This is a genomic window from Blautia sp. AM29-29 (genome assembly GCF_003480555.1).
Taxonomy (GTDB): domain Bacteria; phylum Bacillota; class Clostridia; order Lachnospirales; family Lachnospiraceae; genus Fusicatenibacter; species Fusicatenibacter saccharivorans.
This window is the reverse complement of sequence record NZ_QUJD01000001.1, coordinates 1-57,671: the sequence shown is the minus strand read 5'-3', so window position 1 is coordinate 57,671 and position 57,671 is coordinate 1. Positions and strand designations below refer to the sequence as shown.

Below are 57,671 nucleotides of genomic sequence, written 5' to 3'. Positions count from 1 at the left end.
CGTCTGAATTCAGTGCAGCGGATGCAGTTTACGTATGGCCGCGTGCCGCAGGGAGAAATTCTGGAGACCGTCCTGCAGTCGGATATTGAAAAAATCAAGATGACGCTGGAAGAAGTGGACCGGAGCGCCTTTGAGCGCGCTGCGGATACGATTCTTTCTGCGCGGACAATTTACATTGTCGGCATTCGGAGCTGCGCGCCGCTTGCGAGCTTTCTGGCGTTCTATTTCCATATGATTTTCCCGGATGTGCGCCAGGTACAGACAAACAGTTCCAGCGAGATTTTCGAGCAGATGATCCGCATCACGGAGGATGATGTGGTGATCGGCATCAGCTTCCCGCGGTATTCGATGCGTACGATGAAGGCACTGGAATTTGCGAACAGTCGCAAAGCGAAGGTGATTACGATCACAGACAGTGTGCATTCACCGATGAATGTTTATGCAGCCTGTACGCTGATTGCCAAGAGCGATATGGCATCGATCGTTGATTCTCTGGTGGCCCCTTTGAGTGTAATCAATGCGCTTGTCGTGGCGCTCTGCATGAAACGCCAGGCGGATGTGAAAAAGACACTTGAGAGCATGGAAAAACTGTGGGATGAGTACCAGGTTTACAGCAACGATGAAATCAACGGGCTGGACGATGCACGTCCCATGGGCGGAAAAAAGGCAGCTCTGCCGGTAAAGGAGAAAGCATGAGAAAAGCAGCAGTAATCGGCGGAGGCGCCGCCGGAATGATGACCGCCGTGCTTGCCGCCGGCGAAAAGACAGAGATTCATCTCTATGAAAAAAATGAAAAGCTGGGAAAGAAGCTGTTTATCACAGGAAAGGGCCGCTGCAATGTGACAAACGACTGCCCGACAGAAGAGTTCTTCACGAATGTGGTGACAAACCCGAAATTTCTGTACAGCTCCGCCTACAGCTTTGACAGCGCCCAGGTGCAGGAGTTTTTCGAAGCGGCAGGTGTCCGCTTAAAAGTGGAGCGCGGAAACCGTGTCTTCCCGGAGTCAGATCACTCCTCGGATATTATCCGCGCGCTGGAGACGGAACTGAAACGGAAAAATGTGCAGGTGCATAAGAATACAAAAGTAAAAGAGCTTCTTTTCGAAGGAGACCGCGTGAAAGGAATCCGCCTGGAAAACGGGAAAGAGCTTTTTTACAATGATGTCGTTGTCGCAACCGGCGGTATGTCGTACCAGACGACGGGGTCGGATGGAGACGGCTACCGTTTCGCAGAAAAGGCAGGACTTGCCGTCACTCCGCTCCGCCCGGCGCTGGTGCCGCTGGAAACAGAGGAAGCGTACATCCGTGAGCTGCAGGGACTCTCCCTGAAAAATGTGACGATGACGATTAAAAACGGCAAAAAGACGCTGTTCGATGGATTCGGCGAGATGCTGTTTACACATTTCGGAATTTCCGGCCCGCTGGGGCTTTCTGCGAGCTCCTACATCGGAAAAGCACTGGAACAGCAGCCGCTGAAAGGATATCTGAACCTGAAGCCGGCACTCACGGAAGAACAGCTGGATGCGCGGATCCTGCGTGAATTTGAGGAAAACCGGAACAAACAGTTCCGCAACGTGATCAACAGTCTGTTCCCGGCGAAACTGCTTCCGGTGATGCTCTCTCTTGGCGGGATCGACCCGTACAAACAGGTCAATGCCGTATCGAAAGCGGAGCGTCAGCACTTTGAAGAGCTGATCACGCATTTCCCGTTTACAGTAACCGGAACACGGGGTTTCCGTGAAGCAATTATCACACAGGGTGGTGTTTCCGTGAAAGAGATCCGTCCGGGCACGATGGAGGCAAAGAAAAAAGAAGGTCTGTACTTCGTAGGAGAAGTGCTCGATCTCGATGCACTGACCGGCGGCTTCAATCTGCAGATTGCCTGGGCAAGTGCCCACGCTGCAGCCGAAGAGATCCGGGCAAAGGAAGAACAGGAATAAAATATGGATCACAGATTTTAGAATTTTCAGGAGGAAGAGAGAAGATGAGATTTAATCTTGCAATTGACGGACCGGCAGGCGCTGGCAAAAGTACAATCGCAAAACGTGTGGCAAAGGAGCTTTCGTTTGTCTACGTTGATACAGGAGCAATGTACCGTGCCATGGGCATCTATTTTTCAGATCTTGGCATTGCACCGGAAGAGCAGGAAAAAATTGAGGCAGCCTGCAAAGATGTGAAAATTTCCATTTCCTACGAAAACGGAGAGCAGCAGGTTTATTTAAACGGCGTCAATGTCACCGGAAGACTGCGCACCGAGGAGGCTGGAAAGATGGCATCCGCGACAAGCGCCTATCTGGAAGTACGGAAAAAACTCGTGGAGCTGCAGCAGGAGATGGCGGAGAATACGGATCTTGTGATGGACGGCCGCGATATCGGAACTGCCGTTCTGCCGAACGCACCGTTGAAAGTCTATCTGACAGCAAGTGCCCATGTCCGCGCACTGCGCCGCTGGAAAGAGCTGACCGAAAAGGGACAGACAGCCGATCTTGCGAAAATCGAGGAAGATATCAATGAGCGTGATTATCAGGACATGCACAGAGAGCATTCCCCGCTGGTACAGGCAGAAGACGCCGTACTCGTTGACAGCTCTGAAATGACGATCGATGAGGTTGTGGAAAAGATCTTAAGCCTTGCCCGCGAGCGTATGTAAACGCGGCAGAGAAAAGAGGAGAAGAAAAACAGATGGAAGTAACTGTTGCAAAAAGTGCAGGCTTCTGCTTCGGCGTCAAACGGGCGGTCGATACGGTATACCGTGAAATTGAGAGCGGTGAAAAGCCGGTCTACACCTTCGGGCCGATTATTCACAACGAACAGGTTGTGGAGGATCTCGAAAACCGCGGCGTGCAGGTGATCCATTCGGAAGATGAACTAGAGGGGCTTTCTGGCGGAACCGTTGTGATCAGGTCGCATGGCGTGTCGCGGGATGTCTGTGAAAAGATCGAAGCGCGCGGCATGAAGATTGTAGATGCGACGTGCCCGTTTGTCAAGAAGATCCACCGGATTGTGGACGAGGAGGGCAGAAAAGGCCGCCACGTCGTCATCATCGGAAGCGCGGATCATCCGGAGGTACAGGGCATCATGGGATGGGCGAGCGGCCCGGTTACCGTGATGCATACCGCCGAAGAAGCGGAAAGTTTTGTGCCCGAAAATGGAAAACCAATATCTATTGTGGCACAGACGACATTTAATTACAACAAATTTAAAGATTTAGTTGAAATTTTTTTGAAAAAGAGTTATGATAGTACTGTTTTAAAGACTATCTGCAACGCTACCGAGGAAAGACAGACGGAAGCGAGAGCAATTGCCAGGAAGGTTGATGCCATGTTTGTCGTGGGAGGCAGACATAGTTCAAACACGCAAAAGCTGTATGAGATATGTAAAGAAGAATGTAAAAATACTTACTTTATAGAGACACTCGTTGATTTGGAATCTAAGCCTTTTCAATCATTTGGTCGCGTAGGTATTACAGCTGGGGCATCCACCCCGAATAAAATAATTGAGGAGGTTCAAAAAATGTCAGAAATGAGTTTTGAACAAATGCTGGATGAATCATTTAAAACAATCAGAAACGGAGAAGTCGTTGAGGGTACTGTAATCGATGTCAAAGACGATCAGATTATCCTGAATATCGGATACAAAGCCGATGGTATTCTTACCAAAAACGAATATTCCAACGATTCTTCCATCGATCTTCACACCGTTGCACAGCCAGGTGACAAAATGGAAGTCAAAGTTCTGAAAGTAAATGATGGAGAGGGACAGGTCCTTCTTACTTACAAGAGACTTGCTGCTGAAAAAGGCAACAAGAGACTCGAGGAAGCATTCGAGAATCATGAAGTTCTGAAAGCAAAAGTAACACAGGTACTGAACGGAGGATTATCCGTAGTTGTTGAGGAGACCAGAGTATTCATTCCGGCCAGCCTTGTATCTGATGTATATGAAAAAGATCTGTCTAAATATGCAGATCAGGAAATTGAATTCGTTATTACCGAGTTCAACCCGAGAAGAAGACGCATCATCGGTGACCGCAAACAGCTCATCGTTGCTGAGAAGAAGAAACTGCAGGAAGAACTGTTCGCACGCATTGCAGTTGGCGATGTTGTAGAGGGAACTGTTAAGAATGTTACCGATTTCGGCGCATTCATCGATCTGGGCGGAGCTGACGGACTGCTTCACATCTCTGAGATGTCCTGGGGCCGCGTAGAGAACCCGAAAAAAGTATTCAAAGTTGGTGAGACTGTAAAAGTTCTGATCAAAGACATCAACGGCGACAAGATCGCTCTTTCCTTAAAATTCCCGGAAGAGAATCCGTGGCTGAACGCTGCTGACAAATACGCTGTAGGCAACGTAGTAGAAGGCTGTGTTGCCCGTATGACTGACTTTGGTGCATTCGTTGAGCTTGAGCCGGGCGTAGATGCTCTGCTTCATGTTTCCCAGATCTCCAGAGAGCACGTTGAGAAACCGTCTGATGCACTGAAAATCGGACAGGAAATCACTGCAAAAGTAGTTGATTTCAACGAGGAAGACAAAAAAATCTCTCTGAGCATGAAGGCTCTGGAAAACGAAGAGCCAGTAGAAGAGTAAGAATAATTTAACTTGCAGGTGCTGCAGTTGGATGATTAGAATGCCGTAGACAACCGGGTTTCCTGAACAGACAGGAAACCTGTTGCCTGCGGTATTTTCTTATCATCCTGTTTTTGGCACCAGAAAAGAAAAAGGGGATGAAAGTTTATGTGGGAGACGAAGATTCTGGGTGTGGATCTGTACCACGTTCTAGCATGGTTCTGGCTGTACAGCTTCTGCGGATGGATCTGGGAGAGTTCCTATGTATCGATCCGGCAGAAAAAACTGGTCAACCGCGGTTTTGTCAATGGTCCGCTGCTGACACTGTACGGCACCGGCGCTGTTATGGTATACTTGATCCTGCGCCCGTTTGAAGCGAACGTCTGGGCACTGTATTTCGGAGGTGTCATTGTAGCGACGGTTCTGGAATATGTAACCGGCGTGCTGATGGAGACCATTTTTCATGCGCACTGGTGGGACTACAGCAATCAGAAGTTTAATTTTCAGGGAAAGATCTGCCTCAGCAGTTCGATTGCCTGGGGATTCTTTACACTGGGGCTGTTCTATATTCTGCAGCCGATTGCCGTGAAAGTAGTGAATCTTGTTTCGGATACTACAGGAGAGATCATTGTTTCCGTTGTTACCGTCTGCTATCTGGTAGATTTTGGATTTTCCGCAGCCGCAGCATTCCAGCTGGGACAGAAGATGCGCAGTCTGGAGAAAACGTGGGGAGAATTTATGAAATATCTGCAGAAATCCCGCTTTAACCAGCTTGCCGAGGAGATGAATGCGAAAGTACAGCAGTATCGTGCAGAGTATTCCAGAGATAAGATGAAAGAATATCTGGCCGAGAAACGCCAGACACTGTCTGAGGCAATGGAGCAGATGCAGAAGCTGGAGAAGGAGCGGAAAGAAGCCGAGGGAAGAAGAAATCCGCTTTCCGAGTCGAAGAACCGCCTGATGGAGTTCGGAGCAGAGCAGAAGGAACGCCTGACCGAGTTCGGAGCAGAGCAGAAAGAACGGTTTGCGGCACTTGGATTTGATGTGCGCAGCGATAAGATGCCGGATCTTAAAGAGCTGCTGGAGCGCTTTGACCAGATGACAAAACCGCAGCTTCCGACCAACTGGCTGATGCGCCTGACAACGAAACGTTATCTGCGCGCCTATCCGCATCTGCAGGGAACGCATCATGCTTCTCTGAAAAAGGAAGAAAAAAAGGTAGAAGAGAAAGAAGAGAAAAAATAAAGGACTGCTTGGAAAGGACAGTCCCGGAAAAACGGCCGTGCATGCAAAAACGTGTACGGCTGTTTTATTTTCTGGTTTTGCTATCGTCTTTGAAAAAGAGCTGAAGCTCGGAACAGAGATACTCTTTCAGGAGATCTTCCTGCGAAAGAAAGGCATCGGACCACTCAAAATAGTAAGGGCGGCTTTTGAAATCCTCGCGGAAGGCCGGGGTGAAAAACTCTTTCTGCTGCGGAAGAAATGTACCGGTCCGCCGCTGATAGCAGTTGGCAGCCTTTGCTTTCTGACGGTGTTCCGGATCGACAAACGCGCCAACGCTCTTGTGAACAGCCTGATCCTCCAGCGGAAGATAATAGTAATTCTTATAGTCCGGGAAGAAATATTTCAGCTCCGCCGTATGCGTCTGCAGGGAGAGAGAAACCCGTGAACCAAAGGCTGTAAGAGAACCATCCGCGCAGACACGGGAGAGGAAAACCGGAACTTCCCGCTCGGGCTGCAGTGAAACTTCCAGTGTCTGTCCGGTAAAACGACACGACTGGACAGAAAAATCGCCGTGAAACAGGGCAGGAAGCGCGAGCAGTTCCAGAACAGAACCCATGCCGAGGACATCCTCATAATTGTGAAGGAAAAGCAGTTCCAGTTTCTTTTCATCCAGTGTCTGAAGATAGTCGTGGTAAACAGAAATCAACTGTTTTCCGTTAAGTTGATCCTTCCGTGGGAATGAGAGATACTGTTCCACATTTTTCTGTTTCATTGAAGAAAGTCCCAGGATTGACTGAAACGGGCGGAGTGCCTGATAAAGATCCAGGGATGCGATTGACGAAAGCGGATCTTCCATCTGATAAAACAGTGCTTTGTGTGTGAGGTAAGGAAGATCAAATGTCGTTCCATTAAAATGCACCAGCTGCTTCACGTCGGAAAGAAACGTGAAAAAAGAGACAAGCATCTCTTTTTCTTCGGTCGGTCGATCAAGAAACCACTGGCGCAGTGTGAAAGCATCCGCGGCCGGGTCAAAGAACAGCGCACCAATCAGATAGAGATGCGAGGTACGCCAGGAAAGGCCGGTCGTCTCAATATCGAAAAAGACATCGCCGTTTCTCAGATACATCTGAAGATTGGCAGAGAGAGCAGCGGGGGTAGAATCTATGATCTGCATAAGGTTTTTTGTCTCCTTTGAAAAACTTTTTTGAATCTAAAGATATTATAAGACGAAAAAATCTGACATGCAAGAAAGACAGCGACTAATCGTTGCGTGATGAGAAAAGTTCTGCTATAATAGAATGTGCGTTCGCTTTCGAAAAAAGAAAACGGCGCTTTGGAGGAAAAACATGATTGCATTTATCAAAGGAACTGTAGATTCTCTTTCGGAAGGAAAAATGATTCTCGAAAGCCATGGAATCGGCTATGAGCTGAATATTCCAGCGAGTATGTTCGACGCAGGCATCCGGGAGGGAGAAGAGTTAAAGATATATACCCATATGAGTGTGCGGGAAGACGGAATTTCCCTATTCGGCTTTCTGTCCCGTGAAGATCTTGAAATATACCGTATGCTGATCGGCGTAAGCGGCATCGGACCAAAAGCGGCGCTTGCGGTGCTGTCCACGCTTACTGCAGACAATCTGCGCTTTGCCGTCCTCTCGGAAGATGTCCAGGCGATTGCCAAAACACCGGGCATCGGAAAGAAGACCGCGCAGAAGCTGATTCTGGAATTAAAAGACAAATTCGACCTGCAGGAAGCGTTCGAGCAGAAGCTGGCAGGAAATCAGGCGGCTGCGGCGGTACGGCAGACAGGCGAACCGGATGCCTTCCAGGATGCGGTACAGGCGCTGACTGCGCTTGGCTACTCCGGAACGGAAGCACTGCAGGCAGTAAAGAAAGTCGAAATCACCGAAGGCATGGACAGCGAGGCTGTGCTGAAAGCGGCATTGAAGCATATGTTTTAGCAGATGGTCCTAAATTGTGGAAGAAGGAAACCTTATAACGATGGAAAGAAGAATTATCACAACTGACGTTCTCGAGGAGGACGTGAAAATCGAAGGTTCGCTCCGTCCCCAGCACCTGGACGACTACATCGGACAGGAAAAGACGAAAAAGAACCTGAAAGTATATATTGAAGCAGCAAAACAGCGAAGTGATGTTCTCGATCATGTGCTGTTTTACGGCCCTCCGGGACTTGGAAAAACAACGCTGGCGGGCATCATTGCAAATGAGATGGGAACCCATATGAAGGTAACGAGCGGCCCGGCGATCGAAAAACCGGGTGAGATGGCAGCGATCCTCAACAATCTGCAGGAGGGCGACGTCCTGTTTGTTGATGAGATCCACCGCCTGAACCGCCAGGTCGAGGAGGTTCTTTACCCAGCGATGGAGGATTTTGCGATTGATATCATGATCGGAAAAGGCTCTTCGGCGCGCTCGATCCGCCTGGATCTGCCGAAGTTTACGCTGGTCGGCGCAACAACGCGTGCAGGTCTTTTGACTGCCCCGCTCCGCGACCGGTTCGGTGTCATCCACCATCTGGAATTTTACACGGAGGAAGAATTGGCCAACATTATCCTGCACTCCTCAAAAGTACTGAATGTGGAGGTGGACCCGCAGGGAGCGCTTGAGATGGCGCGCCGTTCCAGGGGAACACCGCGTCTGGCAAACCGGATTTTAAAGCGTGTCCGCGACTTTGCCCAGGTGAAATACGATGGAAGAATCACAAAAGAGGTCGCATCATTTGCTCTCGATCTGCTGGAAGTAGACCGTTACGGACTGGATCAGACTGACCGGCTGCTTCTTACCACCATTATGGAAAAGTTCCAGGGCGGTCCGGTGGGACTCGATACCCTGGCAGCATCGATTGGAGAAGATGCCGGCACCATCGAAGATGTCTACGAGCCGTTCCTGATCAAATCCGGATTTATCAACCGCACTCCGCGCGGAAGAGTGGCAACGGAATTTGCCTGGCACCACCTGGGGCTGGAGGCACCGCGTAAGATCGAAGAGTAAAAGCCCTGAATCTTTCATTTTCTGTCGCTTTTTGCAGAAAAAGGTTGTTTTTCTTCCATTTTCGGTATATGATAGGTTATATTAGCCGGAAGTTTGGTCCGGTTAAATTCAGTGGAGGAAAAGCAAAAGAATGGCTGTAAAAAATACAACACAGGTTTTAATAGATGGAAAAATTATCACACTGGGAGGCTATGAGAGCCCGGAATATCTGCAGAAAGTAGCTGCTTATCTGAATCAGAAGATCAGCGAACTTTCCCAGTCAGCCGGATACAACCGCCTGTCGGTGGATACGAAGCACACACTGCTTGCACTGAACATTGCAGACGACTATTTCAAAGCAAAAAGCCAGGTAGATACCCTCGAAGAGGATATGGAAGCCAAAGACCGGGAAACCTACGATATGAAGCACGATCTGATCGCAGCGGAAATCCAGGCCGGCGATCTGAAAAAAGAGCTGGAAGAGAAACGAATCGAGCTGGAACATGTGCGCGGCGAGATGGAAGAACTGCAGCGGCAGCTTGATAAGGCAAATAAGGATCTGGAAGATTTATTAAAAGCGTAAAAGAAGGAAAAACGGGGGATTGCGGAACAGGTAATCGCCCGTTTTTAGGAGATAAAGATGAAGACAGAATTATTAGCACCAGCCGGTTCGATGGAAGCGTTAAAAGCAGCGGTTTCCGCCGGTGCGGATGCCGTCTATCTCGGCGGAGCCGCATTCGGCGCAAGAGCGTATGCAAAAAATCTGGATGAGCAGGAGATTCTCTCAGCCATCGATTACGTCCATCTGCGGAACCGGAAACTGTATCTGACGGTCAACACCCTCTTAAAAGAGGAGGAACTGGAAGAGAAACTGTATCCGTATCTGCGTCCGTACTATGAGCAGGGACTGGATGCCGTGATTGTCCAGGATATGGGCGTTTTAAAGGCGGTCCGCTCCTGGTTCCCGGATCTCGACATTCATGCGAGCACACAGATGACAGTGACAGGATCTGCGGGAGCGCGTTTCCTGGAGAGCCTTGGCGCAACGCGTGTGGTACCGGCCCGTGAGCTTTCGTTTGCGGAGATCCAGAAAATCCACCGGACGACCAACCTTGAAATTGAATGCTTCGTCCACGGGGCGCTCTGCTACTGCTATTCGGGACAGTGCCTTTTTTCCAGCCTGATCGGCGGAAGAAGCGGAAACCGCGGAAGATGCGCGCAGCCGTGCCGTCTGCCGTACGAAGCGTACGATAAAGACAACCACCGCATGGGGGAGCCGGGCGACCGCTATCCGTTAAGCCCGAAGGATATGTGTACGGTAGAACTGCTGCCGGAGATTGTAAAATCCGGGATTATGTCCCTCAAAATCGAAGGCAGAATGAAAAAGCCGGAGTATACAGCGGGCGTTGTCAGCATTTACCGCAAATACCTCGATCTGTACGAGAAAAAGCCGTCCCGTTTCCACGTTCTGCCGGAGGACATGAAAAAGCTGTATGAGCTGTATAACCGTGACGGTTTCAACAAAAGCTATTATACCGTAAGAAACGGACGCGATATGATGGCGCTGAAGAACGAAAAAGAGCAGGAAAATAAAAAGAAACAGCGCAGAAATGAGCAGCTCTTTTATGAGATCCAGAGAGATTATATCGAGACTGAGGCAAAAGAGCCGATTTCCGGCTTTCTGACCCTGTATCCGGGCCAGCCGGCGTTCTTAAGTGCAGAAAGCGGAAAATACAGCGTAACAGCAGAGGCGGGCATGGTAGAACCGGCAAAGAAGCAGCCGCTGACCGAGGAACGTGTAAAAACACAGCTGGAAAAGACAGGCGAGACACCATTCTATTTCAAAGAACTCGATGTCTGTATGGATGACAACTGTTTCGTGCCGATGCAGACGTTAAACGAACTGCGGAGAGGCGTTTCGGACCAGCTGGTGAAAGAGATGACAGAGCCATACCGCAGAAAAGCAGCGGAAAAGCCGGAACAGGAAGCAAAAGCATCTGGAAAACCGGAACAGGAGAGCAGGGCAGAAAAGAAAATGGAGCTGACCGCATCTGCCGAGACGAGAGCCCAGTGGAATGCGCTGCTCGAGATTCCGGAGATTACGACGATCTACGCCGGCATGGGATGCTTCAAACGGGAAAACTTCGAAGAGCAGTCGGAAAAAGGTATCCTGCAGGCGAAAGAACTGGGAAAACAGGTTTATCTGATGCTGCCGCACGTTGTGCGTGAAGGCGATCTGAAGGAATACCGCGACACGTTCCGCTGTCTGAAGGAGATCGGTCTTGGCGGTTTCCTGATCCGCAATCTCGAAAGCTTTTCGTTTTTGAAAGAGATGGGAATGGAAAAGGATATCCGGCTCGATTACAGCGTTTACACGTACAACAGCCGTGCGCAGGCATTCTGGCAGGAGCAGGGCGTGCAGCGTGATACCGTTCCGTATGAGCTGAACGAGCGGGAAATCGGAAAACGTGACAATACGAACAGCGAAATGGTGGTCTACGGCTACCTTCCGATGATGGTTTCCGCCCAGTGTGTCCAGAAGAACCTGAACGGCTGCAATCACAGTTATTCTCTGGTACGCTTAAAAGACCGGATGGGAAAATACTTCCCAGTGAAGAGTTACTGCACCTCGTGCTACAGTGTGATCTACAACAGCCTTCCGCTCGGCCTGGTAAAAGAAGCCGATGAGATCCGGTCCATGCATCCGGCTGCGGTGCGGCTGAATTTTACCATCGAGACACTGGAGGAGACAAAAGAAATCGCCGCTGCGTTTGCTGGAACGTACTGTAAAGGAATCGCAGTTCCGGCCGAACAGGAATATACCAAAGGCCATTTCCGCCGGAAAGTAGAGTAAACGGTGAGAAAAAATAAGGGGAATTTATGGAAAATACCATTGTTCAGTTATCAAAATATGTGATTACCTTCCTCATGATCTGTTTTACCGTGCAGTCGTTTGCTGCACTCAAAGAGCGGGATGAGGATGAGCGCCATTACATTCTGATGCGGCAGATCATCATGATCATTCTGATGAATTTCATCTGTTTCTTCGTGATGTTCCTCCAGGAGGGCGAAGTATCAACGATTCAGATGTTTCTGCTCACGATGGCGTATATCCTGGGCGTACAGATCCTGTACCGCCTGATTTACCGGAAGGCATCGATGATCCTGGTAAACAACATGTGTATGCTGCTCTCGATCAGCATGATTATTCTGACGAGACTGAGCGTGTCAAAGGCGATGTCCCAGTACAAAATTCTGGCGGCATCCACACTGCTCTGCTTCATCATTCCGGTCATTGTCCGAAAGGGCAAGTTCCTGAAAAATCTGACTTGGATTTACGCTGTGCTCGGAATTGCCATGCTTTCCGTCGTTATGGTGCTTGGCTTTACTTCCGGCGGTGCGAAGCTGTCGATCGAAATCCACGGCATTACGTTCCAGCTCTCCGAGATTGCCAAGATCACACTCGTGTTCTTTATGGCAGGCATGCTGCGCGAGGATAATTCCTTTGGAAACGTTGTGAAAGCAACGGTCATTGCGGCAGTTCATGTGCTGATCCTTGTTGCATCCACCGACCTTGGAACTGCGTTCGTCTTCTTTATGGCGTACGTGGTTGTAATCTATGTGGCAACGAGAAAAGCCAGATATCCGCTTTTGGGACTTGCGGGAATGAGTGCCGCCTGCGTTGTGGCATATTTCCTGTTTTCCCATGTACGGAACCGTGTGGCACTCTGGCAGGATCCGATCGGAAACTGGGATATCAGCAGCCAGTTAGCACAGGGCCTCTTCGGCATGTGCTCCGGCGGATGGTTCGGAACCGGCCTTTTCGAGGGACGGCCTGACATTATCCCGGTTGCAACGAAAGACTTTATTTTCTGTGCGATCTGTGAGGAGATGGGCATTATCTTCGGAATCTGCCTGATTCTGCTGTGCATGTCCACATTCCTTCTGATTATCAATATTTCCATGAAGATGAGCAAACGGTTCTACAAACTGATTGCCATGGGTCTTGGAACGGAATATGCGACACAGGTGTTCCTCACCATCGGAGGAACCATTAAATTTATTCCTATGACAGGTATCACGCTGCCGCTGGTCAGCTATGGAGGAAGCTCTATGTTCTCCACGGTGCTGATGCTGTCGATCATTCAGGGATTGTACATCTTAAGGGAAGACGAAGGTGAGGAGCTTGAGAAAAGACGAAACAAGAAGAAACGAAACCAGCAGAAAAACGACCCAGGCGCCAAGAAAAAACGACGCCCGGACGAAGAGACCGAAAGACGAAAGAAGAGCGGCAGCCGGAACGATGGACAGGGAACCCGCCAGAAGTACCGCGAGCAGCCGGATGAATTCGAACGGCGGATCGAAGAGCAGACCGAGAACAGCCTCCACTGGTAAGGCGGCAAACAACGGCGCAGGGCCGTATCTGATCGTTTCGTTCCTGTTCGTGGCCATGTTTCTTGGGCTGATCGCGTATCTCGTTTACTTTAATGTCGTGCGGAAAGAAGAATTTCTGAATAGTTCTTACAATACGAGACAGAATAACTATGCAGAGCGCGTGATCCGCGGAACAATCTATTCTGCGGACGGCCAGGAACTGGCAAAGACGACGACAGATGAAAACGGGGATGAGGTAAGAACGTATCCGTTCGGCAGCCTGTTTGCGCAGGTGGTTGGCTACACGGGAAAAGGAAACAGCGGCCTCGAATCTTCCTACAACTATATGCTGATGGAGTCCCATACAAGTAAGTTAAAGCAGGTAAAGAATGAATTCAGCGATGCGAAGAACCCGGGAGACAGTCTCTATACAACGCTGAATACAACACTCCAGCAGGCCGCGGCCGATGCACTGGACGGATACCGCGGTGCAGTTGTCGTGCTGGAGGCAAAAACGGGCCGTGTACTTGCCAATGTGAGCAATCCGGTTTTTAATCCTAATACGATTGATGAGGACTGGGAGGCACTGAACGCAGACGATGAGAGCGGCGTGTTTCTGAACCGCGGTCTGCAGGGAAGATATCCGCCGGGATCTACGTTCAAGATTGTTACTTCGCTTGCGTATCTCCGTCAGAACGGCACACTGGACGGTTTTTCGTTCGACTGTGACGGTGAGCTGACAGCAGGAAACTATACGATTCACTGCTCCGGCGGTGAAGTGCATGGACCGGAAGATTTTGCAGGTGCGTTTGCACATTCGTGCAACTCTGCCTTTGCACAGATTGGCCTTGGGCTGGATAAAGATGCCTTCCGCTCGCTGGCGGATTCCTTGTATCTGAACAGCCGTCTGGATCTGGAGCTTCCGACCAGCAAAAGTTCTTTCGACCTTGATTCGACAACGGCGGATGCTCTTGTGATGCAGACCTCCATTGGCCAGGGCGATACGCTGGTAACACCGATGGAGATGGCACTGATCGCCTCCGCGGTTGCAAATGACGGAGAAATGATCAAACCGCGTTATGTGGACAACATTGTGTCTGCGGACGGACAGGCAGTCAAAACCTTTTACAAAGAGTCTCTTGGCACGGTAATGTCCGAGAGCGAAGCCAATACGCTGACAGAGCTGATGAAAGGCGTTGTCCAGAGCGGAACTGCAGTTTCACTTTCAGATCTGCCGTACAATATCGCCGGTAAAACAGGAACCGCAGAACACGGAAGCGACGGAGAGACACCGCATTCCTGGTTTGTCGGATTCTCCAATGCGGATGATCCTGATATTGTCATTGCTGTTGTGGCAGAAAACGGCGGATATTCGAGTGAAGTCGCTGTACCGATTGCAAGACAGGTAATTGAAGCATATTATGCACAGCAGTAAACGATGAAAAAAACGCGTTCGAACCGGAAAGGATGGGTTCGGGCGCGTTTTCTGAATTTTTAGAAAAATGTTAGAAAAAGGATGCGGTTTTAAGGTTGCGCGGGGGCGGGAAAAGAGGTATACTTTTTAACAGAAGATCTGGCGGCAAGCGGGAAGAAAAGAGCTGTCAGAGAATGGAAAAAGCCAGAAGGAGCTTAAAACGTATGATCGAAGCAGTAAGCTGCGGAGGTATCGTAATCTACCGTGGAAAAATATTGACGCTTTACAAAAGCTACCGCAACAAATATGAAGGCTGGGTTCTGCCGAAAGGAACCGTTGAGCCGGGAGAAACCCATGAACAGACTGCTGTCCGCGAGGTATATGAGGAGTCCGGCGTACACGGCACCATCATCAAGTACGTGGGAAAAAGCCAGTACAGCTTCAGCATTCCGGAGGACACCGTGGAAAAAGAGGTGCACTGGTATCTGATGGTCTCATCCGGCTACTACAGCCGTCCACAGAGAGAAGAATACTTTGTGGATTCGGGCTATTACAAGTATCACGAAGCATATCATCTGCTGAAGTTTTCCAATGAACGGCAGATTCTGGAAAAGGCCTATCAGGAGTATCTGGAACTGAAGAGAGCAAATTTATGGAAGGTTCAGCCACAGGCTCAGGGAAAATATGGTAAACTGGTATAAAAATCTGTACGTCGGGGATACTGCAAAAAAGAAACAGAAAAAATGGATGCGCCGGATTGAGAACAAAAAAGCAGTTCCGGGAGTCTGGCTCCTCACACTGCCTTCCAGTCAGCAGAACAATCTGGATGTAATTCCGGCGGATCTGCTTTTGCAGCCGGCCGTGCGGAGAAACTGTCCGATGATTGTTGGACTTGCCGTGTCGCGCGAGGAAGCTTTTGAGCTTGTGGAGGCGATCGCATTGGAAACTTATCGGGAAACCGGAGAAGTAAAAATCCGGGAATGGCTGCTGAACCGGATTGAGGGATGTGAATGATACATATACTATTCATGATTTTGAAGGCACTGGGGATTTTACTCCTTGTTTTACTGTTTCTCGTGCTTCTTATCGTCTGCACCGTCCTGTTTCTTCCTTTTTGCTACCGGGCGCAGGTTCTGAAAGAAGAAGAGGGATTTGCCTGCGTAAAAGCGAGCGGAAGAGTATCGTGGCTTTTCGGAGCTGTCGCGCTGACGGCCTCGTATGAGGAACAGAAGCCGGAGGCGCAGATTCTGCTTTTCGGGGCATCACTGGAAACATGGAAACGGCGGCTGAAAAAGATCCGCCGGGGAGAAGCGTCCGTGCCCCGGACGGAGGAAAATGAGACAGAAAATGCGCCGGAAGCAGAAAAAACAGCAGAGCAGAAAGAACCGGACCAGACAGAAAAACAGCAGAAGGTGACAGCACAGAAGGAGCAGCCAGAGCAAGAGCAGGAACCGGATGCGCCGAAAAAAAGCATTCTGGAACGGTTTTTCGGAAGGATCGAATATCTTCCGGAAAAACTGCTGAATCTTGCCAGCCGTCTGCTGCAGACAGCTTTCCGGCTGTTGGAACTTCCGTTCCGTCTGCTTGAAAAACTGGAGCAGAAAATCCAGGCAGGCAGACGGTTAAAAAGAAAGTGGGAGAGTGTGAAAAAATTCTTCCGTTCGAAGATGTTTCGTGAGGCGCTGCTCCATGCAAAGAAAGAAGTGCTTTATTTCCTGAAGAAAGCAGCACCGAAAAAAGTAACCGGCACAGTCCGGTTCGGATTTGACGATCCGGCACTGACCGGAGAGACACTCGGCATTCTGGGTATGATTTATGGAAAACTGCCGAAAGACCTTTCCATCCAGCCGGATTTCGAACAGGAAATTCTCCAGGGCGATGTCCGGATGAAAGGAAGTTTTCAGGCTGTGACAGCAGCCGGCATTGCACTTCGATTATTCCGGGATCAGAATCTTCGGAAAACCATACGACATTTCAAACACAAGGAGGCCTAAAAGATGGCAGAAAAGGACAACACATTTCAGAATACCGTAGAAGCACTGTTCCGCGGAATGGACAGTTTTATCACAACAAAGACGGTCGTAGGTGAGGCGATCCACATTGAGGATACGATTCTTCTGCCGCTGGTAGACGTTTCCTTCGGCGTGGGAGCGGGTGCATTCGCAGAAAATGCAAAGAACAATGCAGGAGGCGGTATGGGCGGAAAAATTTCTCCGAGCGCCGTTCTTGTCATCAGCAAAAACGGAACGCGTCTGGTCAACATCAAAAACCAGGATGCTGTGACCAAAATCATTGACATGGCTCCGGATCTGATCAGCCGCTTTACCGGCAAAAAGGAAGAGGACGGGTATACCGCAGAGAAAGTAGAGCATATAATAAACCAAGAGGCGGATAAGGAGTAAGCTCGTTTGTGCAGAATTTTAGGTTTTCTGCTGTTTTGGATGGGGGTCGGGCTTCTCATCAGCCTGATGATCCGCAGCTCATTTCTTACGGTTCTTGCGGCCGCTCTGCTGCTGTGCGTGGGATATCATCTGTTCTGCAATACAGGGGAATAGTGAAAGATGCACAAAAAGATCGGAAATGAACTGGCTGATTTGTACAGAGAAATACTTGCAAAATGAAGAAAGCTGCGCTATAATAAGTCCATCTTAAATGAATCAGCCAACTATACTAATATCATAGATCAAGACGAGGGCGTCTTACCAGAATGAAAGTTTCGGTAGGATGCTCTTTTTCTTTTGCTAAGCATATGGATCGTTGGCAGGTTCAGCTTAAGAGACCACGCTATTTTTTTCTCCCTTTTAAAATATAAAAAATAGAGCACAACAGGGCATAAGCGAAAACTTATGTCCTGTTTGCTCTTCCCAGAACTTTTTTTAAAATCTTAATTCTATTTTTAAACAGCAAAAAAGCCTTCCCGGACTGGAAAGGCCTTTTAACCATTCAACTTATGCACGCTCTACTTTTCCGGATCTTAAGCAGGAAGTACATACGTACATTTTCTGCGGTACACCGTCAACTTTAACTTTGACAGATTTTACGTTAGATTTCCACATTTTATTGCTTCTTCTATGTGAATGACTTACGTTGTTTCCGAAATGAGCACCCTTCTCACAAATTGCACACTTTGCCATGATTGCACCTCCTTGACATACGTACTTGAGTCAAAACGCATTTTAGACTCACAACATAAGTCATTCTAACAGATCTATACCGGTTTTGCAAGTAAAAAATGAAAAAATTATATGAATTTTGAAGGTTTTTCATTTTAAACTTTCTTTTTTGCGGAAAAGCGGTTATAATGTATCGTAGAGTGGAGTCAGTTATTCCTGTCTCCATGTGTTTTGAATAGTATGATGGAATTGGAGGATACAAGGCATGAAAGGTCGTATGAATACAGGCTTGGGAGAAATCGTAATTAATCCGGATGTAATCGCCCTGTATGCGGGCAGCGTTGCTGTGGAGTGCTTCGGCATTGTCGGAATGGCAGCGGTAAACATGAAAGATGGACTGGTCAAACTTCTGAAAAAAGAGAGTCTGACACACGGAATCAATGTATCGATTTCGGAAAATAAAATTTCCCTGGATTTCCACGTGATTGTTTCTTACGGAGTCAGTATTTCTGCCGTAACAGATAACCTGATCAATAATGTGAAATACAAGGTGGAAGAGTTCACCGGAATGGAAATTGAAAAAATCAACATCCTGGTTGAAGGCGTTCGCGTCATCGACTGATGGTAATAGGAGGAAATGAAGAAAGTGGCTACAAATACAATTGATGCCGGCTTACTGGCAAAAATGTTTCTGGCTGGTGCAAAAAATCTGGAAGTAAAGAAAGAGTGGATCAATGAGCTGAACGTGTTCCCGGTACCGGACGGCGACACAGGTACCAACATGACGCTGACGATCATGTCCGCAGTCAAGGAAGTAAACTCGCTCACAGAAGTGAACATGTACAACCTTTCCAAGGCAATCTCTTCCGGTTCTCTGCGCGGTGCCAGAGGTAACTCTGGCGTTATTCTTTCCCAGCTCCTTCGTGGCTTTACCAAGAAGATCCGCGACTATCAAGAGCTGAATGCAGAGATTCTTGCAGAGGCAATGGAAAAAGCAGTCGAGACTGCATACAAAGCCGTTATGAAGCCAAAAGAAGGTACCATCCTGACCGTGGCAAAGGGAGCAGCAGAGAAAGCAGCAGAGCTTGCACCGGAAAGCGAAGATCTGAACGCATTCATCGAGGACGTTCTCGCGCATGCAGAGTACGTGCTCTCCCAGACACCAGAGATGCTTCCGGTATTAAAAGAGGCAGGCGTTGTGGATTCCGGCGGACAGGGTCTCTTAACCGTACTGCAGGGCGCATATGACGCGTTCCTCGGGAAAGAGATTGATCTGAATTTCGAGATGCCGGAAGCAAAGACAGAATTTGTCAGACCGTCCAAAGAGACAGAAAAAGAAATCAAATTCGGCTACTGCACCGAGTTTATCATTATGCTGGAAAACCCGCTTCCGGATGAAGAGGTTTATGCATTCAAAGATTTCCTGAATGGAATCGGAGATTCGATCGTTCTCGTTGCAGACGACGAGCTGGTTAAGGTACACGTACATACCAACGATCCTGGAAAAGCAATTTCCAAGGCGCTGACGTACGGACAGCTGACCAGAATGAAGATCGACAACATGCGTGAGGAGCATCAGGAGCGCCTGATCAAGAACGCAGAAAAGATCGCAGCACAGCAGGCAGAGGAAGATAAGAAGAGAAAAGAAGCAGCAAAACAGCCGCCGAAGGAGAACGGATTCATCGCCGTGTCCATCGGAGAGGGAATCAAAGAGATCTTCCAGGGACTCGGTGTTGATTACCTGATCGAGGGCGGTCAGACCATGAACCCGAGCACCGAGGATATGCTGACTGCAATTGAGAAGGTCAATGCAAAGAATATCTTTATTCTGCCGAACAACAAAAATATCATCCTCGCAGCAAATCAGGCAAAAGCCATGACTGAGGACAAAAATATCATCGTTGTTCCGACCAAAACCGTTCCGCAGGGCATCACAGCCATGATCAGCTATGTGCCGGAGAAATCTGCAGAAGAGAACGAGGAGGCCATGACAGAGGGCATCCAGATGGTGAAAACCGGTCAGGTAACGTACGCGGTACGTGATACCCACATCGATGAGAAAGAGATCCATCAGGGCGACATCATGGGACTTGGCGATCACGGACTTCTCGCTGTCGGACAGGATATTCTTACCGTTGCAGAAGAAACCATCCGCGCCATGGTCGATGAGGACAGCGAGCTGATCAGCATCTACTACGGTGAAGATATGAGTGAGGAAGATGCCGAAAGCCTTGGCGAAAAAATCGAGCAGGCATATCCGGACTGCGATGTGGAAGTAAACTATGGCGGACAGCCGATTTACTACTGTGTCGTTTCGGTTGAATAAGAGTAAGGAAAGAAAAATATGAATACGGAACCCCTGACAACACTGAAGGGGATCGGTGAAAAAACGGAGAAGCTGTTTGCAAAAGTAGGAATCTACAATTTGCAGCAGCTTCTGCATTATTATCCAAGAGATTATGACTGCTATGCAGAGCCGGTTCCCCTTCGCGAATGCAGACAAGAGGAAAAGAATGCGGTATACGGAAGAATTGTCCACAGTCCGTCGGTAAAAGGAAACCAGAGAAAGAGCGTCGTTGTCCTGGAACTCTACGAGGAGCCGGTGCGGCTGCAGCTTACCTGGTTTAATATGCCGTTTCTGCGGAGCACGCTGAAGAAAGGCAGTGTTTTTATCTTCCGCGGAAAGATACAGGAAAAATCAGGCCGTCTCGTGATGGAGCAGCCGGAAATCTTCACTCCTGCCGCATACCATGAGCTTCTGGCAAGTCTTCAGCCGGTTTATGGGCTGACAGCCGGTCTCACGAACAAGATGGTGAGCAAGGCCGTAGCACAGGTGCTGGAACGATGCGCACCTGCGCAGGACTATCTGCCGGAGAAAATCCGTGCCCGGTATGAACTCTGTGAAATCAATTATGCCCTCCATGAGGTTCATTTTCCAAAAGACCAGGAGCATCTGGCAACGGCGCGGCGCAGAATTGTGTTCGAAGAGTTTTTTCTCTTCATCCTGTCCCTGCGGCAGTTAAAAGAGCAGACGGAGGGAATTACCAATGTGTTCCCGATCCGCGCCGTCTGGAAGACGGAGGAAGTCATCGAAAATATGCCGTACCGTCTCACGAATGCACAGATGCGCGTGTGGGGCGAACTGGAGCGGGACTTAAAAGGCCATACCCGCATGGCGCGGCTGGTACAGGGAGATGTCGGAAGCGGAAAGACGATTCTGGCATTCCTTGCAATGATTATGACAGCTGAGAACGGCTACCAATCGGCGCTGATGGTTCCGACGGAGGTTCTGGCGCGGCAGCATTATGAATCGCTCTGCACTCTGTTGAAAGAAAACAATCTGACGGAATACAATCCCCGCCTTCTGACTGGATCCACGAAAGCAAAAGAACGCCGGGAAATCTATGCCAGTCTGGAAGACGGAAGCTGCAAAATGGTGATCGGCACACATGCACTGATTCAGGAAAAGGTACAGTACAAAAATCTGGCGCTTGTCATCACAGACGAACAGCACCGCTTCGGTGTCCGGCAGAGAACGGCACTTGCTGAAAAAGGGGAACCGCCGAATGTTCTCGTTATGAGTGCAACGCCGATTCCAAGAACCCTGGCTATCATTCTGTACGGAGATCTTTCGATTTCTGTGATTGATGAACTTCCGGCGAAGCGTCTGCCGATCAAAAACTGTGTGGTGGATACGTCTTACCGTCCAAAAGCTTACCGCTTTATCACGCGTCAGGTCGAACTGGGCCGTCAGGCGTATGTGATCTGCCCGATGGTGGAGGAGAGCGAGGGTCTGGAAGCGGAAAACGTCACCGACTATACACAGCTCCTGAAAAAAGAGCTGCCGGGCATCACAGTAGAGATGCTGCACGGACAGATGAAGGCGGCGCAGAAAAACGAGATCATGGAGCGGTTCGCCAGCGGAGAAATCCAGGTACTCGTCTCGACGACAGTCGTGGAGGTCGGTGTCAACGTGCCGAATGCGACGGTGATGATGGTGGAAAATGCCGAACGGTTCGGCCTTGCACAGCTCCATCAGCTCCGCGGACGTGTCGGAAGAGGAGAGCATCAGTCCTACTGTATTTTCATCCGCGGAAACAAAGATCAGGAGACTGCCAAACGTCTGGAAATCCTGAACCATTCGAACGACGGGTTTTATATTGCTTCGGAAGATTTGAAACTGCGCGGCAGCGGCGATCTGCTGGGAACGCGCCAGAGCGGGGATATGGAATTCCAGATGGCAGATATTTTCCGGGATGCCGATATCCTGCAGAAAGCGAGTGAGGCGGCTTCAGAACTGCTTGCCGACGATCCTTATTTTGAAAAACCGGAGCATGAACTGCTGAAAAAGGTAATGAAATCGTATCTTGATCTGGAAAACCACGACATTGGATTGTGAAAAATTACAAAAAAATCCGGCTTTAAAATGCAAAATCGGATAAAAGTAACAGCCTGATTGGATAGTATGGAAAATGACTGTACAATTTCGTGGAAAATTCGTGCGAAATCAGATATTACTTGAAATGACAAAAAAATTCATGTATCATAAACAAGGAATCAAAAAATGTGCGGACCGTGAGTGTCAAGCGTTCGCCTGAATGATAGTTCGCAGGACGGCTCTTCCAAAATATACAGGGCCGGTCTAAATGGGAGGAAACAGATATGGTAAAGAAAAAACCAGCTGCCCAGGCTAAGACAGCAGAGAACGAGACAGTAAAAGTAGAGACCAAAGCAGCAGAAAAAACAACCGCAGCAGAGAAAGAAGCTGTAAAAGAAGTTGCAAAAGAAGTTGTAAAGGAAACTGCAGCAGCAGAGGAAGCACCTGCAAAAGCAGAAGAAAAACCGGCAGCAAAAGCTGCAAAAACAACCCGCACAACAGCAAAGAAAACAACGACAAAGAAAGCGGCTGCACCGAAAAAACCAGCAGCAGCGAAAAAGCCGGCAGAGAAAAAAGCACCTGCAAAAGCAGCAAAGAAAGAAGCGGAGCAGGAGATGATTCTACAGTTCGGCGGAAGAGAAATCAAGGAGAAAGATCTGTACGAGAGAATCCAGCAGATCTGGATCGAAGGATATGGCAAGAAGGCAGAGGAATTAAAGAGCCTGAAGGTTTATGTAAAACCGGAGGAATTTACTGCTTACTACGTAATCAATGATGATGTAACCGGAAGCATTGATCTGTAAGTATTATGTACCAGCTCTGCAGGAGCAAGAAAAAAGCGTGAGCTTTTCCGAAAAGAAAAGAGCTCACGCTTTTTGATGCCTGTTCCGGCATCAGGATGTTATACCGGGATGATTAGTACTGGCCAGAAGAACCGCCGGACATCTGGCGTTCCTGCTGCTCAATCATCTTTTTGACCATATAACCTCCGACAGAACCATTCTGTTTGGAAGTCAGGTTACCGTTGTAGCCATCACTGAGCGGCACGCCGAGTTCGCTTGCCACCTCAAATTTGAATTTGTCCAGAGCGCCTTTTGCTTCTGGTACTGCTGCGGTATTCGATGAACGATTCGCCATGTTCATTCCCTCCTTTATCTTTGTGATTGTTAAAAGCTGCTGTGAAGCAGATCCGGATGTGTTTTTCATCTGTTCTGCTACGGTCATAGTATGTGGAAAGAAAACAAAAATAAACTTCCAGATTCTGTATTTTTTCCGGAAAAGCGGAGAAAGTAAAAGAAGAAGGAAAAATGGAACGGCAGAAAAAAATATAAAAACTGTGTAAAAATTCACAAAAAGAATTGCGTATTGAAAATAAATTTGTTATAATTGCTGTACATGGTAGTAAAAACAGGAGAAGGGGCGGTTTGCAGTAATGAATATTGGAATCATAGCACACAACAGCAAGAAGAGTCTGATCGAGGATTTCTGTATTGCATACAAGGGAATCCTCATGAAACATGAGGTGTACGCCACCGGAACCACCGGACGGCGGATTGAAGAGGTGACGAACCTTCATGTACACAAGTTTCTGCCTGGAAGCGTAGGCGGAGACAAACAGTTTACCGAGATGATTGAACGCGGCGATATGGATATGGTAATTTTCTTTTACAATCCGACGATGATCAATCCGAAAGAGCCGGATGTCTACAAAATTATCCGTACCTGCGACCAGTACAATATCCCGATTGCAACAAATATCGGAACTGCGGAGTCTCTGATTTTGGGACTTGCAAGAGGAGATTTGGACTGGAGAGAGCAGTTGAAAGCCGACTGATCCATCAAACAAAAACAGTAAGGACGAAAATAAGACCAACATGAGAGTAATAGCAGGAAAATGCCGGAGTCTTCCATTAAAGACGGTTCCCGGCAGACAGACCCGGCCGACGACGGACCGGATCAAAGAAACCTTATTTAACATGCTTCAGCCGTATCTGCCGGATGCGCGTTTTCTCGATCTGTTCGCCGGAAGCGGGGCGATCGGAATCGAGGCGTTGAGCCGCGGCGCCGAGCGCGCGTGGTTCGTAGAGCAGAACAAAGCTGCAGCAGACTGTATCCGGCAGAATTTAAAATTTACGAAGCTGGAACAGCAGGCAGTGCTCCTGCCCATGGAAGCGCATGCAGCTCTGCAGTCGCTTCAGGGACAGGAGCCTTTTGACTGCATTTTTATGGACCCGCCATACGATAAGGGACTGGAAAAGGACGTGCTGTATGCGTTCCGCGACGCCTCTTTTATCGGTGAGGATACCTTAATTATTGTAGAAGCATCGCTGAATACTGATTTCGACTGGGCGGAGGATGCCGGATACGAAATTCTGAAGAAAAAAATCTATAAGACAAATGTCCATGTATTCCTTACCCCGAAAAGCAAACACGAAGGAGTAAAAGAATCATGAAGACAGCCGTATACCCGGGAACTTTTGACCCTGTAACGTATGGTCATCTGGATGTTATCTTGCGTGCATCCAAGCTTTTTGACCGCGTAATCGTGGGAGTTTTACATAATTCCTCAAAATCTCCGTTGTTTTCTGTGGAAGAACGTGTTAATATACTAAAGAAAGCGACCCAGGACATTCCAAATGTCGAAGTCCGTTCTTTCAGCGGGCTCGCTGTTGATTTTGCGAAGGAATGCCAGGCGCATACGATCGTCCGCGGACTCCGCGCGATCACAGACTTTGAATATGAACTGCAGATGGCACAGACGAACCGCGTTCTGGAACCGGAAGTAGATACCACGTTTCTGATTACCTCGCTGGAGTATGCGTACCTCAGCTCCACGGTAGTAAAAGAAGTAGCTGCTTTTGGCGGCGACATTCACAAATTTGTTCCGGATTTTGTGGAAAAAGAAATCCGCGCAAAGTATGCCGCCCGAAATTCAGAAGGAATGCCGCAGGATAAAAGATAAGGAGAATTAAAATGAGCAGCAGAATTGAACAGATCATCGAAGAAATTGAGGAGTATGTAGAGAGCTGTAAATATCAGCCGCTGTCTACCACCAAAATCGTTGTAAATAAAGAAGAATTAGAAGAGCTTCTCCGTGAGCTCCGTCTGAAAACACCGGACGAGATCAAACGGTACCAGAAGATCATCAGCAACAAAGATGCGATTCTGGCAGATGCACAGAACAAGGCAGATGCCATCATTGCAGAGGCACAGGCAAAGGCAAGAGAGATGGTAGAGCAGAGTGAAGTGATGCAGTCAGCATACGCACAGGCAAATGAGACCGTCAACAATGCAAACCAGCAGGCACAGGAAATCCTGGATGCTGCAACCAACGATGCCAACAGCATCCGTCTCGGTGCCATCGGATATACCGATGATATGCTTGCCAACTTAAGCAATATTATGACGACTGCATTAAACGATGCAGGAGAGAAATACAACAGCTTTGTAGAATCCCTGACAAGCTGCTACAATACCGTTGTTCAGAACAGAAGTGAGCTCTCCCCGCAGGGTGCTCCGGAAGAAGAGCAGCCAGAGGAAGAAGTTGTCGTACCGGAATATGATCCGGCATCAGAAGAGGAAAGCGAAGAGGAATAAACCAAGCGTTCCTGCGAAAGCAGCACAGCAGAGCTTCCCGGCAAGATAAGGCCAGAGGGGCAGACCGCTGTTATGGATCATACAGTTTGTCTGGGCAGCGACAGAGAGACCGCCGAAGGCGGCGCAGGTAAGGATAGCAGAGACTTTTCCGGCGTAAGGAAGAGAGGACGCGGCAAGCTGTGCGATTCCCGTCGTGATTTCCAGCACGCCGCAGAGCAGGGGCGAGGCGGAACCAAACGGATGCAGATCCATCAGAAGTCCGGACAGAATGGAAAACAGGATGATGTATCCGCCAAGCTGTGTAATGATTTCAAATCCGTTCATGATAGAGGTGTCCAGCAGGTTTCCTTTGGAAGTCTGTTTTGACATCTCTTTTTTTTCCACGGAATGTGTCCGATGGGCGGTGTGCCGGTGCAGGCGGAAGCGGCGGAAAACAAGCCGGAACAGAAAACCAGTTAGAAAATTGGAACCGTAGAGCACGCCGAAGACGAACCCGGGATGGATCTGTCCGGAAAACGCAGTTAAGATAACATAGGAAGACAGAAAGGCAGGACTCGGACTGCTGCAGAAGGTTAAAAGATAGCACGCTTCGTTCCGGTCAATTTCTTCTGCCTCATAGAGCTGGGCAGTGATGCGCGCTCCCATGGGAAAACCGCAGAAAAGACCGAGAAAAAGTGCATAAAACCCAGCCGGGGAAAGACCGAAAACCGTTTGAAAAAAAACTTCTGCACGGGCAGAGATCCGCCGCGCGGCTCCTGTTTCCAGAAGAAGAGATGTCAGAATCAGAAACGGCAGAAGTGACGGAAGAATGGTATGAAACCAGAGATTGACACCCTCGCAGGCATAGAAAAAAGTCCGCGCGGGAAAGATAAGAAGACAGAAAAAAAGAAGCAGGGAAGAGAGAAATAAAAGTGATTTTTTCATGACGTTCGAACCTCCTCCCGCTTTCTAAAATAGAGTATGACGAAGCTTTGAAAAAAAGAAGATGGGAGAAGAAAAAATGAGCGTATTAGCAGGATTAAAACCAGAACGTGTATTTTATTATTTTGAAGAGCTCTGCCGCATTCCGCACGGCTCCGGAAACACAAAAGAAGTGAGCGACTATCTGGTTCAGTTTGCAAGGGACCATGAATTATCCTGGTATCAGGATGCGTCCAACAACGTGGTCATCCGCCGCCCGGCATCGAAGGGATGTGAATTGGCTCCGACCGTGATTCTGCAGGGCCACTGCGATATGGTCTGCGAGAAGAAGCCGGGCAGCAGCCACGATTTTACGAAGGACGGCCTTGAGCTTCACATCGACGGCGATGAGATTTATGCCAGGGACACGACGCTTGGCGGAGACGACGGAATTGCCGTTGCCTATATGCTGGCTGTGCTGGAATCGGATGATCTGCAGCTTCCGGCCATCGAGGCACTGATTACGACGGATGAAGAGATCGGACTGCTCGGCGCAGCAGCATTAAACGGGAATGAATTAAAGGGAAGAACACTGTTAAATATGGATTCTGAAGAGGAAGGCATTCTCACTGTATCATGCGCAGGCGGTATGACAGCCATGATGGATCTGCCGGTGCGCAGAAGCGAAGTGATGGGTGAGCAGATGGAAGTGACGATTTCCGGTCTTGCCGGTGGCCATTCCGGTACGGAAATCCACAAAAACCGTGCCAACTCCAACATTCTGGCGGGCCGTTTCCTGTACGAACTGGCAGGAAAGATGGATTATGCCCTGATCGAGCTGGAGGGCGGTTTAAAAGACAACGCCATTCCGCGGACAACCCGCATGCTTCTTGCCATCGACGGCGGAGAGAAAGAGATCTTAAAAGAGGAAGCATCACGCTTCACCGAAAATCTTTGCAGAGAGTACAGCGGAACAGATGACGGTATTACCGTTACGGTAGAGAAAACAGGCGAGGGCGCTGCACCGGCGCTTCATCCGGTCAGCCTGCAGAAAACCGTCTTTTTCCTGATGAATCTTCCGAACGGGGTACAGAAGATGAGCGGCCAGATCCCGGGACTGGTGGAAACATCCCTGAACCTCGGTATTCTGAAATTAGAGCCGGATCACCTGCATGCGTGTGCAAGTGTGCGGAGCTCCGTGGGAAGTGCAAAGGAAGCCCTTTCCGACAAGCTGGAGTATCTGATCGGTTTCCTGGGCGGTGAGTTCCACGTAGAGGGCGCGTACCCGGCATGGGAGTATAAAGAGGATTCTGCCCTCCGCGATCTGATGGTGGCGGAATATGAAGCCATGTATGGACAGAAACCGGCAGTGGAAGCGATTCATGCCGGACTGGAATGCGGTCTGTTCTATGAAAAGCTTTCCGGTCTTGACTGTGTATCTTTCGGCCCGAACATGAAAGCAATCCACACGACCGAGGAGCGGCTTTCGATTTCCTCCGTGGAGAGAACGTATCAGTACCTGTGCCGCGTTCTGGAGCAGCTTTCGAAACGGCAGGCATAAAAAACTGCCCGTGTCTATTTCAAAAAAGTTTCTGAAAAACAGTCATAAAACAGAAAAGACAGGCATAAAGTAACAGGGTGGGGATTGAATTTCCAAAGCGTTTACCATCCGATAAGAAAAATGGCTGAAAGCAGGAGCAAAAAAGGAGATTAGGGGACATGGATATACTGTTATGGCATGAGATTCTGGAACCATACGAGCTGGCTGTCAAGGAATTACAGGTGAAATTCCGGCATCTGATCAAGGAGCACCACGGAAAAGGGCTGTACTCACCGATCGAGAGCGTGAGCGGCCGTGTGAAGAGTGTTTCCAGTATTCTGGAAAAAATGCAGAGAAAGGGCATTGTGCCCGAAGAGATGGAGGAGCAGGTGGAGGATATCGCGGGCATCCGCATCATCTGCCAGTTCGTTGAAGATATCGAAAAGGTTGCCGACCTGATCCAGAAGCGGTCGGATATTGAGATTAAGAGCGAGAAAGACTACATCCGCCACATGAAGGACAGCGGTTACCGGAGCTATCACCTCATTGTTTACTATACCGTGGAGACGATGAACGGCCCGAAGCGCATCCAGGTGGAAATCCAGATCCGCACGATGGCGATGGATTTCTGGGCGACGATTGAGCACTCGCTGCAGTACAAATATAAGGCAAACATTCCGGATCACATCCGGGAGCGCTTAAGTGCAGCTGCAAAGGCGATTATTGTGCTGGATAATGAGATGTCCTCTGTGCGGAGTGAGATTATGGATGCACAGAATTCCTCCCAGATACAGCGGAATCTGATCACGGATATCCTGAATAATATCGAGAATCTTTACAAGGTGACGAACAAACGCGAAGTAGAAAAAATTCAGGATGAGTTTTATCACATCTATGCGCAGAACGATCTGCAGGAGTTAAAACGGTTCCACAAAGAACTGGATCTAATTGCAGAGGGATACCGCGCACAGGCAATTACAGACGAACTTTAGAACAAAAGGGGATAAACGGATATGATCACACTGCCGGAAGCCTTTGAGCAGGAGATGAAACAGCTGCTCGGTGAGGAAGAATATGAGGCATACCGCAAGACATTTGACGAGGCGGTACATAGAGGACTGCGGGTAAACAACGGAAAAATTTCGACAGAAGAGTTTCTTAGGCGGACCGATATTCCGCTTAAGAAGGTTCCGTGGATCCCAAATGGATTTTATTACGATGAAGAGAGCTGCAATCCGGCAAAGGATGCCGATTACTATGCGGGCCTGTATTATCTGCAGGAGCCGAGTGCGATGACACCGGCATCCCGCCTTCCAATTGAGCCGGATGACCGTGTGCTCGATCTCTGTGCGGCACCGGGCGGAAAGGCAACGGAGCTGGGAAGCCGGATCGGTGAGGGCGGCATGCTGCTGGCAAACGATATCAGCAATTCGCGGGCGAAGGCGCTGCTGCGCAACCTGGAAATCCAGGGAGTGGGACGTCTTCTCGTGACGAGCGAGGATCCGGAAAAATTAGTAACCTTGTATCCGGCCTTTTTTGACAAGATCCTTCTTGACGCGCCGTGCTCTGGGGAGGGCATGTTCCGAAAAGAGAGCTCAATGCTGCGCTACTACAGTGAAAATGGGCCGGAGCATTATGTGCCGATCCAGAAAAAACTGATCGAGCAGGCGTATCAGATGCTTGCAGAGGGCGGAGAGCTGCTGTACTCTACCTGTACATTTTCTGTAAAGGAGAACGAAGAGGTCATCGCAGGGCTGCTGGATGCGCATCCGGATATGGAAGTGCAGGAAATTACCCCGGGTTACGAAGGGTTTGCGCCGGGAGTATCCGTGAATGGCCGCGATCTTTCCCGGTGCGTTCATATTTTCCCGCAGCGGATGGAGGGAGAAGGCCATTTCGTGGCGCTCCTGAAAAAGCAGGGAGAGAGCCGGAAACGGCAGCCGTCCCGACTTTTGGAAACGACAAAGAAGCTGCCGAAAGAGGCGGAAGAGTTTCTTGCTGGCGTGCGCATGGACTGGAAGAATGGTTCGTTTGCCCTTGTGAAAGACCAGCTCTATTTTCTGCCGGAAGGTGTCTGTGCGGCAAAGGGTCTGCGCTATCTGCGGACCGGACTTTCGCTTGGCACCGTAAAGAAAAACCGCTTCGAGCCGTCCCAGGCGCTGGCGGCGTATCTGAAAAAAGAAGAATACGTTTCGTGTTTGACCATTCCCAAGGGAGATGACCGTGTCATGCGCTACTTAAAGGGTGAGACACTCTCGTTTTCCGAGGAAGAGTGTCAGGGGAAAAAGGGCTGGGTGCTTGTGTGCCTGGATGATTTCCCACTTGGCTGGGGAAAAATAAACAACGGAACGTTAAAGAATAAATATTATGCAGGATGGCGGATGGTATGAGTAAATTACGACTCGATAAATATCTGGCGGACATGGGTGTGGGAACACGCCAGGAAGTAAAGGCCCTGATCCGGAAGGGACGGGTGGCCGTAGACGGAATTACGGCAAAAGCCCCGGAACTGAAAGTCGACCCGGATGAAGCGCAGGTGACTGTGGACGGAAACAGCATTTCCTATGTGAAAATGGAATACTGGATGCTCCACAAACCGGCGGGTGTCGTCTCTGCGACGGAGGACCGCCGTGACCGGACCGTACTCGATCTTTTAAGTGATGCGGCAAGAAAAGACCTCTTTCCGGTCGGACGGCTCGACAAGGACACCGAAGGGCTGCTGCTGATTACGAACGACGGAGCCCTTTCCCACCGGCTGCTCTCTCCGAAATCGCATGTCTCGAAAGTGTATGAGGCCGTGATTGACGGAAAAGTGACAGAAGAAGATCGGCAGGCATTTGCCGAAGGGCTCGACATTGGGGACGACAAACCGACACTTCCGGCCGAGCTTACCATTCTGGAAACGACAGAAAAAGAGCCTGGCATTTTTGAAAGCCGGATCCGCATTACCATCTGTGAGGGCCGCTTCCACCAGATCAAGCGCATGTTTGAGAAGGTCGGAAAAACGGTCGTCTATTTGAAACGGCTGTCGATGGGGAGCCTGGAACTTGATCCGGCGCTGCCAAAGGGCAGTGCCCGTCTCCTGACGCAGAAAGAAAAAGCGGCGCTTGGCATAGCGGACGCCGAAACACAGAAAGGAAAGTAAAGCATGCCTTTTTTACCAATTACAAGAGAAGAGATGAAGAAACGGGGAATCGAACAGTTTGACTTTGTCTATGTCATCGGAGATGCCTACGTGGACCATTCCTCGTTCGGACCGGCAATCATCAGCCGTGTGCTCGAGGCGAACGGCTATTCCGTCGGCATCATCTCACAGCCGGACTGGAAGGACGAGAACAGCATTTCGATTTTCGGTGAACCGCGTCTTGGCTTTCTTGTCTCTTCCGGAAATATGGATTCCATGGTCAACCATTATACCGTGGCGAAAAAGCACCGAAAAACAGATGCCTTTACGCCGGGCGGTGTCATGGGAAAACGGCCGGACCGCGCGGTTACCGTGTACGGCAATCTGATCCGGAGAACGTATAAACATACACCGATGATCCTCGGCGGCATCGAGGCATCACTCCGGCGCCTTTCGCATTACGATTACTGGTCTGACCAGGTGCGCCGCTCCGTCCTTCTCGATTCCGGTGCGGATCTGATTTCGTACGGAATGGGAGAACTTTCGATCGTAGCGATTGCAGATGCACTTGCGGCTGGCATTGACGTTCATGATGTCACCTTTATTCCGGGAACCGTTTATCGGAGCAAAACGCTGGATCACCTGATTGACCCGGTGGTGCTGCCGTCATTCGAGGAGGTGCGGGAGAGCAAGCGGACGTATGCGGAGAGCTTTGCGATTCAGTATAAAAATACCGATGCCATCAATGCGAAGCCGATGGCAGAGCCGTATGAGGGCCAGGGCTACATTGTACAGAATCCGCCTTCCCGTCCTTTGACAGAGCAGGAGATGGATGATGTCTATGCGCTTCCATACATGCGCGCCTATCACCCAAGCTATGAAAAAGACGGCGGTGTGCCGGCGCTTGGGGAAATCAAATACAGTCTGACGAGCAACCGCGGCTGCTTTGGGTCCTGCAGTTTCTGCGCGCTGACGTTCCACGAGGGACGCGTTGTGCAGACAAGAAGCCACGAATCCATTCTGGCGGAAGCGCGGCAGATGGTTCAGGAAAAAGAATTTAAAGGCTATATTCACGATGTCGGCGGCCCGACGGCGGATTTCCGCGGTCCGGCATGCAAAAAGCAGCTCACCAAAGGCGCCTGCCCGAACCGGAACTGTCTCTTCCCGGAGCCGTGTAAAAATATGGTGGCAGATCACAGAGATTATGTGAAGCTGCTGCGGGAATTAAAAGACATTCCGGGCGTGAAGAAAGTCTTTATCCGCTCCGGCATCCGTTTTGACTATGTCCTGGCCGATAAAGACCAGACGTTCCTTTCCGAGCTGGTAAAGGATCACGTCAGCGGTCAGCTCCGCGTTGCGCCGGAGCACGTTTCGAACCGTGTGCTTTCCTATATGGGAAAACCGCGCCACGAAGTATATCAGGAATTTATCCGCCGCTTCGATGCGTGCAACAAAAAGACGGGGAAGCAGCAGTACGCACTTCCGTATTTTATGTCGTCCCATCCGGGGTGTGACTTGGAGGATGCGGTGGAGCTTGCCGAGTACATCCGCGATATGGGATTTATCCCGGAGCAGGCACAGGACTTCTATCCGACGCCTTCCACACTTTCCACCTGTATGTACTATACCGGTCTTGACCCGCGGACGATGGATCCGGTTTACGTGCCGAAATCGCCGCATGAGAAGGCGATGCAGCGTGCGCTGATTCAGTACCGGAATCCGGAGAACTATGAGCTCGTCTGCGAGGCACTGCGCCGGACACACCGGGAGGATCTGATCGGATTCGGACCGAAATGTCTCGTACGGCCGAGAAAGATGGCCGGGGAGGCAGGAAAACCGTCAAGAGGAAAAGGGTCCAACGGAAAAGGCTTTGGCCAGAAGACGGCGAATGACCGTTCCGGACAGGGAAAAGCCAAAACAGGCGGACGGCCGAAAAAGACGCTCCGCAACGTGCACAAAAAGAAATAAACACGCAGAAGATGAGCGGGGATCTTATCGAAGAAGGGAAATGACAGAAGAATGAAGATCAGAAAAGGGGATTACGGCTATATCCGCCGGGAAAAGAAAAAAAGACTGCTTGTGACACTGGGACTGTTCGTCCTTCCGGCCATCGTTTTTATTGTCGGGCTTGTGCTTGCAGACGGAAACAAGAGCAACATTTTTACGGTTGTCGCCGTAGTAGGCTGTCTGCCGGGCTGCCGCGCCGCCGTCGGTTTTATCATGATGGTTATGCAAAAGCCAGTGGACAAAGCAGTGTACGATGCCATTGAGGCAAAAAAAGGAAAACTGCTGATGGGATATGAAATGTATATCACACAGGAAAAATCGAGTCTGATGATCGAAGCAGCGGCGTTCTGCGGTGAGGAGATCGCCTGCTACACCACGCGCGCCAAAGACCAGAAACAGATCGAGGACTGCACTACGTATCTGAACAAGATCATCCGTGCCAACGGCTACAAATGCCATGTGAAGATTTTTGATCGGGAAAAAGCATTTCTGGAGCGCCTCGATTCCCTGAACCGCAACTACGATGAGCTGGAAAAGGGCGCCAGTGAAAACTTCAAACCGGATGAGCGGTACCCGGATCTGTCCCGCACGGAACTGGTGAAACACACGATGCTGGCGCTGGCACTGTAGGAGACCATTGCTATGAGAGAACTGACCGTGACAGAAAAAGACTGCGCGCAGCAGCTCATCAAATATCTGTCCAAATATATGGAGGAGGCGCCAAAGAGTTTCTTCTATAAAATGCTGCGAAAGAAAAACATTGTGCTGAACCAGAAAAAGGCGGACGGCAGTGAAAAGCTGAAAACAGGCGATACGATCCGGCTGTATCTGGCGGAAGAGACCATCGAAAAATTTCGGAAAACACCGGAAAAACCGGCGGCTGGAAAACAGGTAAAGTATCCGAAGCTGGATATCGTCTATGAAGACGAAAAAGTAATTTTCCTGAACAAGCCGGCAGGTGTCCTCTCACAGAAGGCGAAAGAGACGGATGTGAGCCTTACCGAAGCGCTCGGCGCCTATCTTTCGGAAAAAAATGCCGGGGAGGAGACCATGTTCCGCGCCGGACTCTGCAATCGTCTGGACCGGAACACCAGCGGTCTGATTCTTGCCGGAAAAACCGTTGCGGCGACGCAGCAGCTTTCAGAACTGATCGCAGAGCGGGCTGTTGGAAAATACTATCTGACGGTTGTAAAAGGAACCGTGACAGAGACAGAGCGGATACGCGGATATCTCACAAAAAATGAGAGGACAAACCGTGTTTCGATTCAGAGAGAGCAGCAGGGAGATGCTGTTTACATAGAAACCGCATACCGGCCGCTCTGTGCCGGAAGAGGCTGCACGCTGCTGGAGGTTGAGCTGGTGACCGGAAAGAGCCATCAGATCCGCAGCCATCTCGCGAGCATCGGTCATCCGCTTGCGGGAGATACGAAATACGGGGATGCGGAGTTTAACCGCCGCTTCCGGGAAAAATACGGACTGAAATACCAACTTCTCCATTCGTGGAAGGCGGTATTTCCAGAGCTTACGGGCACCTTATCGGATCTGTCCGGAAAAACCTTTACAGCGCCCCTGCCATCATCCGTGCGCCGGATTTTACAGGGAGAACATTTGACGGGAGAAGGATTATGAGCCGAAAAGACAACGAAAAGAAAGAAACAAAACCAAGAAAAACGGAGGAGACGAGCATCGGACGGGAAATCTGGGAATATGTAAAAATGATCGCCATTGTCGTGGCAGTCGTTGTTTTTGTGGAGCAGGTCATTGTCATCAACGCAAGAATCCCATCTCCTTCCATGGAAAACACGATTATGACCGGAGACCAGATCTTCGGTAACCGCCTTGCTTATGTAAAGAGCGATCCGCAGCGGTATGACATCGTTATTTTCTATTATCCGGACGACGAGAAGCAGAAGTTTATCAAGCGCGTCATCGGACTGCCGGGAGAGACGGTTACGATCCGCGACGGAAAGGTGTATATCAACGATTCCACCGAGCCGCTGCGCGATGATTTCTGCCCGGAAACACCGGTCGGCGATTTCGGACCGTATGAGGTGCCGGAGGGCTGCTACTTTATGCTCGGCGACAACCGGAACGTATCAAAGGATTCCCGCTACTGGCTGAATCCGTACGTAGAGAAAGACAAGATCATCGGCAAGGCCTTTCTGCGCTACTGGCCGCTGAACAAAATTTCTCTGATTGAATAAGAACAGAACGAAGACGAGGACAGGAATTATGGCATGGACATCGAGGGGACTCCGCGGATCAACGTTGGAGGAAATGATCAACCGCACAAACGAGCAGTACCGTGACAAGCATCTGGCACTGATCCAGAAGGTGCCGACGCCGATCACCCCGATCAAAATAGATAAGGAGAGCAGACACATCACGCTGGCTTATTTTGAAAAGAAGAGTACCGTTGATTACATCGGCGCTGTACAGGGCATTCCCGTCTGCTTCGATGCCAAAGAGTGCAAAACGGATTCCTTTCCGCTCGCAAACATCCACGAGCACCAGGTCACGTTTATGAAAGATTTCGAGCAGCAGGGGGGGATTTCCTTCCTGCTGCTGTATTTTACGGCGCGGGACGAATATTATTACCTGCGGTATGAGACGATGAAAACCTTCTGGGACCGCGGACAGAACGGCGGAAAGAAGCATTTTTCCTACACCGAGCTTGAAACGTCATTCTTCCTTCCCAGAACGGGAAGCAGCGTTCTCGTCCCGTACCTGAACGGAATCCAGAAGGATCTGGAGATACGGGATTCGAAAGCGGATTAAAATTTTGAGTTGACAGGGAAAATGTTTTCCGATATACTAACCATAGTTTTAAATTCAATATGGTAATATGGTAGTGAACTAAAGTGAAAAAGTGAGGACAACAAAACATGGATCGATTAATTCATACCCCGGAAGGCGTCCGGGATGTCTACAATCAGGAATGTACGAAAAAATTATACCTGGAGAATCAGATTGAGCAGGTATTTCATGCGTTTGGATATCAGGATATTGAAACACCGACGTTCGAGTTTTTTGATGTATTCGGAAGAGAAGTGGGAACAACACCGTCCCGCGAGCTCTACAAATTCTTTGACCGCGACGGCAACACCCTTGTGCTCCGTCCGGACTTTACCCCGTCGATTGCACGCGCAGCCTCCATGTATTTCATGGAAGAGACGATGCCGATCCGCCTTTGCTACAGAGGAAGCAGCTTCGTCAACAGCAGCAGCTATCAGGGCCGCTTAAAAGAGTCCACCCAGATGGGCGTCGAGCTCTTAAACGATGATTCCGCAATGGCAGACGCAGAGATCATTGCGATGACCGTAAAAGTTATGCTGGATGCCGGTCTTACCGATTTCCAGATCAGCATCGGCCACGTAGGTTTCTTCCAGGCGCTCGCCGAGGAAGCTGCGCTCGCCGAGGATGTTCTGAACGAATTAAAAGAACTGATTTCCATTAAAAATCATTTTGGCGCCGAGGAGCTGCTGGCAAAACAGAACCTTCGAAGTGATCTGTTTGAAGCACTCCGTGATGTTCCGCAGCTGTTCGGAAATGCAGAGATTCTCGAAAAGGCAAAAGGCCTTACAAGAAATCCGGCGGCAAGAGAGGCACTCGATCGTCTGGCTACGATCTATGAGATCGTTAAAGATTACGGCTATGAAAAATACGTCTTCTTCGATCTCGGCCTTTTAAGCAAATTCCATTACTACACCGGTATTATTTTCCAGGCCTACACCTACGGCACCGGCGAGCCGATCGTAAAAGGCGGCCGCTACGATGCACTGCTGCAGCACTTCGGAAAGAAAGCGCCGGCGATCGGATTCTGTACTGTCATGGAATCTCTGATGAATGCACTGGAGCGCCAGAAAATTTCTCTTCCGATTGCCAATACGAAAACGATGCTACTCTACCCGGATTTTCTTCAGCCGCTGGCCGTAAAACTTGCTAACGAGCACAGAAGCAAGGGCATGGATGTCGCGCTGGTCTGCTTTGCAAGGGACAAGGTTCTTGCAGATTATGAAGAATACGGCAGAAAGAACCAGTTCGGCGGCATTGTCTATATTCAGAAGAGCGATTCGGTGCTTGCTATCGATTTGTCGACAGGAGAAGTACAGCCGGTGGAGCTGTAGGAGAGGAAGGGTACGAAAAAGATGAGATATTTGACCATTGCACTGACAAAAGGACGCCTGGCGTACCAGACGCTGGAGCTGCTGGAAAAAGTCGGCATCACCTGCGATGAAATGAAAAATAAAGATACGAGAAAGCTGATTTTCACGGACGAAGAGCATAAGCTCCGTTTCTTCCTCGCCAAAGGTCCGGATGTGCCGACCTATGTGGAGTACGGCGCAGCGGATATCGGAATCGTCGGAAAGGACACGATTCTGGAGGAAGGAAGACGCCTCTACGAGGTATTGGACCTTGGCTACGGCAAGTGCCGCATGTGTGTCTGCGGACCGGAGTCCGCGCGTGAGCTGCTGCAGCACAACCAGCAGATCCGTGTGGCAACGAAGTACCCAAACATTGCCAAGGATTACTTCTACAACCGCAAGCACCAGACCGTTGAGATGATCAAGCTGAACGGCTCGATCGAGCTGGCACCGATTGTCGGACTTTCCGAAGTGATTGTGGATATTGTAGAGACAGGAAGCACTTTACGGGAAAACGGCCTGACCGTTCTCGAGGAGGTCTGCCCGCTGTCTGCGCGCATGGTTGTCAACCAGGTGAGCATGCGGATGGAAAATGAGAGAATTACCAAATTAATTCAGGATCTGAAAGGAGCACTGGTATGAGAATCGTAAAACTGACAAAAGAGACCACAGAAAATATTCTGGAGAATATGCTGAAACGAAGCCCGACACAGTACGGAACGTACGAGGCTTCCGTGCAGGAGATCATTGAGAATGTAAAAACAAAAAAAGACGCAGCCGTTTTCGAATATACCGAGAAATTCGACCACGCGGTACTCGATGCTTCTACCGTAGAAGTAACACAGGAAGAGATTGATGAAGCGTACAACATCGTAGATCCAGAGCTGATCGGTGTCATCCGCAGATCCATGAAAAATATCCGTGAGTTCCACGAAAAACAGAAACAGAACAGCTGGTTCACCTCCACCGAGAACGGAACGATGCTTGGCCAGAAGCTGACTGCCCTGAACCGTGTCGGCGTATACGTTCCGGGAGGAAAGGCAGCGTATCCGTCCTCCGTTCTGATGAACATTCTTCCGGCAAAAGTGGCAGGAGTCAAAGAAATCTGCATGACAACGCCGTGCGGCAGAGACGGAAAAGTCAACCCTGTTGTCCTTGCGGCAGCAAAAGAAGCCGGTGCGGACCGCGTCTTTAAAATCGGCGGTGCACAGGCAATTGCAGCCCTTGCTTACGGAACCGAGAGCATTCCGAAAGTCGATAAAATCGTAGGACCTGGAAACATCTACGTTGCCCTTGCAAAGAAAGCCGTATACGGAAATGTCAGCATCGACTCCATCGCAGGCCCAAGTGAGATTCTTGTCCTTGCTGATGAGACTGCAAATCCGCGGTTCGTGGCAGCCGATCTCTTAAGCCAGGCTGAGCATGATGAGCTTGCAAGTGCGATCCTCATTACCACCTCCCAAGAACTGGCAGAGAAGGTAAGTGAAGAGGTAGACGGTTTCTTAAAAGTCCTCTCCAGAAGCGACATCATCTCCAAATCACTGGACAACTTCGGCTACATCCTTGTCACCGATTCGCATCAGGAAGCGATCGACACCGTAGATGCCATCGCACCGGAGCACCTCGAGATCGTGACGAAGAACCCGTTTGAGGATATGATGAAGGTACATAACGCCGGTGCTATTTTCCTCGGCGAGAACTCCAGCGAGCCTCTCGGTGACTATTTTGCCGGCCCGAACCATATCCTGCCGACGAACGGAACCGCAAAATTCTTCTCACCGCTGTCCGTAGACGATTTCGTGAAGAAATCCAGCATCATCTATTATTCCAGAGAAGCCCTTTCCGAGATCCACGAGGATATCGAGAGCTTTGCAAAATCAGAGAGCCTGACGGCACACGCCAATTCGATTGCCGTCCGTTTTGAGGGGGAAGAGTAAGTGGAGAACAGAACAGCCAGCGTAGAACGCGTGACAAAAGAAACAAAGATCCGCATGACATTAAATCTGGATGGAACGGGAAAGAGCGACATCCACACCGGCATCGGCTTTTTTGACCATATGCTCGACGGCTTTGCCCGCCACGGTCTTTTCGACCTTTCCGTTTCTGTAGACGGAGATCTTGATGTAGACGGCCACCACACGATCGAGGACACCGGTATCGTGCTCGGAACTGCAATCCGCGAGGCAGTCGGCGACAAACAGGGCATCCGCCGCTACGGCGACAGAATCCTTCCGATGGACGAGACACTGGTGCTCTCGGCCGTTGACCTCTGCGGCAGACCGTATCTCTCTTTCCAGACAGAATTTACACGGGAGAAAGTAGGAGAGATGGAGACCGAGATGGTAAAAGAATTCTTCTATGCCGTTTCCTATGCGGCGCAGATGAATCTGCATATCAAAGTGCTTGACGGCGGAAATAACCACCACATCATCGAGGCGATGTTCAAAGCATTTGCGAAGGCACTCGATGAGGCAACTTCCTTCGATCCGAGAATTGCCGGCGTGCTCTCGACCAAGGGCAGCCTGTAAGAGCAGAAAAAGAGGAGAACAAGAGATGAAACAAGCATTAAAATGTGATTTTACCTGGGCGGATTTTAAGACAAACAGCGACGGCATGGTTCCGGTTGTTGTACAGGATGCGGAAAATGACGAAGTGCTGATGCTCGCCTACATGAATGAAGAAGCGTTTGAGACGACACTGCGCCTTGGAAAAATGACGTACTGGAGCAGAAGCCGCAATGAGCTCTGGACGAAAGGACTGAGCTCCGGCCATGTGCAGTATGTAAAACAGCTTCTGATCGACTGCGACAACGATACAATCCTTGCCAAAGTAGAACAGGTCGGCGCAGCGTGCCACACCGGAAACCGCACCTGCTTTTACCGGACCCTGGCAGAATAAAAATTTTTGATTCAGAGCATAAAAAGAGCTCCTGTTTCACAGAATAAAATCTGTGGGACAGGAGCCTTTTTATGCGGTTCTGTATCGTTAAAAAGCCATTACAGAAGAAGGTATTTTAAGATAAACAGAACAGCCAGGATGTACATGATCACGCTGATCTTTTTTTCTTTTGCTTTTCCGCTCAGGATCTGGATTGCAACGTAGGAGATAACTCCCATGGCAATACCTTCGGAAATGCTGTAGAAGAATGGCATTGCTCCGATGCAGATGTAGCACGGAATCGCCTCGGAAAGATCGCTGAAATCAATGTTGACTACGTTGGTCAGCATGTAGAAGCCTACCACGATCAGTGCCGGAGCCGTTGCAAAGGACGGGATGGCAAGGAAGATCGGGGAGAGGAACAGAGCGAGGCCGAAGAGGATTGCAGTGGTAACAGCGGTAAGACCGGTACGGCCGCCTTCGGAAACGCCGGAAGCACTCTCAACGAAAGTTGTTGTGGTAGAAGTACCAAGAACAGCACCTGCGCAGGTAGCAACAGCATCTGCCATCAGCGCGCCCTTGATGCGCGGAAGTTTTCCGTTTTTGTCGAGCATGTTTGCCTTGGAAGATACACCGATCAGAGTTCCGATGGTATCAAACATATCGACAAACAGGAATGCAAACATGATCACGAAGAACTCGCCTGTTTTCAGAATGGAGAAATCCAGTTTTCCGAAAATCGGGGCAAGGCTTGGAATGGAAAGTCCGTTGGAAAAATCCGGGAACAGGCTGTAGAAGCCGTTTGCCGGGTTCGGAACGTAGAGACCGCATGCCTGGCAGATCATGCCGAGGATCCAGGTTGCAAGAATTCCCCAGAGGATGTTTCCCTTTACATTGCGTACGACAAGAACGGCGGTGAGGATAACACCGATGACTGCGAGCAGAACGGTGATTCCGACATCGTTAAACGTTCCTGCCACATACTCTGTTCCGTTTAATGTGGCTGCAGACTGCAGGTTGGCATTGTAGGAAGACAGGGAATAGAGGCCTGCCACGGTTGAAGAGTTCGACAGTACAATTTTTGCATTCTGAAGTCCGATGAATGCGATGAACAGACCGATGCCGACGCTGACTGCAGATTTCAGGCTGACCGGAATGGAGTTGAAGATCGCCTCACGGACGTTGGTCAGAGAAAGTACAATAAAGATGATACCTTCTGCAAAAACGGCGGTCAGGGCTGCCTGCCAGCTATATCCGTAGCCGAGAACAACGGTGTAGGCGAAATAGGCGTTGAGGCCCATTCCTGGTGCCAGAGCGAATGGATAATTGGCGAAAAGTGCCATGAGCAGGGTGCCAAGGAAGGCTGCCAGAGCCGTTGCGGTAAAGACAGCGCCGTGGTCCATGCCGGTGGAGGAAAGGATGTTCGGGTTGACGGCAAGAATGTACGCCATCGTCATGAACGTGGTGACACCGGCGATGATCTCGGTTTTGACCGTTGTTCCATTTTCCCGCAGCTTGAATGTGTTTTCCATCAGCTTGCTAAACTTTTCCATAGTTTTCTCTCCTTTTGAATTTTGTAGGCGGAAATGTCGCCTCATAATATGGAAACATCCTAAATGTTACAATATTATCAAGTAGAATGCAAGAAAGAAACGAAAAGAATCTGAAAATTTCTTGTCGAAATTTTTAATTTTTCTATAGACAAATGTCATGATTTCTTTTATGATAAAAAAGGTGTCTTGTAAAATCTGCGTTAAGGAAATGTAAAATATTGAGACCAAAACATGAAAATGCTTTGACAGGGATTTTGAAAAGACATCAGAAAAAGACAAGGAAGAAAAAAGAATATGAGTGTAATAGTGTCTTTGATGGGCGGTCTGGGCTTCTTCTTATATGGAATGAAGCTGATGAGTGAAGGACTGCAGAAGGTTGCCGGATCCAAGATGAGAAGCATTCTGGAGGTATTTACGAAGAACCGTGTGATCGGTCTTCTGGTCGGTATTTTCTTTACCGCGCTGATTCAGTCCTCCAACGCTACAACCGTTATGGTGGTCAGCTTCGTAAACTCCGGTCTGATGAAACTGGCACAGGCTCCTGGAATTATCCTCGGAGCAAACATCGGTACGACAGTTACCGGACAGCTGATTGCGTTTGACCTTGCGGATATCGCGCCGCTGTTTGTCATCATCGGTGTTCTGATGGTTATGTTCGTAAAGAACAATCTGACGATCAGCCGTCTCGGCGAGGTTATCTTGGGATTTGGTATTCTGTTTATGGGTATCTCCGGTATCTCAGGAGCCCTGAACGAAGCAAAAGAGATCCCGGCAGTCGTTAACGCCCTCGGATCCCTGACGAATCCGTTTCTTGCGTTCTTAGTCGGCTGGGTGGCTACCGCGATTCTGCAGAGTAACTCTGCAACGGTCGGAATCATCATGCTTCTTGCAAGAGAGGGCTTGATGGGACTTCCGATCTGTCTGTTTATGATGCTTGGATGCAACATCGGATGTACGATGTCCGCTATTCTTGCCAGCTTCGGCTGCAAAAAAGATGCAAAACGTGCGGCATGTGTCCACCTGCTGTTCAACATCTCCGGAACGATTGTCTGCTCCATTATTTTCCTGCTGTTTGGAAATCAGGTAGTTGACTTCTTTATGGGTATTTCCGGAAACGAAGCAGGCCGTATGATCGCAAATGCAAACTCGATCATCAAAGTATGCCAGGTACTCCTGATGCTGCCGTTTACCCCGCTTCTGGTGAAGGCAACGTACTTTATCATCCGCGGAAATGACGAGGAAGACAAAAAGTTCGAGCTTGCCTACATTAGCTCGAAACATGCGATGTCCCCGACGACTGCAGTTCTGCAGGCTGTCCGTGAGATGGAGCGTATGGCACAGATGGCAGAGACCAACCTGATTCGCGCGATGAATACGCTGGTGACCCGCGATCAGAAAGAAATCGACGAGGTCTACCGTGTCGAGGAAAATATTAATTTCCTGAACAAAGAGATTACGAACTATCTGGTTCACTTAAATCAGGCATCGCTGCCGACATCAGACGTTATGCGCATCGGTGCGCTGTTCCATGTGGTCAATGATATCGAGCGGATTGGTGATCATGCCGAGAATGTCGCAGATTCTGCTGTGCAGATGACGAATGACAATGTGACCTTCAGCAAACAGGGCGAACTGGATCTTTCCGAGATGCTGGATATGGTATTAAAAATTCTCGATGAGTCGATCGAAATGTTTGCAAAGAATGATCTGCAGCACCTGCAGGAGATCATTGATATTGAAAATTCCATTGATCAGGAGGAGCGGGATCTGCAGCAGAAGCATGTAGAGCGTCTGACCCGCAACGAATGTACGCCGGAAGCCGGCATGATCTTCTCTGATCTTGTATCCGGACTCGAGCGTGTCGCGGACCATGCAACCAATATTGCATTCTCCATTCTGGATGAAGATCCGGAAGAGAAAGCAGCCCGCGAGGCAGTTGCAGGAGCAGAAAAATAAGAAATGGATTAAGAGAATAGGAGAAAGGCCCCGAAACATTGGAGTTATGTTTCGGGGCCTTTCTTTCATGCTTATGATGTTTTTTATTTATGGATTTCTTTCACGGGAGAGCGGGCAGTCAGATCGAAGGAGTAGCGGAGGTCAGGGTATTTCCACCCTCTGCAGAGCGGGATGAACCCGCATTCTGCTGGGAATCGCTCTGCTGATCATCTGAAGAGCTGGTGCTCGTTCCGAGGGTCAGTGAGAAGGTCTTTGTCTCATAGGATCCGTTGTCTGGAACCTGTACTTCCACCTCAACGGTTTCGCCGGCAGAGTAATACTGCAGCAGGGATTTCAGCTCGCTGGTGGAGGTGATGGAATGTCCGTCAAAGCTGGTCAGAACGTATCCGGATTTCAGACCTGCATTTTCAGCGGCACCGCCGGAGGTTACTTCGGAGATATAGATGCCGGCCGGCATATTGTATGCCTGCTGGATCTGGCTGCTGACATCGAGGCATTTGATGCCGATCGTTCCCTGATCTTCTGCGGCAACCTTTGTTCTGGTCTGCTCATTCATCAGATTTTCAATGATATCGGAAACACGGGAGACCGGGATTGCATAGCCCATGCCCTCTACCTCTGTAGAAGCAAGTTTTGCGGAGTTGATACCGATGACCTCTCCGTTCATGTTCAGAAGAGCGCCGCCGCTGTTGCCAGGGTTGATGGCTGCATCGGTCTGTAAGTAGGTCTTTCCGGTTGTATCAGTGGAAGAAGTATCTGCCGTTGTTCCATCGGAGCTTCCGTCAGAAGAGGAATCGCTGTCGATCACACGGTTTGCAGCACTGATGATACCGGTCGTAACGGACTGGCCGTAGCCGAGTGCGTTGCCGATCGCAACGACCTGCTCGCCGACCTCAACGGAATCAGAATCGCCCATCGTGGCAACAGCGATGCTGCTCATCGTGTCATCCGGGATCTCGGAGAGCGGAACGGCGATGACGGCAAGATCGTTATCGGCATCGGTACCTTTGATATTTGCCTTGCAGACCTGATTGTTTACAAAACTAACAGAAAGAGTATCGGCATCTTCTACTACATGGTTATTGGTGACGATCAGAAGCTCGGTGTCATTCTTTCCGATGATGATACCGGAACCGCAGCTTGTGGTCTCCTCGGTCTGCGGAGTCTGGGCACCGTAACCGAACATGCTGAAGTAGTTCTGTACTTCCTGTACGGACTGGTTTGTGATGGAGACGATCGACGGCATTGCGTTTTTCGCAATCGTGGAAACATCCATCGTTCCGGTGGAAGTGGAGCTTGAGGATGTGGCAGCGGCTTTTAAGAGGCTGCTGTTGGAAGTCGTCTGCTGTGCAGTGGTTGTTGTTGCAGCGGCTGTCGTGCTTCCGGCAAAGTGGTTGACTGCCTGGAAGGTACCGCCGGCAACACCGCCGAACAGAACTGCGCTTAAGGCGATGGCTCCGATTTTTTTTGCAAGCTTAGCAGCTTTTTTATTTTTGGAAGAAGGTTTCTTTCCGTTGAAGCTGTTCTGCTCTGCTGCCATCATGTTCTCATTATTGGTTTCGTTTTCGTTATTGTAGTTGTTTCTGTAGTCCATCATAATAAATACTTCCTTTCTGATATCTGTATTTTAAACTGTGTTCCGGAATCGGCTTCCGGTTTTGTTTGCTTCCTTTTTTGTTTCTATGCTTTGCAGTATAATGGGAATCTGTGATGGAAATGTAGTAAAAATGTGAAAAAAATAAGTTCTCTGGAAAAGAGAAAAGTGCTACAATAAGAAACAGAAAAATGATCAGGAAATGAGGAAGTAATAATGAATAGAGGAGTAACACAGAAACAGTATCTGGAGTTGGTCCCGCCGACGGAGGAGGACGCCCGCTCCAGCCAGATGCGGATACTGGATGCATTAAAAGAGAAAGGAATCACCGCATCATTTACCCTTCCAGCGCTGCAGAAACTGTATCCCATCTGCGATGAGGCAGACTATAACATAACGGTTTCCCTCGCATGGAATGGAAGCATCTGGCAGGTGGTTGATCTGGAAGCGGGCGATACAGCAGCAGAGCATTACGGCTATGCCGCTGATCTTGGAAGTACGACCGTCGTTGTGCGCCTGGTAAACTGCAGCGACGGTACCGTGCTTGCCGAGGAGAGCGAATACAACCGCCAGACTGCCTATGGAACCGATATTCTGACGAGAATCTTTGCCTGTAAGGATAAACCGGAGGTACTGCAGGACATCCGTGCGTGTACGATGGAGACATTTACACTGCTCTTTGAAAAACTTCGCCAAAAGACAGGAATTGCGCCGTCGGATGTTCTCTCAATGGTCGTATCCGGCAACACAACGATGATCCATTTCCTGCTGGGACTGGATCCGTTCTGCGTCTTTTCATCCCCGTACGCCGTGCGCGCAGACCGCGTCGGATTCCTTCCGGCGAAAGAGATGGGATTTCCCATGAAGGGATGTGTCTACTGCGTGCCGGGAAAATCCAATTACCTGGGCGGTGATATATTAAGCGGTATGATCGCAACGGAACTCTATAAAAAAGAAACGATCAGCGTTTTTTTTGATATCGGAACGAACGGCGAGCTTGTCGTCGGAAACCGGGAATTTCTGCTCTGCGGCGCAGGCGCTGCCGGTCCGGCGCTCGAGGGCGGCGTGGTCAAAACCGGCATGCGAGCTGCAGAAGGCGCTGTTGATACGGTAAAAATAGAAGACGGGAAAATCCAGTGCCATGTAATCGGAGAGGGTAAGCCAAAGGGCATCTGCGGTTCCGGCATTATCGATCTGCTCGCGGAATTATTCCTAAATGGATGGATCAACCTGTTCGGTACCCTGCAGCCGGAGCGGTCCGAAAAGATCAAGGAAGACCCGGAGACGGGAGAGTGGTGCGTTGAATATAGTGAAGGGCTGTGCTTCTATCAGAGTGATATCGCCGAATTCCTTCGTACAAAGTCAGCGGCCTACACGATGGTTGAGTACATGATGCGTGAATCCGGCATTTCCATGGAAGAAATTGACCGGTTTTACGCGGCTGGTGCGTTTGGAAAACACGTCTCGAAGGAGTCTGCCATCACAATCGGCATGTACCCGGATATGGACCGGGAACGCCTCATCTGTGCTGGAAATACGTCGTTAGAGGGAGCGGAAAAAATTCTGCTGGACAGAACCCGAATCGAAGAGATTGACCGGATTCTCGAGGAGATGGTTTATATTCAGTTTGGCCAGGTCTCTGACTTTATTTCCATGATGGCAGCCGCCCAGGCAATTCCACACACGGATCTCGAGCGGTTTCCAAGTGTACAGAAAAAACTGGAAGAAAGAAAACAGTAAATGGCGGCAGGCGCTTGACCGCAGTCGAATTGTGTCATATACTTGTTGTTGATAATGAGAATCAACAAGGAGAGACAGATATGACATTGAAAGAACTGCCGATCGGAAAAACGGCGACTGTCCGCACTGTAGGAGGAGAGGGTGCGCTGCGGCAGCACTTCCTCGATATGGGAATCATTCCAGGTGCGGAGGTAACGATGGTAAAGTACGCACCGATGGGAGATCCTGTGGAAGTACGGATTCACAGCTATGAGTTGACACTTCGCCTTGACGATGCCGGACGGATTGAAATTGATGAGGTGCGGGATACCGTAAAAGAAAAGGAGCAGCCGGATGCCAGAGCGATTCCGCATCCCGGTTTTGGAGAGGGCGGAAAGTATCACAATAAGGCAGAGGAGCATCCACTGCCGGAAGGAGAGCTGCTGTCCTTTGCACTGGCAGGAAACCAGAACTGCGGCAAGACTACGTTGTTCAACCAGCTGACGGGATCGAATCAGCATGTCGGAAATTTCCCGGGCGTGACGGTGGACCGGAAGGATGGTGAAATCCGCGGTCAGAAGAACACGCTGGTCACGGACCTTCCCGGTATCTATTCCATGTCGCCGTACTCCAGTGAAGAGATTGTCACGCGAAATTTTGTGCTGAACGAGCATCCGCGCGGCATCATTAATATCGTAGATGCGACGAATATCGAACGGAATCTGTATCTGACGATGCAGCTGATGGAACTCGACATTCCGATGGTACTGGCCCTCAACATGATGGATGAGGTACGCGAAAACGGCGGTTCTGTGCTCGTGAACCAGATGGAAGAGAGACTTGGCATCCCGGTTATCCCGATTTCCGCTGCAAAAAACGAGGGAATCGATGAACTGGTTGCCCATGCTGTCCATGTGGCCAAATACCAGGAAAAACCGGGCAGAAAGGACTTCTGTGAGGCGAATGACCACGGCGGTGCCGTCCACCGTGCGTTGCATGCGATCATGCATCTGATCGAGGATCACGCCGCAAGGGCGGATATTCCGGTGCGGTTTGCGGCGAGCAAGCTGGCAGAGGGCGATGCGCTGATCCTGGAGCAGCTGGCCCTCGATGAAAACGAGAAAGAGATGCTCGAGCATATCGTCTGTCAGATGGAGACGGAGCGCGGCCTGGACCGCGCGGCGGCGATTGCGGATATGCGTTTTAATTTTATTGAAAAAGTCTGCCGTGAGACCGTGGTAAAACCAAAAGAGAGCCGTGAGCATGTGCGGAGCACAGAAATTGACCGTGTGCTGACCGGAAAATATACGGCTCTGCCATGTTTTGCCGGGATTATGGCGGCTGTCTTTTTCCTGACCTTCCATGTGATTGGAGCATCGCTGCAGAGTGTGCTGGAGATTCTGATCGGAAAACTGACCGAGCTCGTGGACAGCGCCATGACAGCATGGGGCGTCAATCCGGTGCTTCATTCCCTTGTGATTGACGGTATTTTTAACGGCGTCGGAAGTGTCTTAAGCTTCCTTCCGATCATCGTCACCCTGTTTTTCTTCCTGTCCATTCTGGAAGACAGCGGCTATATGGCGCGCGTGGCATTTGTGATGGATAAGCTGCTCCGGAAAATCGGCCTCTCCGGCCGCAGTATCGTGCCGATGCTGGTCGGTTTTGGCTGTACCGTGCCGGGCGTCATGGCGAGCCGCACCCTGCCTTCCGAGCGTGACCGGAAAATGACGATCCTATTAACTCCGTTTATGAGCTGTTCGGCAAAACTTCCGATTTACGCGTTCTTTACCGCCGCATTCTTCCCGAAATACAGTGCCCTTGTGATGGTTCTTCTGTATTTCGGTGGTATCTTCATGGCTGTCCTGATGGCGATGCTGATGCAGGGAACTTTATTCCAGGGGGAAGCCGTTCCGTTTGTCATGGAGCTTCCAAACTACCGCATGCCGGGGGCAAAAAATGTCGGACAGCTTTTGTGGGATAAGGCAAAAGACTTCCTGCAGCGGGCATTCACCGTCATTTTTGTTGCCACGATTGTGATCTGGTTTTTACAGACCTTTGGAACGCATCTCAATGTCGTGGAGGACTCCAAGGACAGCATTCTCGCCGTTGTCTCCGGCCGTCTCGCCCCGGTTTTTCGGCCGCTTGGATTTGGAGACTGGAGAGTATCGACCGCCCTTCTAACCGGATTTATGGCAAAGGAGAGTGTCGTCTCCACACTTTCCGTACTGTTCGGCACGACCGCGCAGCTGACCGAAATTCTGACACCGGTTTCCGCATTAAGCCTTCTGGTTTTCTGCCTCCTCTATACGCCGTGTGTGGCGGCAGTCGCTTCCATCAAGCGGGAGCTTGGCGGCAGATGGGCAGCCGGTGTTGTCGTTTCCCAGTGTGTGATCGCCTGGCTGGCAGCTTTTGTCGTACATGGCTTTGCACTGCTGTTTGGCATGTAAAAAAGAACATTAAATAAGAAAAGCTCTGCAGAACAGAAAATGCAAAATTCTGATCTGCAGAGCTTTTGATATATGGCTAGTAAAAAAATGCCGGTTTTAAATTTTTCGTATCACATGCTTTAAAATTCTTGTCTTGTGGAGCAGAAAGATCGAGCAGTCCATAAACAGATGGGCAAGAAAGGTGCTCAAAATGACGCCATTTGATTTCAGCAGAAAGCCGACATGGAACCCATACCAGCACACGAAACCGGAGTAGGCGCTCATGATGACAAGAAGCGGTAGATTTTCCAACACGCCCCGCATCGTTTCAAGAAAACTCTTGACCGTAAAGTCGAAATACAGGAAGCGGCCGACCGTCAGTGTCAGGAAATAGAGAATCAGCCCGTCATAATTCGTGTCCTCGTAGATAAAGCGGATGTACAGGAGAATCAGTACAATATAGAAGACCGAAATCAGCCGCACCGACGCCTTCTGCTCCGGGTCAAGGTGCGTGAGCTTTACCAGAACCACATCGAGCCAGCTCGTCAGAAAGACGGAGAGCACGATAAAGACAAGAAGCACCACATCCTGATATTTCTCCCAGTACATCGAAATCTGCGGCAGACGCTCATCGATAATGTAATAGAGGGAGAGGAAGAGAAGAATCGAAGTGCCGGAGAAAACCAGCTCATAAAAGCTTTCCACAATCTGATACTGCCTGCGCTGGTGTTTCTTCCGGCGTATTTTTTTTGCTTTTTCCTCTGTCTCCTCTTTTAGCTGCCGTTGAATCTGCAATTTTGCAATCAGAAGCACAAGGGCAAGCACCAGAATCAGGCCGAGCAGTGAGACAAGCAGAAAACTGCCCACATTGGCGGGATCAAAATAGTGAAGAATATAGTATCGTTTCAAATAAAATCACCTCTTCTGAAAATTCTTTTTTTGATTTCTCTTCACTTTAGTACCAAATCCGGAAAAAGTAAAGTACAAAAATGAGAACAGAAAGAAAGTGTCTGATAAAAAATGACCGAAATGGAGAGAATAAAGTGATCGATGCGTGACAGGGAAGAAAAGATGACGATCAGTCAAACTCGGTCAAAGCAGGGCGATAAAACGGGGAAATCCGTCATAAAACTCTAAACTTATGCAAATACGACAAAAAGAGAAGGGAAAATTCATGAAATATTAATGATTGATTTTGAATGAATATGACGATATAATAAGTTCATCAAAGCAAACACGATCAAAATAATGCAGGAGGGAAATATGATTTACACAGTGACATTCAATCCGTCTCTGGACTACATTGTATCGGTGGAAGACTTCAAGCTCGGCCTTACCAACCGCACAAGCTCCGAGCTGATGCTTCCGGGCGGAAAAGGAATCAACGTATCGACCGTACTTGGAAACCTTGGAATTGAGAGCACAGCGCTCGGATTTCTGGCAGGCTTTACCGGAAAAGAAATCGCCGGACGGCTCGACCAGATGGGAATTAAAAACGGCTGCATCTGGCTGGAAGAAGGATATTCCCGCATCAACGTCAAATTAAAGAGCATTGACGGAACTGAGATCAACGGACAGGGACCCGAAATCCCGGAGAAAAAAGTGGAAGAGCTGATGAAACAGCTTTCCGCACTCGGCGAGGGCGACGTTCTCTTCCTCGCAGGCAGCATCCCGTCATCCATGGCAGATGATGCCTATCAGAAAATTATGGAAATGCTCGACGGCAAGGGCGTCCGCATCGTCGTAGACGCGACCCGTGATCTGCTGATGAAGGTTCTGCCGTACCACCCGTTCCTCATCAAACCGAACAATCACGAACTCGGCGAGATTTTCGGTGTGGAATTAAAGACAAGAGAGTCGGTTGTTCCGTATGCAAAACAGTTGCAGAAAAAGGGCGCACAGAACGTTCTGGTTTCCATGGCAGGCGAAGGAGCCGTTCTCGTTGCCGCATCCGGTGAGGTCTTTGAAGCTCCGGCCCCGAAAGGAAAGCTTATCAACGGCGTCGGCGCAGGCGATTCGATGGTAGCCGGATTCATGGCAGGCTACATGGAAAAAGAAGATTACCTCCATGCGTTCCATATGGGAATCGCAGCGGGAAGTGCAAGTGCTTTTTCTGAAAACCTTGCAACCCGGGAGGAAATTGCATCTGTCTACGAACAGATTACAAAATAAAAGGGAGGACGTCTCATGAGAATCACAGAGTTGCTGGACATCCGCAGTATTGCGCTGGATGCCGCACCGAAAAGCAAACAGGAAACGCTTGATGCAGCCGTAGCGCTGATGGTCAAAAGCGGAAAGATCACAGACGAAGATGCGTACCGTGCACAGGTTTACGCAAGAGAAGAAGAGAGCACCACAGGAATCGGAGAGGGAATTGCGATTCCGCACGGAAAATGTGATGCAGTAAACAAACCGGGCCTTGCAGCCATGGTGATCCCGAACGGCGTTGATTTTGATTCTCTCGATGGAGAGCCGGTCACCCTGCTGTTCCTCATCGCAGCGCCGAACACAAAAGACAACGTTCACCTCGATGTCTTAAGTAAACTTTCCATGATGCTGATGGATGAAGAGTTCACCAAGAGCCTTCGAAACGCAAGGACACCGGAAGAGTTCCTTGCCATTATCGACCGCGCCGATGAAGAGAAAAAGAGCGTAGATGAGCGTCTTGCAGAGCCGGTGGAAGCAAAAGAAAATCAGGTGAAGATTCTCGCCGTTACTTCCTGCCCGACCGGTATTGCCCACACTTACATGGCAGCCGAGGGAATCGAGAAAGCAGCGAAAGCAAAAGGATGCTTCGTAAAAGTCGAGACACGAGGCTCCGGCGGAGCGAAAAACGTGCTGACTGCACAGGAAATCGCCGATGCGGACTGCATCATCGTTGCAGCCGACGCACAGGTTCCGATGGATCGTTTCGACGGAAAGAAAGTCATTCAGCGCCAGGTATCCGACGGTATCAGCAAAGCAGATGAGCTGATCGAGCTTGCGATGTCCGGAAACGCACCGGTTTACAAGAGCGGCAATGCGCAGACAGCCGCAGCAAGCACGAAGAAGAACAGCGGCGGTATCGGCCACCAGCTGTACACCCAGCTGATGAATGGTGTTTCCCATATGCTTCCGTTCGTTGTCGGCGGCGGTATTCTGATCGCAATCGCATTCCTGATCGACGGACTTCTTGTTGATATGAACTCCCTTGATGCCGCAGCCAGATCAAACTTCGGTACGATTACCCCGGCTGCAGCGATGTTCAAACAGATCGGCGGCGTGGCATTCGGCTTCATGCTCCCGGTTCTTGCAGGCTACATCGCCATGGCAATCGGCGACCGGCCGGCACTTGCCCTTGGTTTTGTCGGCGGTATGATGGCATCGAGCGGAACCTCCGGTTTCCTTGGAGCACTTGTTGCCGGTTTTGCAGCAGGCTACATTATCCTTGTCCTCCGCAAAGCATGTGAGAAACTTCCGGAAGCACTCGAAAAGATTGCGCCGGTTCTGATTTACCCGGTAGTCGGCATCCTTGCGATGGGACTTCTGATGCTCTTCATTGTAGAGCCGATCATGGGAACCGTCAACACGGTACTGAACAATGGTCTTGCTTCCATGGGCGGATCCAGCAAGCTGATCCTTGGCATGATCCTCGGCGGCATGATGGCCATCGACATGGGCGGCCCGTTCAACAAAGCAGCTTACGTATTCGGAACAGCAGCCATCGCAGCAGGAAACTACGACATTATGGCATCCGTTATGATCGGCGGTATGGTTCCTCCGTGTGCGATTGCACTTGCAACCCTGCTGTTCAAAGATAAATTTACAAAAGAAGAAAGAGAATCCGGTCCGACCAACTTCATCATGGGACTTGCCTTCATCACCGAGGGTGCGATTCCATTCGCAGCAGCAGACCCGATCCACGTTCTTCCGGCCTGCATCATCGGCTCTGGCCTCGCAGGTGCGCTCTCCATGGCATTTGGCTGTACCTTAATGGCACCGCACGGCGGCATCTTCGTTGTACCGGTTATGGGAAATGCGCTGCTTTATCTGGTGGCAGTTGTCATCGGAACAGTGGTATCCGCAGTTCTGCTTGGAGTTTTAAAGAAAAAAGTTGCATAAAAGAGTAGAAAAAAGACAGAAAACAAAGTAAAATAAAAATATCAAAGATCCTATGGGAGGAAAAAATCATGAAAGAATTTAAGTATGTTGTAACAGATCCAGAAGGAATCCACGCTCGTCCGGCAGGAATGCTGGTAAAAGCAGTCAAAGAATTTTCCTGTGATATCAAGATCGCAAAAGACGGAAAAGCCATGAACTGCAAAGCCATCTTCGGCATCATGGGACTGGCTGTAAAACAGGGCGAAGAAGTTACCCTGACCTTCGATGGAGCAGATGAAGATGCTGCATACGAAGCAATCAGCAATTTCATGAAAGAGAACTTGTAATTCTACAGAGCCATGCGGAATGGAAGAAAAAAGTGCGAATCATGCTTGCATGAATGAGTGCTTTTTTCTGGAATTCCATATGGCGAGAAGCCACATCGAAATGGAGCGTAAGCGGAATTGAGATGGGGCTCTGGAGAATTACAATATAGTAATCGGCCGGAGCGTGTTTGAAAAACTTTCTGAAACTAAGAAATCCTTTTTAAACACGCTCCGGCTGTCTGGACAGAAAATTCGGATATCGAGAACAAAGGTGGAGAAAACTTATGCAGATTTATCAGGGAAAAAGCGTATTTTCCGGCATTGCGATCGGAAAGATCCGCGTATACAAAAAGAATGAGCGTCAGGTAAAACGTGTGAAAGTAGAAAATCCGGATGCGGAGATGGCACGGTTTGAGGAAGCAAAGGCAAAAGGAATCGCACAGCTTGGCGTTCTGTATGAAAAAGCATGCAAAGAGGTTGGCGAGGCCAATGCAGCGATCTTCGAGGTACATCAGATGATGATGGAGGACGACGGCTACAACGAGTCCGTCGAGAATATTATCAAGAGCCAGGGCGTCAACGCTGAGTATGCCGTTGCAACGACAGGCGACAACTTTGCGCAGATGTTTTCTGCCATGGACGATGATTACATGAGAGAGCGCGCGGCAGACGTAAAGGATATTTCCGAGCGTCTGATCTCCATCTTAAACGGAGACGACACCGACGCATCCTTAAACGACGAACCGGCGATCATCGTGGCAGATGACCTTGCGCCGTCTGAGACGGTACAGATGGATAAGGACAAAGTTCTTTCTTTTGTTACCGTACACGGTTCTTTAAATTCCCACACCGCTATCCTTGCAAGAACCATGGCGATTCCGGCACTGGTCGGAATACCGCTTCCGCTGGATGAGAGCGTAGACGGAAAGCTCGGCATCGTGGACGGATCCGATGGAACCATCTATGTTGATCCGGACGAGGAGACTCTTGCTGCCATGCAGAAGCGCCGCACCGAGGAGGAGGAAAAGAAAAAACTGCTCCTCACCTTAAAGGGAAAAGAAAATATTACACTGGATGGACAGAAAATTCTGCTGTATGCTAATATCGGAAACATCAAAGACCTTGCGGTTGTCATGCAGAACGACGCGGGCGGCATCGGCCTGTTCCGAAGCGAGTTTATCTATCTTGAGCAGGATCACTATCCAACAGAGGAGGAGCAGTTCCGTATCTACAAACAGGCAGCAGAGACGATGGCGGGAAAACGCGTCATCATCCGTACCCTCGATATCGGTGCCGATAAACAGTGCGATTATTTCGAGATGGAAAAAGAGGAGAATCCGGCACTTGGCTGCCGTGCGATCCGCATCTGCCTGACGCGGCCGGAGATCTTCAAGACACAGCTTCGCGCGCTGTTCCGCGCAAGCGCATATGGAAAAATTGCCATTATGTATCCAATGATCACAAGTGTCGGCGAGGTTCGCCAGATCAAAGCGATTGTGGAGGAAGTAAAAGCTTCTCTCGCTGAGCAGGGCATTGAGTACGGAAATCCAGAGCAGGGTATCATGATCGAGACCCCGGCGGCTGCCATCATCAGCGATGAGCTGGCAAAAGAGGTTGATTTCTTCAGTATCGGAACGAACGACCTCAGTCAGTACACCCTCGCGATCGACCGCCAGAACACAAAGCTGGATCCGTTCTTTGATCCGCATCACCCGGCGATCCTGCGCATGATTCAGATGGTTGTGGAGAATGCACACAAAGCCGGCATCTGGGCTGGTATCTGCGGCGAGCTCGGCGCTGACCAGGAGCTGACAAAAGAGTTCCTTGCGATGGGCGTAGATGAACTTTCCGTTTCTCCGGGAAGCATCCTTCCGCTCCGCAAGATCATTCTGGAAACAAACGTGGCAGAATATAAGGCAGGAAAGAAATGTTAACACAGCAGAGACATGAGATAATTTTGAAACTGTTAAAAGAAAAGGGAAGCATCACCGTGACGGAAGTCCGGGATCTTCTCGATACATCGGAGTCCACGGTACGCCGCGATATCACAGCGCTCGACAAGGAGGGCAAGCTGGAAAAGGTATTCGGCGGCGCCGTGGAAGCCGGCCAGAAGGTGACGGCACACGAGTACACCGTTGCACAGAAAAATGAGCTGAACTGCGATGCCAAACGGAAAATCGCAGAATATGCGGCATCCCTCATCGAGCCGGACGATTTCGTCTTTCTCGACGCGGGAACGACAACGGCGCATATGATCGATTTCATCCGGGCAACCTCCGCCGTTTTCGTGACAAACGCCGTCGCTCACGCACAGCGGCTGGCATCACGCGGGTTTAAGGTCATTCTGGTAGGCGGCGAGCTCAAAAGCTCCACAGAAGCCGTCGTCGGAAACCAGGCAATCCGCACGATCCAGGAGTATCATTTCACCAAAGGCTTTTTCGGAACAAATGGCGTAACCCGAAGAAGCGGCTGCACAACCCCGGACGTCAACGAGGCCGTCACCAAAAAGACCGCCATGGAACAGTGCCGCCAGTGCTACGTCCTCTGTGACGCAAGCAAATTTAACAGCATCAGTTCCGTTACCTTCGCAGACTTTGAAAAACCGATTTTTATCACGGACCGGAAAGTTCCCGGGTATGAGAAGAGCAAACATATCATCGTATGCGAGACGGAGCGAAAATAAAAAGCCAACATCTTACACGCACATAAATTGCAAAGCGCCCCGGCCCTGCAGATCATTTGGATGCAGGACCGGGGCGCCGTTTACAGACTTATTCTTTGATTTCCGCCAGCGTTACATCTGGATGATGATACTGCGGACGATGTTTCAAAAATGGAACTTTAAGCAGGGTAGCATTCTTGGGACACCAGTGAAGACAGGCATAACAGGCTGCACAGGAATGTCCTCCATAAAAATACGATGCAGTAACAAAATCTTCTTTTGGCAGACTTCCGTCAGATGTAAAGTTTGTTTTTCGTTCTTTTATAAAAGATATGATAGATTTTAACCGTTCCGGTGCTTTTTTCAGTCGTTCCAGATTTTCCTGCTCTGAGCTGATTAAACAGTTGCCTGGCATCTGCAGATCAAAGACAGCCGACAGGTTTGCACCGCTGCGGGAAAGTGCCTGACTTAGGCTGACAAAAGAATTTCCGCTTTTTCCATTGTTAGAAGTCATGACGACAAAAGTATAGCAGTCAGGATTGACCGTTAACTTCAATAAAAATTCTTTTACAATCCATGGCAGATCGCTCATGTAGGTAGGAAAGACAAAACCGATTATATCGTTTTTGCAGAAAAAATTGCTTTCTGTTTTATAATATTCTCAACAGGCTGATTCAGCTCTTTTCCAATTTCTTTTGCAGCCCAAAGCGAATTACCAGTTCCGGTAAAATAAAAAATCATAAGTTTTTCCCTCTCTTTTTGAAGTTTATGACGGAGAAAATATTTTTATCCGTTTGCTTTATATTATTTTAAAACTATGATGTTGGGGTCAAAAGCCCCTCTATAGTACCTTGAAAAGTTCATATATTTTGTAGTAAATACAAGCCTAAATGGTTTACTTGCTGTATAATAGAGATATCTTAGTAGGAAAGAAGGCAATCTCTATGTCATTCAAAGAAAATACTTACCAGCAAATGTCATTTACAGATAGTTTTTCTGGATTAACTGCCAGAGAACAAAAAGCATTGGAAAAATCCTGGGCAAAAGTCTTTGCCGATGAAATATTTCCTGCCATTGATGAAAAGCGTTTTTCTGTCTTATACAGCGA

54 protein-coding genes and 1 pseudogene (1 of these 55 running past the window's edge) are annotated in these 57,671 nt (G+C 49.5%); 46 read left to right on the top strand and 9 right to left on the bottom strand.

The window, feature by feature from the left end; genetic code table 11:
• From DW769_RS00280 to DW769_RS00260, 5 genes are all read left to right on the top strand, one after another.
• A protein-coding gene (locus DW769_RS00280) for a MurR/RpiR family transcriptional regulator (protein ID WP_117509159.1) crosses the window boundary here: on the top strand, positions 1-696 show its 3' portion. Its footprint begins 279 nt before the window's first position; only the last 696 of its 975 coding nucleotides appear in the window; its start codon lies beyond the left edge, outside the window; the stop codon is at positions 694-696.
• Entirely contained in the window at positions 693-1,940 is a 1,248-nt protein-coding gene (locus DW769_RS00275) for an NAD(P)/FAD-dependent oxidoreductase (RefSeq protein WP_117509003.1), read from the top strand. The genes DW769_RS00280 and DW769_RS00275 overlap by 4 nt, the downstream gene beginning before the upstream one ends.
• 44 nt (positions 1,941-1,984) lie before the next feature.
• Positions 1,985-2,650, top strand: a complete 666-nt coding sequence (gene cmk, locus DW769_RS00270) for a (d)CMP kinase (protein ID WP_022462337.1) — start codon at positions 1,985-1,987, stop codon at positions 2,648-2,650.
• 32 nt (positions 2,651-2,682) lie between these two features.
• Positions 2,683-4,584, top strand: a complete 1,902-nt coding sequence (locus DW769_RS00265) for a bifunctional 4-hydroxy-3-methylbut-2-enyl diphosphate reductase/30S ribosomal protein S1 (protein ID WP_117509002.1) — start codon at positions 2,683-2,685, stop codon at positions 4,582-4,584.
• A gap of 147 nt (positions 4,585-4,731) precedes the next feature.
• Positions 4,732-5,808 (top strand): putative ABC transporter permease, encoded by a 1,077-nt coding sequence (locus tag DW769_RS00260; protein ID WP_117801018.1) that lies wholly within the window; start codon positions 4,732-4,734, stop codon positions 5,806-5,808.
• A gap of 64 nt (positions 5,809-5,872) precedes the next feature.
• Here DW769_RS00260 and DW769_RS00255 read toward each other — a convergent pair whose 3' ends face one another.
• Positions 5,873-6,961: a ribonuclease H-like domain-containing protein gene (locus tag DW769_RS00255; protein ID WP_118749835.1), complete on the bottom strand. Its 1,089-nt coding sequence runs from the start codon at positions 6,959-6,961 to the stop codon at positions 5,873-5,875.
• Positions 6,962-7,133: 172 nt separating this feature from the next.
• Here DW769_RS00255 and ruvA point away from each other — a divergent pair, with 172 nt between their 5' ends.
• From ruvA to DW769_RS16510, 11 genes are all read left to right on the top strand, one after another.
• Complete coding sequence (ruvA, locus tag DW769_RS00250) at positions 7,134-7,748, top strand: Holliday junction branch migration protein RuvA (RefSeq protein WP_117508999.1); 615 nt, start codon at positions 7,134-7,136, stop codon at positions 7,746-7,748.
• Positions 7,749-7,788: 40 nt separating this feature from the next.
• Positions 7,789-8,799: a Holliday junction branch migration DNA helicase RuvB gene (ruvB, locus tag DW769_RS00245; RefSeq protein WP_022461905.1), complete on the top strand. Its 1,011-nt coding sequence runs from the start codon at positions 7,789-7,791 to the stop codon at positions 8,797-8,799.
• A 130-nt stretch (positions 8,800-8,929) separates the two neighbouring features.
• Entirely contained in the window at positions 8,930-9,361 is a 432-nt protein-coding gene (zapA, locus tag DW769_RS00240; protein WP_055226374.1) for a cell division protein ZapA, read from the top strand.
• 57 nt (positions 9,362-9,418) lie between these two features.
• Positions 9,419-11,632, top strand: a complete 2,214-nt coding sequence (locus DW769_RS00235; RefSeq protein ID WP_118749834.1) for a U32 family peptidase — start codon at positions 9,419-9,421, stop codon at positions 11,630-11,632.
• Between the two features lie 26 nt (positions 11,633-11,658).
• A complete protein-coding gene (locus tag DW769_RS00230; RefSeq protein WP_022461902.1) occupies positions 11,659-13,173 on the top strand; it encodes an FtsW/RodA/SpoVE family cell cycle protein in 1,515 nt (504 codons plus the stop codon).
• Positions 13,082-14,587, top strand: a complete 1,506-nt coding sequence (locus DW769_RS00225) for a peptidoglycan D,D-transpeptidase FtsI family protein (protein WP_243105396.1) — start codon at positions 13,082-13,084, stop codon at positions 14,585-14,587. Before DW769_RS00230 ends, DW769_RS00225 begins: the two co-directional genes overlap by 92 nt.
• A 203-nt stretch (positions 14,588-14,790) precedes the next feature.
• Positions 14,791-15,267, top strand: a complete 477-nt coding sequence (locus tag DW769_RS00220; protein ID WP_117508996.1) for an NUDIX hydrolase — start codon at positions 14,791-14,793, stop codon at positions 15,265-15,267.
• On the top strand, positions 15,251-15,580 hold the full coding sequence (locus DW769_RS00215; protein ID WP_118749833.1) for a hypothetical protein: 330 nt from the start codon (positions 15,251-15,253) through the stop codon (positions 15,578-15,580). Before DW769_RS00220 ends, DW769_RS00215 begins: the two co-directional genes overlap by 17 nt.
• Positions 15,577-16,560, top strand: a complete 984-nt coding sequence (locus tag DW769_RS00210; protein WP_117508995.1) for a DUF2953 domain-containing protein — start codon at positions 15,577-15,579, stop codon at positions 16,558-16,560. The genes DW769_RS00215 and DW769_RS00210 overlap by 4 nt, the downstream gene beginning before the upstream one ends.
• Before the next feature lie 3 nt (positions 16,561-16,563).
• Positions 16,564-16,968 carry a GerW family sporulation protein gene (locus DW769_RS00205; protein ID WP_117760321.1) on the top strand — a complete coding sequence of 135 codons (405 nt, stop codon included), beginning with the start codon at positions 16,564-16,566 and terminating at the stop codon, positions 16,966-16,968.
• Between the two features lie 6 nt (positions 16,969-16,974).
• The gene (locus DW769_RS16510) at positions 16,975-17,121 is read left to right on the top strand and encodes a hypothetical protein (protein ID WP_167622772.1); all 147 of its coding nucleotides are present in this window, start codon (positions 16,975-16,977) and stop codon (positions 17,119-17,121) included.
• Between the two features lie 393 nt (positions 17,122-17,514).
• On the opposite strand, the gene rpmB is transcribed toward DW769_RS16510, so the two are convergent.
• The gene (rpmB, locus tag DW769_RS00200) at positions 17,515-17,700 is read right to left on the bottom strand and encodes a 50S ribosomal protein L28 (protein WP_022461896.1); all 186 of its coding nucleotides are present in this window, start codon (positions 17,698-17,700) and stop codon (positions 17,515-17,517) included.
• Between the two features lie 244 nt (positions 17,701-17,944).
• Here rpmB and DW769_RS00195 point away from each other — a divergent pair, with 244 nt between their 5' ends.
• From DW769_RS00195 to DW769_RS16330, 4 genes are all read left to right on the top strand, one after another.
• Positions 17,945-18,301 carry an Asp23/Gls24 family envelope stress response protein gene (locus DW769_RS00195; protein WP_022461895.1) on the top strand — a complete coding sequence of 119 codons (357 nt, stop codon included), beginning with the start codon at positions 17,945-17,947 and terminating at the stop codon, positions 18,299-18,301.
• 24 nt (positions 18,302-18,325) lie between these two features.
• A complete protein-coding gene (locus DW769_RS00190) occupies positions 18,326-20,005 on the top strand; it encodes a DAK2 domain-containing protein (RefSeq protein ID WP_022461894.1) in 1,680 nt (559 codons plus the stop codon).
• A gap of 18 nt (positions 20,006-20,023) precedes the next feature.
• Entirely contained in the window at positions 20,024-22,078 is a 2,055-nt protein-coding gene (gene recG, locus DW769_RS00185) for an ATP-dependent DNA helicase RecG (RefSeq protein ID WP_117508994.1), read from the top strand.
• A 263-nt stretch (positions 22,079-22,341) separates the two neighbouring features.
• Positions 22,342-22,860 (top strand): DUF6465 family protein, encoded by a 519-nt coding sequence (locus DW769_RS16330; RefSeq protein ID WP_022461892.1) that lies wholly within the window; start codon positions 22,342-22,344, stop codon positions 22,858-22,860.
• 112 nt (positions 22,861-22,972) lie between these two features.
• On the opposite strand, the gene DW769_RS00170 is transcribed toward DW769_RS16330, so the two are convergent.
• Positions 22,973-23,194, bottom strand: coding sequence for an alpha/beta-type small acid-soluble spore protein (locus DW769_RS00170; RefSeq protein ID WP_022461891.1), 222 nt, complete (start codon positions 23,192-23,194; stop codon positions 22,973-22,975).
• 295 nt (positions 23,195-23,489) lie between these two features.
• On the opposite strand from DW769_RS00170, the gene DW769_RS00160 reads away from it, so the two are divergent.
• The 4 genes from DW769_RS00160 to DW769_RS00145 are packed head-to-tail and all read left to right on the top strand — an operon-like array spanning position 23,490 to position 25,654.
• Positions 23,490-23,891, top strand: a complete 402-nt coding sequence (locus DW769_RS00160) for a methylglyoxal synthase (protein ID WP_022461890.1) — start codon at positions 23,490-23,492, stop codon at positions 23,889-23,891.
• Between the two features lie 40 nt (positions 23,892-23,931).
• Positions 23,932-24,510: a 16S rRNA (guanine(966)-N(2))-methyltransferase RsmD gene (gene rsmD, locus DW769_RS00155; RefSeq protein WP_022461889.1), complete on the top strand. Its 579-nt coding sequence runs from the start codon at positions 23,932-23,934 to the stop codon at positions 24,508-24,510.
• A complete protein-coding gene (coaD, locus tag DW769_RS00150) occupies positions 24,507-25,019 on the top strand; it encodes a pantetheine-phosphate adenylyltransferase (protein WP_055265195.1) in 513 nt (170 codons plus the stop codon). The genes rsmD and coaD overlap by 4 nt, the downstream gene beginning before the upstream one ends.
• Before the next feature lie 11 nt (positions 25,020-25,030).
• Entirely contained in the window at positions 25,031-25,654 is a 624-nt protein-coding gene (locus DW769_RS00145; RefSeq protein WP_055265193.1) for a hypothetical protein, read from the top strand.
• Here the strand turns inward: DW769_RS00145 and DW769_RS00140 are convergent.
• Positions 25,628-26,578: a nucleoside recognition domain-containing protein gene (locus DW769_RS00140; RefSeq protein WP_055265191.1), complete on the bottom strand. Its 951-nt coding sequence runs from the start codon at positions 26,576-26,578 to the stop codon at positions 25,628-25,630. The two genes, DW769_RS00145 and DW769_RS00140, sit on opposite strands and share 27 nt — an antisense overlap.
• 76 nt (positions 26,579-26,654) lie before the next feature.
• Here DW769_RS00140 and DW769_RS00135 point away from each other — a divergent pair, with 76 nt between their 5' ends.
• The 14 genes and pseudogenes from DW769_RS00135 to hisI all read left to right on the top strand — a co-directional run.
• Positions 26,655-28,115, top strand: coding sequence for an aminoacyl-histidine dipeptidase (locus DW769_RS00135; protein WP_082424449.1), 1,461 nt, complete (start codon positions 26,655-26,657; stop codon positions 28,113-28,115).
• Positions 28,116-28,273: 158 nt separating this feature from the next.
• The gene (locus DW769_RS00130) at positions 28,274-29,086 is read left to right on the top strand and encodes a GTP pyrophosphokinase (RefSeq protein WP_055218019.1); all 813 of its coding nucleotides are present in this window, start codon (positions 28,274-28,276) and stop codon (positions 29,084-29,086) included.
• Between the two features lie 24 nt (positions 29,087-29,110).
• Positions 29,111-30,484 (top strand): RsmB/NOP family class I SAM-dependent RNA methyltransferase, encoded by a 1,374-nt coding sequence (locus DW769_RS00125; RefSeq protein WP_118749875.1) that lies wholly within the window; start codon positions 29,111-29,113, stop codon positions 30,482-30,484.
• On the top strand, positions 30,481-31,239 hold the full coding sequence (locus tag DW769_RS00120) for a pseudouridine synthase (protein ID WP_118749831.1): 759 nt from the start codon (positions 30,481-30,483) through the stop codon (positions 31,237-31,239). Before DW769_RS00125 ends, DW769_RS00120 begins: the two co-directional genes overlap by 4 nt.
• Positions 31,240-31,242: 3 nt before the next feature.
• Positions 31,243-33,186: a YgiQ family radical SAM protein gene (locus DW769_RS00115; RefSeq protein WP_118749830.1), complete on the top strand. Its 1,944-nt coding sequence runs from the start codon at positions 31,243-31,245 to the stop codon at positions 33,184-33,186.
• A gap of 51 nt (positions 33,187-33,237) precedes the next feature.
• Positions 33,238-33,855: a DUF4191 family protein gene (locus DW769_RS00110; protein WP_118749829.1), complete on the top strand. Its 618-nt coding sequence runs from the start codon at positions 33,238-33,240 to the stop codon at positions 33,853-33,855.
• Positions 33,856-33,867: 12 nt separating this feature from the next.
• The gene (locus DW769_RS00105; RefSeq protein WP_055226359.1) at positions 33,868-34,854 is read left to right on the top strand and encodes an RluA family pseudouridine synthase; all 987 of its coding nucleotides are present in this window, start codon (positions 33,868-33,870) and stop codon (positions 34,852-34,854) included.
• The gene (gene lepB / locus DW769_RS00100) at positions 34,851-35,429 is read left to right on the top strand and encodes a signal peptidase I (protein WP_022461878.1); all 579 of its coding nucleotides are present in this window, start codon (positions 34,851-34,853) and stop codon (positions 35,427-35,429) included. Before DW769_RS00105 ends, lepB begins: the two co-directional genes overlap by 4 nt.
• Positions 35,430-35,454: 25 nt before the next feature.
• On the top strand, positions 35,455-36,003 hold the full coding sequence (locus tag DW769_RS00095; protein WP_117509155.1) for a Holliday junction resolvase RecU: 549 nt from the start codon (positions 35,455-35,457) through the stop codon (positions 36,001-36,003).
• Between the two features lie 107 nt (positions 36,004-36,110).
• Entirely contained in the window at positions 36,111-37,352 is a 1,242-nt protein-coding gene (gene hisZ, locus DW769_RS00090) for an ATP phosphoribosyltransferase regulatory subunit (RefSeq protein ID WP_118600646.1), read from the top strand.
• 21 nt (positions 37,353-37,373) lie between these two features.
• Complete coding sequence (gene hisG, locus DW769_RS00085; protein WP_022461875.1) at positions 37,374-38,012, top strand: ATP phosphoribosyltransferase; 639 nt, start codon at positions 37,374-37,376, stop codon at positions 38,010-38,012.
• Positions 38,009-39,307: a histidinol dehydrogenase gene (gene hisD / locus DW769_RS00080; RefSeq protein ID WP_118749828.1), complete on the top strand. Its 1,299-nt coding sequence runs from the start codon at positions 38,009-38,011 to the stop codon at positions 39,305-39,307. Before hisG ends, hisD begins: the two co-directional genes overlap by 4 nt.
• Positions 39,308-39,361: 54 nt before the next feature.
• Complete coding sequence (gene hisB, locus DW769_RS00075; protein ID WP_243105403.1) at positions 39,362-39,898, top strand: imidazoleglycerol-phosphate dehydratase HisB; 537 nt, start codon at positions 39,362-39,364, stop codon at positions 39,896-39,898.
• Between the two features lie 55 nt (positions 39,899-39,953).
• Positions 39,954-40,265 (top strand): annotated as a pseudogene (hisI, locus tag DW769_RS00070) (phosphoribosyl-AMP cyclohydrolase); the annotation flags it as partial.
• A 101-nt stretch (positions 40,266-40,366) separates the two neighbouring features.
• Here hisI and DW769_RS00065 read toward each other — a convergent pair.
• Positions 40,367-41,782, bottom strand: coding sequence for an NCS2 family permease (locus DW769_RS00065; protein ID WP_118594792.1), 1,416 nt, complete (start codon positions 41,780-41,782; stop codon positions 40,367-40,369).
• A 312-nt stretch (positions 41,783-42,094) separates the two neighbouring features.
• Here DW769_RS00065 and DW769_RS00060 point away from each other — a divergent pair, with 312 nt between their 5' ends.
• Positions 42,095-43,756: a Na/Pi cotransporter family protein gene (locus tag DW769_RS00060; protein ID WP_117508987.1), complete on the top strand. Its 1,662-nt coding sequence runs from the start codon at positions 42,095-42,097 to the stop codon at positions 43,754-43,756.
• A 118-nt stretch (positions 43,757-43,874) separates the two neighbouring features.
• On the opposite strand, the gene DW769_RS00055 is transcribed toward DW769_RS00060, so the two are convergent.
• Entirely contained in the window at positions 43,875-45,353 is a 1,479-nt protein-coding gene (locus DW769_RS00055) for a S1C family serine protease (protein ID WP_118749826.1), read from the bottom strand.
• Positions 45,354-45,566: 213 nt separating this feature from the next.
• On the opposite strand from DW769_RS00055, the gene DW769_RS00050 reads away from it, so the two are divergent.
• Positions 45,567-47,090 (top strand): ASKHA domain-containing protein, encoded by a 1,524-nt coding sequence (locus tag DW769_RS00050; RefSeq protein WP_118749825.1) that lies wholly within the window; start codon positions 45,567-45,569, stop codon positions 47,088-47,090.
• A gap of 80 nt (positions 47,091-47,170) precedes the next feature.
• Positions 47,171-49,516 (top strand): ferrous iron transport protein B, encoded by a 2,346-nt coding sequence (gene feoB, locus DW769_RS00045; protein WP_117801061.1) that lies wholly within the window; start codon positions 47,171-47,173, stop codon positions 49,514-49,516.
• Positions 49,517-49,612: 96 nt separating this feature from the next.
• Here the strand turns inward: feoB and DW769_RS00040 are convergent, their stop codons facing one another.
• Positions 49,613-50,404 (bottom strand): hypothetical protein, encoded by a 792-nt coding sequence (locus tag DW769_RS00040; protein ID WP_055226353.1) that lies wholly within the window; start codon positions 50,402-50,404, stop codon positions 49,613-49,615.
• Between the two features lie 354 nt (positions 50,405-50,758).
• Between DW769_RS00040 and pfkB the strand changes: the two genes are divergently transcribed.
• The 5 genes from pfkB (at position 50,759) to DW769_RS00015 (ending at position 56,584) form a co-directional block, all read left to right on the top strand.
• Positions 50,759-51,667, top strand: a complete 909-nt coding sequence (gene pfkB, locus DW769_RS00035) for a 1-phosphofructokinase (RefSeq protein WP_118666254.1) — start codon at positions 50,759-50,761, stop codon at positions 51,665-51,667.
• A 15-nt stretch (positions 51,668-51,682) separates the two neighbouring features.
• Positions 51,683-53,596: a PTS fructose transporter subunit IIABC gene (locus DW769_RS00030; RefSeq protein ID WP_118749824.1), complete on the top strand. Its 1,914-nt coding sequence runs from the start codon at positions 51,683-51,685 to the stop codon at positions 53,594-53,596.
• Between the two features lie 68 nt (positions 53,597-53,664).
• Positions 53,665-53,922 carry an HPr family phosphocarrier protein gene (locus DW769_RS00025; RefSeq protein ID WP_022463097.1) on the top strand — a complete coding sequence of 86 codons (258 nt, stop codon included), beginning with the start codon at positions 53,665-53,667 and terminating at the stop codon, positions 53,920-53,922.
• A gap of 263 nt (positions 53,923-54,185) precedes the next feature.
• Positions 54,186-55,835 carry a phosphoenolpyruvate--protein phosphotransferase gene (ptsP, locus tag DW769_RS00020; RefSeq protein WP_118749823.1) on the top strand — a complete coding sequence of 550 codons (1,650 nt, stop codon included), beginning with the start codon at positions 54,186-54,188 and terminating at the stop codon, positions 55,833-55,835.
• Positions 55,829-56,584 (top strand): DeoR/GlpR family DNA-binding transcription regulator, encoded by a 756-nt coding sequence (locus DW769_RS00015; RefSeq protein WP_118594764.1) that lies wholly within the window; start codon positions 55,829-55,831, stop codon positions 56,582-56,584. The genes ptsP and DW769_RS00015 overlap by 7 nt, the downstream gene beginning before the upstream one ends.
• A gap of 88 nt (positions 56,585-56,672) precedes the next feature.
• On the opposite strand, the gene DW769_RS00010 is transcribed toward DW769_RS00015, so the two are convergent.
• Entirely contained in the window at positions 56,673-57,119 is a 447-nt protein-coding gene (locus tag DW769_RS00010) for a hypothetical protein (RefSeq protein WP_147398845.1), read from the bottom strand.
• 59 nt (positions 57,120-57,178) lie between these two features.
• Positions 57,179-57,304 (bottom strand): hypothetical protein, encoded by a 126-nt coding sequence (locus DW769_RS17025; protein ID WP_256359687.1) that lies wholly within the window; start codon positions 57,302-57,304, stop codon positions 57,179-57,181.
• Positions 57,305-57,671: the final 367 nt, after the last annotated feature.

Bases quoted from the DNA above. Each gene is read 5' to 3' on its own strand.
- DW769_RS00105 (WP_055226359.1), top strand. From the start codon at position 33,868: ATGAGAGAACTGACCGTGACAGAAAAAGACTGCGCGCAGCAGCTCATC.
- DW769_RS00115 (WP_118749830.1), top strand. From the start codon at position 31,243: ATGCCTTTTTTACCAATTACAAGAGAAGAGATGAAGAAACGGGGAATC.
- DW769_RS17025 (WP_256359687.1), bottom strand. From the start codon at position 57,304: ATGATTTTTTATTTTACCGGAACTGGTAATTCGCTTTGGGCTGCAAAA.
- feoB (WP_117801061.1), top strand. From the start codon at position 47,171: ATGACATTGAAAGAACTGCCGATCGGAAAAACGGCGACTGTCCGCACT.
- rpmB (WP_022461896.1), bottom strand. From the start codon at position 17,700: ATGGCAAAGTGTGCAATTTGTGAGAAGGGTGCTCATTTCGGAAACAAC.
- pfkB (WP_118666254.1), top strand. From the start codon at position 50,759: ATGATTTACACAGTGACATTCAATCCGTCTCTGGACTACATTGTATCG.
- DW769_RS00030 (WP_118749824.1), top strand. From the start codon at position 51,683: ATGAGAATCACAGAGTTGCTGGACATCCGCAGTATTGCGCTGGATGCC.
- DW769_RS00160 (WP_022461890.1), top strand. From the start codon at position 23,490: ATGAATATTGGAATCATAGCACACAACAGCAAGAAGAGTCTGATCGAG.
- DW769_RS00215 (WP_118749833.1), top strand. From the start codon at position 15,251: ATGGTAAACTGGTATAAAAATCTGTACGTCGGGGATACTGCAAAAAAG.
- DW769_RS00265 (WP_117509002.1), top strand. From the start codon at position 2,683: ATGGAAGTAACTGTTGCAAAAAGTGCAGGCTTCTGCTTCGGCGTCAAA.
- coaD (WP_055265195.1), top strand. From the start codon at position 24,507: ATGAAGACAGCCGTATACCCGGGAACTTTTGACCCTGTAACGTATGGT.
- rsmD (WP_022461889.1), top strand. From the start codon at position 23,932: ATGAGAGTAATAGCAGGAAAATGCCGGAGTCTTCCATTAAAGACGGTT.
- DW769_RS00130 (WP_055218019.1), top strand. From the start codon at position 28,274: ATGGATATACTGTTATGGCATGAGATTCTGGAACCATACGAGCTGGCT.
- DW769_RS16330 (WP_022461892.1), top strand. From the start codon at position 22,342: ATGGTAAAGAAAAAACCAGCTGCCCAGGCTAAGACAGCAGAGAACGAG.
- hisD (WP_118749828.1), top strand. From the start codon at position 38,009: ATGAGAATCGTAAAACTGACAAAAGAGACCACAGAAAATATTCTGGAG.
- hisZ (WP_118600646.1), top strand. From the start codon at position 36,111: ATGGATCGATTAATTCATACCCCGGAAGGCGTCCGGGATGTCTACAAT.
- hisG (WP_022461875.1), top strand. From the start codon at position 37,374: ATGAGATATTTGACCATTGCACTGACAAAAGGACGCCTGGCGTACCAG.
- lepB (WP_022461878.1), top strand. From the start codon at position 34,851: ATGAGCCGAAAAGACAACGAAAAGAAAGAAACAAAACCAAGAAAAACG.
- ptsP (WP_118749823.1), top strand. From the start codon at position 54,186: ATGCAGATTTATCAGGGAAAAAGCGTATTTTCCGGCATTGCGATCGGA.
- DW769_RS00205 (WP_117760321.1), top strand. From the start codon at position 16,564: ATGGCAGAAAAGGACAACACATTTCAGAATACCGTAGAAGCACTGTTC.
- DW769_RS00210 (WP_117508995.1), top strand. From the start codon at position 15,577: ATGATACATATACTATTCATGATTTTGAAGGCACTGGGGATTTTACTC.
- DW769_RS00255 (WP_118749835.1), bottom strand. From the start codon at position 6,961: ATGCAGATCATAGATTCTACCCCCGCTGCTCTCTCTGCCAATCTTCAG.
- DW769_RS00235 (WP_118749834.1), top strand. From the start codon at position 9,419: ATGAAGACAGAATTATTAGCACCAGCCGGTTCGATGGAAGCGTTAAAA.
- hisB (WP_243105403.1), top strand. From the start codon at position 39,362: ATGACATTAAATCTGGATGGAACGGGAAAGAGCGACATCCACACCGGC.
- DW769_RS00275 (WP_117509003.1), top strand. From the start codon at position 693: ATGAGAAAAGCAGCAGTAATCGGCGGAGGCGCCGCCGGAATGATGACC.
- DW769_RS00060 (WP_117508987.1), top strand. From the start codon at position 42,095: ATGAGTGTAATAGTGTCTTTGATGGGCGGTCTGGGCTTCTTCTTATAT.
- DW769_RS00260 (WP_117801018.1), top strand. From the start codon at position 4,732: ATGTGGGAGACGAAGATTCTGGGTGTGGATCTGTACCACGTTCTAGCA.
- cmk (WP_022462337.1), top strand. From the start codon at position 1,985: ATGAGATTTAATCTTGCAATTGACGGACCGGCAGGCGCTGGCAAAAGT.
- DW769_RS00225 (WP_243105396.1), top strand. From the start codon at position 13,082: ATGGACAGGGAACCCGCCAGAAGTACCGCGAGCAGCCGGATGAATTCG.
- DW769_RS00120 (WP_118749831.1), top strand. From the start codon at position 30,481: ATGAGTAAATTACGACTCGATAAATATCTGGCGGACATGGGTGTGGGA.
- DW769_RS00055 (WP_118749826.1), bottom strand. From the start codon at position 45,353: ATGATGGACTACAGAAACAACTACAATAACGAAAACGAAACCAATAAT.
- DW769_RS00050 (WP_118749825.1), top strand. From the start codon at position 45,567: ATGAATAGAGGAGTAACACAGAAACAGTATCTGGAGTTGGTCCCGCCG.
- recG (WP_117508994.1), top strand. From the start codon at position 20,024: ATGAATACGGAACCCCTGACAACACTGAAGGGGATCGGTGAAAAAACG.
- DW769_RS00110 (WP_118749829.1), top strand. From the start codon at position 33,238: ATGAAGATCAGAAAAGGGGATTACGGCTATATCCGCCGGGAAAAGAAA.
- DW769_RS00220 (WP_117508996.1), top strand. From the start codon at position 14,791: ATGATCGAAGCAGTAAGCTGCGGAGGTATCGTAATCTACCGTGGAAAA.
- zapA (WP_055226374.1), top strand. From the start codon at position 8,930: ATGGCTGTAAAAAATACAACACAGGTTTTAATAGATGGAAAAATTATC.
- DW769_RS00145 (WP_055265193.1), top strand. From the start codon at position 25,031: ATGAGCAGCAGAATTGAACAGATCATCGAAGAAATTGAGGAGTATGTA.
- DW769_RS00230 (WP_022461902.1), top strand. From the start codon at position 11,659: ATGGAAAATACCATTGTTCAGTTATCAAAATATGTGATTACCTTCCTC.
- DW769_RS00135 (WP_082424449.1), top strand. From the start codon at position 26,655: ATGAGCGTATTAGCAGGATTAAAACCAGAACGTGTATTTTATTATTTT.
- DW769_RS00015 (WP_118594764.1), top strand. From the start codon at position 55,829: ATGTTAACACAGCAGAGACATGAGATAATTTTGAAACTGTTAAAAGAA.
- ruvB (WP_022461905.1), top strand. From the start codon at position 7,789: ATGGAAAGAAGAATTATCACAACTGACGTTCTCGAGGAGGACGTGAAA.
- DW769_RS00195 (WP_022461895.1), top strand. From the start codon at position 17,945: ATGAAAGGTCGTATGAATACAGGCTTGGGAGAAATCGTAATTAATCCG.
- DW769_RS00025 (WP_022463097.1), top strand. From the start codon at position 53,665: ATGAAAGAATTTAAGTATGTTGTAACAGATCCAGAAGGAATCCACGCT.
- ruvA (WP_117508999.1), top strand. From the start codon at position 7,134: ATGATTGCATTTATCAAAGGAACTGTAGATTCTCTTTCGGAAGGAAAA.
- DW769_RS00170 (WP_022461891.1), bottom strand. From the start codon at position 23,194: ATGGCGAATCGTTCATCGAATACCGCAGCAGTACCAGAAGCAAAAGGC.
- DW769_RS00140 (WP_055265191.1), bottom strand. From the start codon at position 26,578: ATGAAAAAATCACTTTTATTTCTCTCTTCCCTGCTTCTTTTTTTCTGT.